The organism is Caldicellulosiruptor naganoensis, assembly GCF_026914285.1.
Lineage (GTDB): Bacteria > Bacillota > Thermoanaerobacteria > Caldicellulosiruptorales > Caldicellulosiruptoraceae > Caldicellulosiruptor > Caldicellulosiruptor naganoensis.
Genome location: NZ_CP113864.1, coordinates 520,514 through 578,184, shown reverse-complemented (window position 1 = coordinate 578,184; position 57,671 = coordinate 520,514). Strand labels below are relative to the sequence as shown.

Here is a 57,671-nt window from a genome sequence, read left to right as displayed (position 1 = left end):
TTTCAACTCTAATCCTTTTTGCACCCTGAAGTGTTGCAGTTGCGTCATAGAAGTTTCTCATATCAAGCCTTGTACGAATTAGCTGCAAAGCTGATTCCATTTCTCTTTTTGTTGGATTTTCCTTTGCTGCTTCATACACAATATACACGCCGCCTTTCAAGTCAAGCCCGTACCTGATAACATCTTTCACAGAAGGAATACTTGCAGTGCCAATATTCAAACCAAAAAAGACTATGTAAAATGCAAAGGCGATTACAAGACAGCCTATTAAAAACTTTGTTATACTTTTACTTTGCATAACCCTTTCTCCTTTCTTCTCTGCTTATTGTAAAAGTTTAAAAACTCGGTTTTATTTTTAACATTAAATCCTTTTAGTATTATAATCCTCAAATTAGTCTAAAGTCAACAAACTAAATTCACTACTTACAAATACTTTTATAATCATTGCTAAGTTCGATGTACTCTTTTGCAGAAATTCTTATTCATTCTATCTCTTCTGTAGAAAGCTCTTTTATCACTTTTGCTGGTCTTCCAAACACAAGTGTGTTTGGTGGAATGACTGTGTTTTGAGTAATAAGGCTTCCTGCACCAATTATGACATTGTCCCCTATTTTGCTTCCGTTCATTATTATTGAACCCATTCCAACAAGTACATTGTTTCCTATCTCGCAACCGTGCAACACTACATTGTGGCCAACCGTTACATCATCACCAATTATCACAGAGCAGCAGTGGTCAGTGTGAATTGTGGTCAAATCTTGGATATTTGTATTTTTGCCAATTATAATCCGGTTTTCCTCACATCTTATAACACAGCCAAACCACACACTTGAATTCTCTCCAATCTCGACATCGCCTATTATAGTTGCATTTGGTGCAATGAAGCAATTTTGTGCAATCTTTGGCGTTTTACCTTTATAAGTAATAATCATTTAACCTTCAATCCCCTTTTCCATAAGGTATAGTTTTGCAGCTATTGCAACCTCCACCCTCTTTCTCTCAAGCTCACAAGAGACAGTATAAGACTTTTTTACATCACCACACATATTGTAATTTGCAGCAGCACACCCTCCGCTGCAATAGAACCTTGCCCAGCAGTTTGAGCACTCCTCTTTTTCATACACTGTATTCTTTTTAAACTCTTCTACCAAATCATGTCTTGTAATTCCGTCAAAAATGGTCCCCAGTTTAAACTGAGGCTTGTCAACAAATTGATGGCAAGGAAAGATATTACCGTCAGGGTCGACTGCAACATATTCAAACCCAGCACCACAGCCGCTTAGGCGTTTTGATACACACGGCCCACCAGTAAGGTCTATATTGAAATGGAAGAAATTAAATCCTTCCCCTTTTAGTTTCGCTTTTACATACTCTTGTGCCAAGATATCATACTCTTCTTTTATCCTTTCTACATGCTGCGGCAAAATAGCCCATGGACTTTTCTCGTCTAAAACAACAGGTTCAACAGAAATCTCTTTTATGCCAAGACTATAAAGGTGCAAAACATCTTTTGAAAAGTCAAGGTTTTTGGAAGTAAATGTCCCTCTTACATAATAAGTTTTCCCATTTCGTCTTTGTATAAACTTCAAAATCTTTTGTGTAATTACATCATAAGTTCCGCTACCATGACTGTCAATTCTCATAAAGTCGTTTACCTCGGGCCTTCCGTCATGGCTCAATACAACATTTTCCATATTCTCATTCAAGTATTCAATAATTTCATCATTAAGAGCGGTTGCATTTGTTGTCAGTGTAAATGATATATGCTTGCCAAACTTCTTCTCTTCTTCTCTTGCATACTCAACAATCTTTTTGACTATCTCAAAATTCAAAAGAGGCTCTCCACCAAAAAAGTCAACCTCTAAATTCTTCCTTGAACCAGAGCTTTTGAGCAAAAAGTCAATTGCCTTTTTCCCAACATCAAAACTCATAAGCTTTCTTTCCTGTTTGAAACTCCCTGCTGAAGCAAAACAGTACCTACATCTCAAATCACAGTCATGCGACACATGAAGACAAAGAGCTTTTATAACAGGATTTCTTTTTTCAATTAGATTCAAATCCTTATACTCATCTTCAGTAAATAAGACTCCTTCTTCAATTAGATGTTTCACTTCACTTACTGCTTCTTCAATCTCATGCCTGCCAAAATTTAGATTGTCGTATACTCCATTGAATGTTTTGTTTTTGTCAAAATACTTTATCACTTCAAATGCAACATCGTCCACAGTAAAGATTGAACCAGAGGCAACATCTAAAACAATATTCAGACCAAATTTTTTAAAAGCGTGAATCATCTTGAAAAGATTTTTCCTCCCATAAAAGATTAAATAGCAAGACCGGGCTGCCTCAAATCTTCAATTGACAGCCCATATTCCTTTATTCTTCCAAAATTACTTTTTGTTTCTGCAAACTTGATTTCCAACTGTGCAAGATGTTTTGCAAGCCGACTGACAAGATGCCTGGCACTCACCACATCCACCGCTTACAACTGTTTTGGAAAGAGCATTCTTTGCAATAACTTTAATATGCTTCATCTTCTTCTTATAACCTCCTTCATAAAATGGTTTTCTAAAAAAGAATTTTTAAAATAACACATAGTATTTTATCACAAAGTATTGAACAATACAATTTTACAAAAAAGAAAAAGAGGCCATTCCCCTTAGCCTCTTTTTGCCTTTAAATAAAAATTCACTTAAATAAAAATTCACTTTACTGCCCAAAAGCCAACTTTACCCTCTGTTCTTCTTAATCTCTTCCAATATCTCTGGAGCTTTTCCGCTGCAGCCCAAAACATTTCTCAGCTTGTGCTTGACCATCTCTTTAATTGCCTCTCTGCCATCCTTGAGGTACTGCCTTGGGTCAAAGTGGTCTGGATGCTCAAAGAGATGTTTTCTTATCGCTGCTGTCATTGCAAGTCTTAAGTCTGTGTCAATGTTAATCTTTCTCACACCAAGCTCAGCAGCCTTTCTTAGCATATCTTCTGGCACACCTTTTGCACCGGGGATGTTACCACCGTACTTGTTGCACATCTCAACAAACTCTGGCAAAACTGACGATGCACCATGAAGAACAATTGGAAAATCCTTTGGAAGCTTTTCTACTATTCTCTGAAGCCTTTCAAAGTCAAGCCTCGGTTCGCCCTTGAACTTGTATGCTCCATGGCTTGTTCCAATTGCAACTGCCAATGAGTCAACACCTGTTCTCTCAACAAACTCTGCTGCTTGGTCAGGGTCTGTAAAAACTGCTTCATGCTCCGCAACTTTCACATTGTCTTCAATCCCAGCGAGTTTTCCAAGCTCTGCCTCAACAACAACTCCCCTCTCATGCGCATATTCAACAACCTTTTTGGTAAGCGCAATGTTCTCCTCAAACGGAAGACGTGAGCCGTCAATCATAACAGAGGTGAATCCACCATCGATGCATGCCTTGCAAATCTCAAAGTCCTCGCCATGGTCAAGGTGCAGTGCAATTGGCAAATCACCAGAATCCTCCAAAGCTGCTTCAACAAGCTTGATAAGGTAGATGTGCTTTGCATACTTTCTTGCCCCTGCTGAGACCTGCAAAATCAGAGGTGCTTGTTCCTCCTTTGCTGCCTCAACAATTCCCTGGATAATTTCCATGTTGTTGACATTGAACGCCCCGATTGCATACTTTCCCTCAGCAGCCTTTTTGAACATCTCTTTTGTAGTAACAAGTGGCATTTTAATTTTACCTCCTCTTTTAACTTTTAAAGTTTACTCAATATTCTTCCCATGAAGCCTTAAGAACTCCAAAAAGTTCTCAAGGCTTTTGTTGACTATGAGCTCATGTGGAAATTCATACTCCTCAATTAACTTTTGGGTGATATCACACCTTGCAATATCTGTCTTAAAATGTGCATCTGAGCCCATTGCAATGTAAACACCATACTTTTTGCAAAGCTTTAAAATCTCTATACAGTTTTCCTTGCTCTTTTCTCTTACATAAAATGACGCATTATTTATTTCAATAGCCTTATTGTACTCCTTTGCAGCCTTGACAACTGCTTCTTTGTCAATCTCATACAAGGGATTTCCTGGATGCCCAATACAGAGTATATTTGGATTTTTAATGGCACCTATCAACGCCCTGGTATGGTCCAAAACTGTCCCGGGTGGGATACAAACATCGTGCAGGCTTGCTATAACAAAGTCAAGCCTTTTTAGGGCGCTTTCTGGAAGGTCAATTGCCCCTTCATAGTCAATAATATTTGCTTCACATCCTCTAAATACCATTATACCATCAATTTTTCTTGGAACAACAACTAAATTGTAAAAATATAAACTACTGCACGACCCTGGCATCTCAGGGCCGTGGTCAGTAATACAAATGCCTTTTAAACCTTTATTTTTGGCTTCAGTAACCATTTCTTCTAAAGTATTGTAGGCGTGACCACTTGCAATTGTATGGCAGTGCGTTTCTACTTCTATAAACATTTTAACTCAGCTCTCATTTAAAATTTTTTCTCTAAAAATTTTTAGTCCTTTATCTCTGCAAGCTTGCTCTTTAATATATCAATCTTTTTGACAGGTGTTGGATCGTTTTGATAAAGTGTTGCAAGATAAAGTGATACATAGTCACCAAGATAAATCAATGAAAACATCCTTGCAAGCCTTGAATTTCCTATTGAATATATGTCGTTTACACCAGATACAACACCTTTTATTAAATCCTTTGTAATGTCCATTCTGATTGCATTTCTCTTGTGATCTTCAGTGTCGTGAAGCATTACAATCTCAAAAAGCCCTAAGATGTGCTTTGGCGACTCTGTTCCTACTATCTCGTTGTGATTTAGTTCCGAAAATACATTGAAATATGCAGGAGATTTCGAGTTCTCACAGATTTGTCCCTTCCATCTTTCTGCAATGACCTCTGTTGTACCACTAATTCCATATATAATTGGTAGTTTATTCCAGAGTTTTAGTGTAAGCCTTTTTGCCAAATTCTTTTCTTCTGGTACCTCTGGTTTGTACCTTTCTCTGAGGTCACTCAGAACCCTTATTGTCTCTTCAATCTGGTCATCAACAGGAGGAATAAGCCCAATCTTTACAAAAAGCATCAAAAGCGGGATAAATGAATATCCAAGTGCTGCTCGCGGTTGAAGCCCACCAGGAATGGTGATTACATAATATCCGTCCTTCTCAGCCATCTCTTTTAGCTTTCCGCCTGTTGTGATAGCAATTATCTTTGCACCCTTTGCCTTTGCATCCTGGTAAGCAGAGAGAGTCTCTTCTGTATTCCCTGAATAGCTTGATGCAATCACAAGAGTTTTTGAATCAACATAAGCAGGAAGCACATAGTCTCTGTTCACAATCACAGGTATTTTGCACTGGTCTAAGACAAACACTCTCAAAAGGTTTCCACCTATTGCAGAACCACCAAGTCCAGTGATTACAACTTTATCTATATCTTCTGCCTTGATATCCACGCTGATATTTTTCCCTATCTCATAAGCCTTTTGAATCTGTTCAGGAAGATTATAAACCGCCTGAAACATACCGCTTGGGTCGTTTTGTGCAATCATCTCTAAGTTATCAAGCATCTTTGATTATTTCTCCTTTCTTAAAAATTTTCTATTTCATAATATAATAATTTTTCAGTTTTTTCAACTTTCAAGACCCAAATTAGACATGTTAAAATATATAAAATAGGCTCACTTAAACACCTCATCAACATCTATCAAAAGACCTTTTTATTCATCCTCGTTCCTATTCATCTGGCTCTGAAGCCTCTCTGTCAAAGCTTTTGCTGCGTTATACCCCATCTTTTTCTGTCTGTTGTTCATTGCAGCAACCTCAACAATTATTGCCAAGTTCCTTCCCGGCCGAACTGGTATCACAAGTGTGGGCACCTTTATCCCCAATATCTCTATGTATTGGTCATGAAGACCAAGCCGTTCATATTCTTTGTCAGTTTTCCAGTTCTCAAGTTGGATAACAAGGTCTATTCTCTCTGAATCCTTTACACAACCCACACCAAAAAGGTTTTTCACATCCAAGATACCAATACCTCTTATTTCTATGAGGTGTCTGATAATCTCTGGAGCTTCGCCAACAAGGGTCTTTTCAGAAACTTTTCTTATCTCAACTGCATCGTCTGCAACCAAAATATGACCTCTTTTTACAAGTTCTAATGCAGTCTCACTCTTTCCCACACCGCTTTCCCCAAGCATCAAAACACCTTCACCATATACATTTACAAGCGTACCATGGCGGGTTATTCTTGGTGCAAGTTCGTGTGTCAAGAACGTGCTGAGGTTTGTCATAAACCTGGTTGTGACCTCAGTTGTTCTCAAAAGTGGAACCCCATATTTCTTAGAAAACTCTATAAACTCTTCATAAGGTTCCTGGTTTGTTGTAATTATCACACACGGGATGTCTCTTTGAAAAAGTTTTTCAATTGCATTCCTTCTCTGTGTCTTTGTCATTGTCTTCAAATATGCCATCTCGGAAATACCTATAATCTGAACACGCTGCTCATCAAAATATTCAAAAAACCCCATAAGCTGCAAGGCCGGACGGTTTAGGTTCATATCTTTTATCTTTCTTTTTTCCATATTTGGCACTTCTGTTAACGGCTCTAAATTGAGTTCTTTTATTATCTTTCCTACTGTTGTGTAGAACAACTCTTCATCTCATCCTTTCTTAATTATTTTTTTCCATTGTAAAATTAGTTTTTAAATACCTATCTTCTCTTTTATTTTTAACGCAACCTCATATGGAATATCAGCAGCTTTTACAATCTCTTCTATGCTTGCTTTTCTGAGGTTATCTATAGAACCAAATACTCTAAAAAGTTTTAATTTTCTCTTTTCGCCAATTCCCTCTATCTCATCAAGTATAGATTCATAAAGGTGTTTTTTTCTCAGTTCTCTATGATATTTAACTGCAAACCTGTGAGTCTCTTCTTGGATTGTAGAAATCAGTTTGAAAACAAGGCTGTCTCTTTGGATATTAAGCTCTTGACCATTATAAATCAAATCCCTTGTTCTGTGTCTGTCATCCTTGACCATACCAGCAACTGGAATATTCAAGCCCAAAGACTTTAAAACCTCAATTGCAGCATTTACCTGGTTTTGCCCACCATCTATTAATATGAGGTCTGGCAGCTGGCCATGCTTCTCAAGGTTTGTAAATCGGCGTGTGAGAATCTCTTTTACACTTCTTATATCATCCTGCCCTTCAAAGCTCTTTATTTTGAACTTTCTGTAATACTCTTTGTTAAATTTACCGTCCTCAAATACAACAAGTGTTCCAACATTGTCAGCCCCTGCAAGATTAGAGATGTCATAGCTTTCTATCTTTTCTATATCATTTTCGAGCTGCAAGATTTCTTTTAAGCGCAAAAGAGCTTCACTGTAATAGTTTTCTATTTTTTGTTTATTGACAAGCGAAATTTCGGCGTTCTTCTTAGCCATCTCAAGAAGCTGTTTCTTATCACCTTCTTTTGGAACAACAATCTTTGCTTTAAAACCGTATAGCTTTTCAATCATCTTTTCTATATTCTCGCCATTTCCAACCTCGTGTGGAAGGACAATCTCTTTCGGTACAGACACAACATCTGAATAGTACTGTTCTAAAAATCTTTCAAACATCTCTTGATCATTTTTTAAAACAAATTCCTCTTTGTTGATTAGCTTTCCATTTCTGATTATCAAAACAACTATGCAAATGTTGGAAGAATCCTCTGCATAGTTTATTACATCCTCGCTTCTATCATCAGCATAAATAACCTTCTGTTTTGTAATAATCTGCTCAAGGCTTGCAATTTTGTTTTTTATCTCCTGAGCCTTTTCAAACATGAGATTGTCTGCATACTCAAACATCTTCTTTTTCAGCTCTTCGACTATCTCATCACCTTTGCCATTTAGAACTTTTATCGCCTTTTCAACAAGCTCTTGATACTCTTGTTCAGAAACATCCCCTTTGCAAACACCAAGACATCTTTCTATATAAAAATTCAAGCAAGGTCTTCCCTTGCCAAGCTGTTCTGGAAATTTCTTTTTGCAGGTTCTTAGCATAAAAAGGCTCTTTAAAAGCTCAATTGTCTGCTTAACAGAATATCCCTTTACGTAAGGTCCAAAATACTTTGCGCCGTCCTTTTCAACCTTTCTTGTTGTTACAAGTCTTGGAAACATCTCGTTTGTGATCTTAATATACTGATAGTTCTTGTCATCCCGTAAAAGCACATTGTACTTTGGTCTGTACTCTTTTATGAGATTGCACTCTAAAATTAAAGCTTCAACCTCTGTGTCTGTGACAATATAGTCAAAGTCTTTAATTTTTTTTACCATAAGCCTTGTTTTGGGTGGGAGGTCAGAGTTTTGGAAATACTGCCTTACCCTGTTTCGCAAATTTACTGCCTTGCCAACATATATAACCTTTCCATTTTCATCTTTCATTATATAAACGCCTGGAGCTGTCGGAAGGTTTGCAAGTTTTTCCTGGATTGTCAGCATCTTTTTGCCATCTCCTTCTCTGTCTTTGAAAAACTTCCTCCTGATATTACTTTTTTGAAAATAACTTACTGGGTCTGGCTTTTTTCTGTTATTGTCACTTTTATGTAAGAGGAAGACACCTCTACATCTTCAATATTGTTTGGCTTTTCAAGCACAAGTGGCAAATTATAATCACCTTGCGTTAAATTCGAAACATCAACATATGCTTTAAATGAGGAAAAATCTATCGAATTTTGATTACTCTGGTAATACTTTACCTTAAGCATCACCTTATCAGGATTTAGATTTACTAAATACTGGCTACTTAAGCCCCTTACCTCAACCGGGACGGTAATTGACTTTTGGACAATTGAATCAGTGTAGATTGTTATCACAACTCGCTTGACATTATCCAAAGCTTTTATATTTTTTGGAATATTAAAATCAAACTGGAATGTAGAAACATTTTGTAGCATCTTTGTGTCAATTGCCCCAACAACAATCTCATTTAAAGAGTTTATATCCTCTTCCTTCCCTGCAACATTAACTGTTGAAGGCTTTAATACAATCTTTGATAAAACCTTGTTTGGCTCAAGTTTGCCTTTAAACTTTACAGTAAGCGGTACTTGTTTTGTCTTTAAGATGTCTACATATACATCTATGCTCTTTTGAGACAAATCAAAAAGTGATGTTATATCCTTGCCTCTTGAGTCTAAAATTTTAACAGGAACAGAAGTCTTAAACGGTCTGTCATTGAGGCTTAAGTTCAGCTGAGCAACACACTTCGAAATCTCTTTTATATCACTCTCAGCACCTTTTATACTGATGACATTTGGTTCTTCCTGATAGCCATTTATAATATACCCTTTTTTAGGATTCCCATCTATTTCAACTGTAACATCTTTCTGGATTGTTACAAGATTATCGATATTTACCATAACATTTTTTGGATACACACTTTCTATATTGATTCGGTGATAAGGATTGTTTATGTTAATTGGAAGTCTTATCTCACCAGTTTGTCTGACCTCAGAAAAATCTACTACTGCCTGGATGTTTTTCTCATCAATTTTGCTCAGCTCATCTTGAGTTCCGCTGACAACTATCCTTACTTCTCTTGCATCAGGCTCTTTCATAACAAGCCCTTTTGGCAAAGTTGAAATATTGTAGCGTATCGGCACTATCAACTCTTTCTTCTTTATAGGATTTATGATGCTATTTACATAAAACCACAAAATTATAGCAATAAATACTGACAAAACCCTGAGCCAGAAAGTATCATCTTTTGTCTTTTTTAGATTAATCTTTTTCAAATCTTAACGCCTCCATCTAAATATGTTAATACCGTTTTTCTCTTTCTCAAGTTTTAAAGGTCTGAGAAGTATCTTTCTCAAAGCTTCAGGTCCCAAGTTTCGTGTAAGTCCTCCGTTGTACGCAACAGATATAATTCCTGTTTCTTCTGATACGACTATTGCAGTCGCATCAGAGTTTTCTGAAATGCCAAGTGCTGCCCTGTGGCGTGTACCAAGTTCTTTGCTTATGTACCTGTTCTCTGAAAGAGGCAAAAAACACGCAGCAGCTTTTATCTTCCCATCTCTTATAATTACTGCTCCGTCGTGCAATGGTGTGTTCGGAATGAAAATATTAATAAGAAGCTGGGACGATATCTCAGAATCGATTATAATACCTGTGTTAATTATATCACCTATTTTTGTCTGCCCCTCAATTACAATCAGCGCACCAATTTTATTTTTTGAAAGATACATCACAGCTTTTATAATCTCCTCAACACTATTTTGCCACTTTAAAAGTGTCTCCTGGTCTGGTCCAACCCAAAAAAACTTTCCCCAAATTTTGCTCCTTCCAATCTCCTCCAAAGCACGTCTTAGCTCTGGTTGGAAGACTATCAAAAGCGCCAAAACACCGTATGAGAGCGTATTCGTCAAAAGCCAGTTTATAACATTCAGGTTCAGCCATTTGCTAACCTGAGTTATAATTATCAAAATCACAATTCCTTTTATGAGCTGATACGCTCTTGTGTCCTTTATCCACACAATTATTTTGTATATCACAAATGACACAATTGCAATGTCAATAATATCAAACAGCGTTATCCTGATAAGGGATATATTTCTTAAAAATTCCTGAATGTAAAAAGAAAGGTCTTTCAACAAATCAAATTCCCCCACTGCTTTTTTAGATATTTCCTAAATATACATACATCAAATATCTCTTTGCAATTTCTCTTAGCTTAAACAAAGTTTCTTTTGGAGTTGGCGGCAGATTCATCTTATATCTCGGGAAATACCTTGTAAGGTGCAAAGGAATTCTATCGTCAATTGACGAAAGCCATTTTGCAAGGTTTTCTATCTCATCTTCAGAGTCGTTTAGGGTTGGAATTATAAGTGTTGTTATCTCAATGTGAATCTTTTTGCTACAGATTTCAATAAACCTCTTGACACTTTCCAAATCACCACTGCACACCTTCTTGTAAAACTCGTCACTAAAAGCCTTCAAATCGATATTTGCAGCATCAATGACCTCAAGAAGTTCCAAAAGTGGTTCTTTGTTCAAATACCCATTTGTGACAAGGACTGTCTTAAACCCCTCTTCTTTAAACTTCTTTGCAACATCTAAAACATATTCAAACCAAATTGTCGGTTCATTGTAAGTAAATGCAATGCCGATACAGTCTTTATCTTTCTTTGCAAGCTCAATTAAACGCTCTGTATCAACTTCAAACACATTTGGAGTAAGCTGGGAAATCTCGTAATTCTGGCAGTGCAAGCATCTAAATGAACATCCAAATGTTCCTATTGAGAGTATGCTTGAGCCCGGATAAAAGTGATAAAGAGGCTTTTTTTCTATCGGGTCGAACGCAATTGAAGATATATATCCATAGTTTAATGAGTAGAGCTTGCCATCAACATTTTTCCTTGCTCTGCAAAAACCAGTATTGCCAGGCAGAATCACACACCCATGCGGACAGAGCTTACACTTTACCTTTTTATTTTCCAATTTCTCATAATACCTTGCTTCGACCATTTCTCATGCTTCCCCTTACTTGTGTCTTTCAACTGTAAACCTTTCTATCTCAAAATCTTCACTTTCATAGTCAATTCCTGCTTTTCTGCAGGCTATCTTAAGCTGCTCTTCAACTGTGTCAACACCTTCTAAATCAGGAAGCAAAAGCCCTTGCCTTGTTCCTTTTCTCACAATAACCCCATATTTTTTAGGATCAAGTTGGTCTTTCGAGTTTACCTTCTCAGGTGGGCTTAGAATATCAACATCATACACAAGACTGTCAAGCTCATCTTCTGTTACCTCTTCAAACCTCGGGTCGTGAAACCCTGCTGCAACAGCGTTTCTAATTATCTCTTTTGCGATGTTCTCCTGTGTGGGGAAAATTGTACCTATACAGCCTCTCAAATTTCCATCCTTTTTAATTGACACAAAAACTCCTGCTCTTTCTCTTAGCATCCGTTCTGTGACATAATCTGGTATATGGTCTAAGTACCTGCGGTGTTTTACATAGTATTCTAAGCTTTCTCTTGCAAGTCTTATATACTCATCTTCATTCTCTCTTATCTTTTTTAGTCTCTCTTCCCTTTTTCGAACTATCTCCTCAAGCAAAGAAGAACTTGCTTCCCCTTTCTGGTAAAAAGCAGCAACACAGTATCCAACGCCAAAAGGTCCTTCATATGAATAAACCTTTGATTCTATACTATAGCTCTCAAATGATCCAAGCAAAACCTTTATGGACCTAAAACCGCATTCTGCCGCCTTCTCTGAAAGCTCAGGGTCTATGTCATAAAGTGCATGTGGGTTGCTACTTTGTAAAAGCTCAACCAAGAGTCTATCAAAATCGGGTCCTTCCTTTGCAAACCCGTAAGGTCCATCGTAAGAGAGTTTGTGCGAAAGGTCACCTGAAGCTACAATCAAGCCTCTTTTCCCTTGTTTTTCGATTGCTCTTCTGAGTATCATTCCATATTTATAAAGCTTTATATCATCAAGCATACAGTAAGAAGTGTGTATAAGCTCAAAGTCTTTATACTTTTTGGTGATAAAATAAAGCGGAACTAATGCGCCATGGTCAAGATCTCGCGAAACGCCATATCTTTTTTGAATTTTGTCTGACACAAACCCAACCGTCAACCCTTCCTGGCTGCACATCTTTGCTATGTCTTGAACTATCTCAAGGTTATTTTTAAACCTAAATTCAATTCCATATACACCCCATCTTGCAAGGCTTCCACCAATTTCTGGCTTGTCGTTCAAGAAAAAAGCATCCGTAAACACAGGTGCATGGGGTGATATTATGACTATGACCTCAGGCTTATATTCAGCTATCTCATCTGCTATTTTTTCCAAAGCATCCAAAGTTGCTTGGCACTTTTTCTCCTCGCCTCTCCCAATTTCGGGAATCAAGACGGGTGGATGTGGTAACAAATACCCTACCATTTTTCCCTGCTCCTTACTTTGATTTTTTGCAGGTTTTCATATATAATATTTTACCCTTTTTTTGTGCCTGCTTCTACTACTCAAATGTTAAAAAGTTGTTACAAAATAAAAAAGGCTATCTATTTTTTGCATTTTGAGATAGCCATTACCAAAAACACTATTAATAGTTTCATCCCTCACAAACACCGCAAAAGTGCAAATTGCATGATTGAAAAGTGATAAGGGAGCAGCTCCAACTGCCCCCTTATAACCTGCTACTCATCAAACTCTGCCAAACTCGGGTCTATCACAAGCTCTCTTTGAACATCATATGCTATACCTGTATTTACTGTTATTCAATAATCAATACATTTTTTGCTTTTTAAAAACAATTCTTTTTCTGAATATGGACATCTATCTATTTACAAACAACTTGTTAATGTTTGCGTTATGCTATCTTAAGAATTTGAAATTCAATAAAACTTCAATTGCCCTTCCTCTCTCCATACCTTCAATGTCATCTCTGCATCAAGCCTCAAAATGCCAATATCTTTCCTTTTAGCAATCTCTTCAAGCAATTTCACTGCTTCATCAACATATATATTTAACCCCAAACAGTGTGCCGCTGCCCAACTACTTACATATATGTTCTCATCTTTTAGCAATTCTCTCAAAACTTTCTCTCTTAAATCTTTATCTTTCTCTAATATTTTGTAAATCTTTGTTAACCTCGAATATTGTTTATTAGCTGTCCTATAATCACCGTCACTCGAGGCTTCCTTCTGCAATATTGCTGCGTTTCTGTATTCCTCAATCAATTTTTTAACATCTTTCATTCTATCACCCCAAAATCTCTAAGTACTTGAAGTCCAAACTCATATTGAAATTCATAACTCTGCCCTGTTAACCATTCTCTTACTGTTTTACCCTTTGTAAATTCCTTTTTAGACGAATAATACCCACTTATTTTCCTGTGAATCTCTTTATCAATCGCTATTACATTCTTAGTATTGTGTATCAATCTCGCATCAAAACCAGATTTCTTTATCTGACATTGCTCCACTATATGATGTCACTCTTTACCTTCTCCAGGTAAACCAAGATATTTCTTTAGCTCTGCAAAACTTTCAAATGACTTTCCATATTTGAAAACATACTCTGCTGTTGAAAGCTTTTTCTCAATCTTTGCAAACCTGCCAAGATATGTTCTTACCCTCTTGCCTGCCTTGCCAAGAACTGATACTAACTTTCCTGCTACCTTGCCAAATACTCCGCTGCCACCTGTTGCAAAATCACTTATTATCTCTACTATGTTGCAAACGGCTATTCCTAAATATTTTCCATACTCTATTACCTTGCTGTCACATACAACTCCTCTTCCAAATACTTCTGAACCGAGCTTTATTAACCTCTCTATAGGCTCTATATACTCCTTAAAATACCCCTCGGCTAATACACTTGTTATGTCACTAAGTCTTATTACACCTTTTATTATACCAACTACTATGTCCTTGAAAAACCCTGAATTCTTTAGCGATAATCCATCTGTTGCTTCTACTATCTTCTGCTCTCAATTCTAACATATCACTATTACCATACATCATATTCCTCTACAACCTTCTACTTGTAATAATTTAAAACTCTTTTTTAATTTGGACTTTTTTAATTTATTGTTACTTATACTCTCTTAATTTCTCTATCTTAGGGCTATGTCTTGATATTGCATCTACTATCATATTACTAGTAATAAAACAATAATGAAAAATATTCTCCTTAAATTCCCCTCTTCTTTCCTTTTCTAACCATCTGATAAACTCTGAATTCTTTACTTTAAAAAAACATTTCCTTTCCGGTTCATATTTTTTTGTATTCAAAAACATAACATCTAATAACAATCTTCTGCCAGCTTCTGTTATCCTTAACGCTTCTATACCATCATTAAATGTTATTAAAATTTTATCTTTATAATTTTCACTATGTTTATTTTTTCTTAACTCACCATTTAATAGTATGCTAACTCCACCCTCATCGTATATTACTTTTTCAAGACTTATTTCTTGGAGATATTTACTATCAATAAACTCTTTATACTCTTCTTTGACATACTCCCACGACATATCTGTAAGTTCTAATCCTTCTATCACTTTTTCTATGTCAACCTCTATTATACTCTTATTCAATGGATCTATCACATCCAGTGAGGATCCCAAATATTCTACAACATAATTAGACGTAGGTATAATCCAATGCTCTATGCCATCAGGAAATGGATAGCTTTCTTGAATTAACCAGTTTATATATCCTGTATTTCTTCCAACATACATAGACAAGCCTTTCTTACATTTAATAGAGGCTCTTGATTCCAACATCTCGATTAATCTCTTCCTATTTTGCGTTGCACAAAATAGAATTGAATATGGCAAGCTTGTCCATATTTCAAATTTATTTTTCTCATAAATCAATGTCATTAAAATTCCTTTACCATATTCAAATTTAAATGCACTAAATCTTACTTCATTACCCAACCATTCCATTCCTACATAACCTTCTCTCATTCTTATAATTCAATTTCCTCATCTATATATAGCAATGTAAATAGACTTAACATTTGGTTCTTTGTGTTTTAGTTGTATTCGTTTTAAAAGTTAAATACTCGAATCTCAAGCATTAATTTTGTATTGTTATTTCACTTTAATAATCACATTTATTTCATTCAGATTTTTTAGCGTATTCTTTGTAATTTCTATCTAACTAAACAACTACAACATTTTTCAGTTCCTAAAAAATATTTATTGCCTATTAGCAGAAAGATAAATCAATTCGATGAGGCTTTAATATTATCAGTTAAGGTAGTCTACTTAAAATTATCTCTAATTATCTCTATTTGAGATTTCACTGTTATTTCTTTTTAGTTTCTCTATCGTAGGTTTACATTTTGATACCACATCTACCACCAACATATCAGAAAGAAAGCAATAATGATTTACCTCTTCTTCAAACTTCTTACCTCTTTCCTTTTCTAACCATCTGACTAACTCTGAATTCTCTACTTTCAAAAAAAATCTATTTTTAAATTTGTACTTCTTTATATCCCAAAATATAAGCCACAATAACAATCTTCTGCCTTCATCTGCAAATCTTACTGCCTCTATACCACCCTCAAATTTTACTACAAATTGCTCACCTATATAATATTTACCTTCCTCATTTTTCCTTATTCCTTGATCTAATAATATTCTAAGTTTCCCTTCCTTGTATATTAGATCTCCAATAAATAGCCCCTTACTAATATCCATTTTTTCAAGAAACTCATCGTCAACAAATTCTATATAATCTTCCTTATCGTACTCCCATGACATATCTGTAAGCTCCAATCCTTCTATCACTTTTTCTTCGTCAATCTCTATCATTTTCTTATAAAAAGGATATATAATATCTGGCGGTACAAGACTACTTATAAATTCGATAACATAATTCTTTGTAGGTATAATATAATGTACCTTATCATTTGAGTCCGGATAACTATCTCTAATTAACCAATTTACATATCCTGTATTCCTCCCAATATACATATACAACTCTTCTTCTAAAACAACCGGATCCTCCGTTTCTAACATCTCCATAAGTCTCTTCCTGTTTTCAGTTGCACAAAACAAAACTGAATATGGATATCCCGATTCTAATATCTCAAACTTTTTTTGTCCTTTAATCAACCTTATGAAAAACCCTTGACTACCTTCAAATTTAATTGTCTCACATCTAACTCCCATATCTATCCAACTCATTATTATCAACCTTCTCTTATTTTTGCTTTTTAAATTTCAATATATCGTACGTTTAAATACTTAACTTGGTGAACTTGTTTCCCAATAATCTCTGAATCTTCATAAACATATTTCGTCTGATAGTTTACATTTCCTGCCACTCCTTGCTTTTTAAAACAAATTGTTTTCTAGTTACACTAAAGTGTTTTTTAAATAAACTTTAAGTATTATTTTTCCTCGAGGTGTTGTACCTATTTTTGCTTCAAAGGAAAATTGCACTTACTCTTGTAGCTAATTTTTTCGCCATTTTTCTTATATCATATTATAACTCCAACTTGTCATTGCTATTGTTATATACTCTGCTTGAGTGTTCAAATCTTATTCTTTTTGTAGTATGTTTATTGTAAGCCATAGCTTCAAACCTCCTTGCGTATGGTTTTGCCATTCCATACTACAATCATAGACTGTTTGAAGCTATGGCTTTAATTATTCACTATTGCATTTAATTTAACAACCAACAAAAACTAATTATCATTATACCTGATTTTTATCTTTGGTTTACTTCTATTTGATATTTCACTAAACTTTTGTATCTCCAACGTTGGTCTTCCCTCATCACTTTTCAGTCTTACAATTACTGTCTTCCCATCTTCTAAATCTCCTACATATGTTATTTGAATATCTCCTTTGTATGTTCCTTCAATTATTTTTACATTCTTCGGCTCCAAATTATAGAAATCTCTTAAAGCATTCTCAAAACCACCACTTTTTCATAAATACATAATCCGGTAGATTTCTTTTTCTCAACAAATTTAGCGGTCTCAATCAAATCCTCAAGCGTAATCCTCTTCTTAGGTGCTTCTTCTGTTGCCTTCCAAATTAAACCTTTTACTCTCTTACTTATATTACCTAACTTCTGTATTAACTTTGCTCCTAATTCTATCGCTCTCTTGCCTAATATAATATCTGCTACTGTTGCTACTATTGTCCCAACTACTATTCCTAACTTCTTTCCATATTCCTTAACTTCTTCATTACATGCTCTGCCACTAAACACTTCTCTTGTATGCTTTATAACATATTCAACAGGTTCTACATACCTATCATATAAACTCTTCAATAATTCCTTTATAACATCACTGTTTAATAATTTCGGTAAAGCTTTTGCTATATTAATAAATGCTCCTATAAACCTAAAACTGATAATATCTCCTAATGCTTTTAATTGTTCCCTTGCAACTTCCCATAAACCCAATCCCAATCCTTGGATTAACAATATGCTCTGTCTTACACTTAGCTCTCCACTCGGATCTACATATATCAGCGGATTGTTCAAACAATATACATATGGATTCTGACTTGTAAGCTCGGCTATCTCTCCAAATATCCTGTCCTTGCTTATAAATCTGCCTACCTGCGGTAAATAATATCTTGCTGTGGCATATATATACCCACTCTCTTTATTTTCTGTTAATTTGCTATTGGTTCATATTAAAAATATCAGGGGCTCTCATAAATAATCTGTTTAACAGAGCCCCAAAAATCTTCTGACAAACATGTTGGCCTATTTCCCCTATCCTGTTAACTATAGTTTATCTATATCCTCAATCTCTATCTTAAAATTAGGTCTAAAGTATACCACTACCGGTGACTTCCCTTCACTTCTCTCTATAATCAATCTCTCCATTACCAACTCCCCTTCTTTCCTCTCACTTTCTCCCCTCAATCTTCGCACTCCGTCTATCTCTATATTAAATATCGGCTTCTCAAAATTCTCATAAGTTAAACATAAATCACATATACTTTCATTTACTGACATGTAAAATGTTAAACAAAACCCTTCTCTATCTCTCTTCCTCCACCAATACTTTTGCTCCTCTTCATTAGCTTCATATGCTTCACTTTCAAACAGGTCTATTAATTCATATACGTTATACTTTATCTTCTGCCCTATACTTGCATCACTCTTCTTTCTCACTTTGTTAATCTCTATCGCAAAATTAGGCTTAAAATATGCTACTACTCCTGCCCTATCCCCTTTCCTTTCTATTATCATCTTCTCACCTTCTTCATCACTCTTTCGCCTCACCTCTTTAACTTTATATAAATCTAAATCAATTATTCCTTTTGTTTCGTTAAAATATAATGATAAACTACACTCACACTCATAAACTGACATGTAAAAGAATATACCTAGCCCATATTTATCTTCTATACTCCAATGGAATGTTTCTGCTTTATATTCATCTTCTAGAAATTTTTTTTCACCGAATAATTTAAATAAATCATTAATATCGTAATTAATACACACTACTTTATTCCCCCTCTGGATATGCTGTTATAACATCTCCTCTGTCATTTATAACTACTGTTACATCAGAAGTAGTATATTTCCATGTTCCAGGTTTATCCCCCGGCTGCCTTTTCCCATGCCTTATCGCATTCTCAATCACCATTGGCGGTATACCTCTAGGATTAACTTTGTCCTTCATAAAATCAACGTATTTTTCCGTTCCCGGTTTATAGCCATATTTTTCTGTTGCTATTTTGTGATATTTTTGCACTAAAAAAGCTCTTACCTCAGGAATATCAGGAGCCATTCTTTCAAGTGCATGTTGTGTATAATAACGTCCGTTAATGTATTTCCCACCATATGGTGGCAAATCCCATAAAACATCATATTTCTTTACTATCTTCCCTAATTTAACTCTGACTCTTTTTCCTGCTTTGCCAAGAACTGATATTAACTTTCCTGCTGCCTTGCCAAATACTCCGCTGCCACTTGTTGCAAAATCACTTATTATCTCTACTATGTTTCATGCGCATGGCAATACTAAAATGGTGAAAATTAAAATGTTCAAAGAAAAACAATGTTTTAATCAAAAACAAGGGAGCAGCTCCAACTGCCCCCCTTATAACCCGCTACTCATCAAACTCTGCCAAACTCGGGTCTATCACAAGCTCCCTTTGAACAAGATATGCTATTCCTATATACGTTTTTATTCCATAGCTTCCCCATATCTTCGGCTCTCTTTTCAATATTGTCCCATCTTCTTTGTAAAAAACATTTGTTATACCATCATAAAACCCATAATCCAATCTCTTCTCTTCTTCTGTTATCTCTTCATGCCCAACATTGTAAAACCTTCCGCTCGTCCAGTACCACCTCGGTACTATCGCCGGCGGTATCAGCAAATTGTTATAATCAGGCTTATACCCGCTCATATCTGGCTTTCTGCTCTTGCACTTGAATATAAACACTGAATAGGCACCATTTATAAATGAATCATCCTCATTCTTTATCTTTGCTACCATTACCTTACCGTAAAAATACAAACCCTCCCTCGGACTTAACACAAACACATCACCAGCTTTTGGCTCTACCCTGCTCCTTTTTATCACCCTCAGCTGGTACTCTTCTGTCCTGTTTTCCCTATCCAACTGACTAATCACTTCATTCCACTCATCAAGTCTTCTCCTCACATCCTCTGGCAATGATTCGTACCTCTTCTGCCATCTCATGGCGTACTTATCTTTGTTCGGATCATATTTCCACACTATAAATCACCTCTCCTCTCTTTACTCTATTAATTTATTCTTCTTAAGATAATACTCTGCCCATTTCAGTGCTTCACTGTAATACTCTGAGCTCGGCGAAATACTGTTTGCTCTGTTGAGGGCATTTGGTCCATGTTCTATATAATACTGCTCTATCGCTCTTGCCTGATTCTTCGTCAAACCTTTCACTCGAACTTTTAATGTTTCAAAATCTTTTCCACTCTTGTTGTGTTCATTTAGTCTTATCTCAGGGTCTCTTTTTGTGATACCTACATATACTGGTTTTCCTGTTTTCTTGTCTATACCAAAGTACACCTTATACTCTGCTACACCTTCATTCAACCATTTTAATGTCTTCTCTGATATCTCAAGTTCTAACTTTTGAAGTTTTGCAAACCTGCCAAGATATGTTCTTACCCTCTTGCCTGCCTTGCCAAGAACTGATACTAACTTTCCTGCTACCTTGCCAAATACTCCGCTGCCACTTGTTGCAAAATCACTTATTATCTCTACTATGTTGCAAACGGCTATTCCTAAATATTTTCCATACTCTATTACCTTGCTGTCACATACAACTCCTCTTCCAAATACTTCTGAACTGAGTTTTACTAACTTCTCTACAGGCTCTATATACTCCTTAAAATACCCCTCGGCTAATACCCTTGCTATGTCACTAAGTCTTATTACACCTTTTATTATACCAACTACTATGTCCTTGAAAAACCCTAAATTCTTTAGCGATAATCCACCTATTGCTTCTGCTATCTTCTGCGCTGCTTTCTTTACAAACGATTCGGCAAACGATTTTGTCAACAACAATATCTGTCTTACACTTAGCTCTCCACTCGGATCTACATATATCAGCGGATTGTTCAAACAATATACATATGGATTCTGACTTGTAAGCTCGGCTATCTCTCCAAATATCCTGTCCTTGCTTATAAATCTGCCTACCTGCGGTAAATAATATCTTGCTGTGGCATATATATACCCACTCTCTTTATTTTCTGTTAATTTGCTATTGGTTCATAATTAAAAACATCAGGGGCTCTCATAAATAATCTGTTTAACAGAGCCCCAAAAATCTTCTGACAAACATGTTGGCCTATTTCCCCTATCCTGTTAACTATAGTTTATCTATATCTTCAATCTCTATCTTAAAATTAGGTCTAAAGTATACCACTACCGGTGACTTCCCTTCACTTCTCTCTATAATCAATCTCTCCATTACCAACTCCCCTTCTTTCCTCTTACTTTCTCCCCTCAATCTTCGCACTCCGTCTATCTCTATATTAAATATCGGCTTCTCAAAATTCTCATAAGTTAAACATAAATCACATATACCTTCATTTACTGACATGTAAAATGTTAAACAAAACCCTTCTCTATCTCTCTTCCTCCACCAATACTTTTGCTCCTCTTCATTAGCTTCATATGCTTCACTTTCAAACAGGTCTATTAATTCATATACGTTATACTTTATCTTCTGCCCTATACTTGCATCACTCTTCTTTCTCACTTTGTTAATCTCTATCGCAAAATTAGGCTTAAAATATGCTACTACTCCTGCCCTATCCCCTTTCCTTTCTATTATCATCTTCTCACCTTCTTCATCACTCTTTCGCCTCACCTCTTTAACTTTATATAAATCTAAATCAATTATACCCTTTCCATTAAAACTCAACATTAAAGAACAGTTACCCTCATAAACTGACATGTAAAAGAATATACCCATCCCATATTTATCTCTTATACTCCAATAAAATGTTTCTGCTTTATAATCATCTTCTAGAAATTTTTTTTCACCGAATAATTTAAATAAATCATTAATATCGTAATTAATACACACTACTTTATTCCCCCCTGGATATGCTGTTATAACATCTCCTCTGCCATTTATAACTACTGTTACATCAGAAGTAGTATATTTCCATGTTCCAGGTTTATCCCCCGGCTGCCTTTTCCCATGCCTTATCGCATTCTCAACCACCATTGGCGGTATACCTCTAGGATTAACTTTGTCCTTCATAAAATCAACGTATTTTTCCGTTCCCGGTTTATAGCCATATTTTTCTGTTGCTATTTTGTGATATTTTTGCACTAAAAAAGCTCTTACCTCAGGAATATCAGGAGCCATTCTTTCAAGTGCATGTTGTGTATAATAACGTCCGTTAATGTATTTCCCACCATATGGTGGCAAATCCCATAAAACATCATATTTCTTTACTATCTTCCCTAATTTAACTCTGACTCTTTTTCCTGCCTTGCCAAGAACTGATACTAACTTTCCTGCTACCTTGCCAAATACTCCGCTGCCACCTGTTGCAAAATCACTTATTATCTCTACTATGTTGCAAACGGCTATTCCTAAATATTTTCCATACTCTATTACCTTGCTGTCACATACTGCTTCTCTTCCAAATACCTCTGAACTGAGCTTTATTAATCTCTCTATAGGCTCTATATACTCCTTAAAATACCCCTCGGCTAATACACTTGCTATGTCACTAAGTCTTATTACACCTTTTATTATACCAACTACTATGTCCTTGAAAAACCCTAAATTCTTTAGCGATAGTTCATCTATTGCTTTTCCCACATTCTGTGCTGCTTTATCTATAAATGTCTCTCAAATTAAAATATCTCCTTCATTCCTTTTCCTCATTAAATCGTTCTTTCTTTTCTACCCAATCTTTTTATCTTTGGTTTGCTTTTAGATATTACATCTACAATAAAAGTTGAGGAAAAAATACAATAATGTTTTACTTTTCTCTCAAATTTCTTCCCATTCTCCTCTTCTAACCACCTGATAAACTCTGAATTCTCTACGTTGAAAAAATACTTATCTTCAGGGTCATACTTTTTTGTATTCCAAAATATTAGCCACAATAGCAACCTCCTTTTATTCTCTGTTATCCTTACTGCTTCTATGCCACTCTCAATCGTTACTAACACCCTCTCATTGTAACATTTCTTCCTCTTATAATTTTTAATTTCATTCTCCATCAATATCTCTAATCTATCTCCCTTACATGTTATATCTGTTATACTCATCAATTTCGGATATATACCAATTTTAAACCTCTTATATCTTTCTTTCTCATATTCTAATGACATTTTTGTAAACTCTATTCCTTCTATTACTTTCTCCTCTTCTACTTCTATCATCTTTTCAAACTCCGAAGTTACTATATTCGGTGAAAAACCTAAATATTCTATAACGTAATTCTCTGTTGGGAAAATCCAATGCTCTATATCGCTCGGAAATGGATGACTATCTTGAATTAGCCAATTCACATATCCTGTATCCCTACCCACATACACATTCAGCTTTTCTCCTACTTTAATAGCTTCTCTTGTCCCCAGCATTTGAGTCAATCTCTCCCTGTTTTGTGTCGCACAATACAGCATTGAATATACCCAAATCGACCATATTTTTAATTCTTCTTCCCCATTCCTCAGTTTTATCAAAAGTTCAGCACCATCATTAAATTCAACAACCTGCCATTTGAACCCTTCACAAAACCAATTCATATTTCTCATCCTTCTTTCTTTTTTTAAACTTTATAGTTATTCAATCCTTTTCTAACAACAAAGAATATATCCTTCCCTGCAATTTACAATAAAAAACTAAGGATGGGGACTGTTAAATCTCATCCAAAACAGCCCCCACTAACCTTCTTTTCCCATTTTCATCTCTTTTTTGTTATTCTCCTTATCCCTATTTTTTTAATCTTTGGTTCGCTCTTCGCAATAACATCCACTACTAACATCGAGGAAAGAATAAAATAATGGTTTACCTCATCCTCAAACTCCCTCCCTCTTTCCTCTTCTAACCACCTGATAAACTCCGAATTCTCTACTTTAAACATGTATCTGCCAGTAAATTCCTTTTTCTTTGCATCATAAACACTTGGCTCCAATAGTATTCTGTACCCTTCATAAGCAAATCTCACTGCCTCAATACCACTCTCAAAGGTTATTAATACTTCTTCTTGTAAATAATATCTTTTCTCATCATCTTCTCCTAATGGACTTTCTAGTAATATATCGAGTTTTCCCTTATTAAACACTATGTTTGTAATACTCATATACATTGGAAGTAGTCTATCTTCAAAATATTCCTTGTATTCTTCCTTTTTATACTCCCATGACATATTCGTAAGCTTTATCCCATTTATTATTTTGTTATCATCTACTTTAATATCTTCCTTTTTCAAAGTGTTAATGATAAAATAAAATCATCAGAAATGACATCAAAAATTCCCCACCTGCTACTTAAAAAGAAGCCTTCTGTAGTGTAGAATGGAAAGTATGGAAAAACTACAGAAGGAGAAGATAATAAGAAAATGTTGGGGGTTGCAATGCACACAACAATCTACACTCTTTTCAAACAGGGATACAACAAAAGTCAAATAGCAAGGTTGTTAAACGTGGATAGAAAAACTGTTAGAAAAGTAATCCAAGACATTGAACAGAAAGGAGAAGTTGAGAGAAAATCAAAAAATTCAGTATTGGATAATTACAGGCAATTCATTGAGGCAAAAGTTAACAAAGGACTTTCAGCAAAGAAAATATATCAAGATCTACAAGCGGAATTTGGTTTTGAAGGAAGCTACTCGAATGTAAGAAGATATGTCCAAAAGGTAAAACAAAAGATAGCAAATTCAAAGGTGTACATGGTTTTAACAACGCTACCTGCAGAAGAAGCTCAAGTTGATTTTGGATATATAGGTAAGATAAAAGTTGATGGGAAATTCAAAAAAGCATGGGTATTTACAATGGTTTTAAGTTATTCAAGATATATGTATGCAGAGATAGTATTTGACCAGACAGTTGAAACATTTATACAGTGTCATAAGAACGCATTTAAGTATTTTGGTGGAGTAGTAGAAGTTGTGAAGATAGACAATTTAAAAGCAGGTGTATTGAATGTTGATTTTTATGAAGCGCAAATACAAAAGGATTATGCAAGTTTTGCAAGCCACTATGGATTTTTACCTCAGCCATGCAGGGTATACACACCGACTGATAAAGGCAAGGTAGAATCGGCAGTTAAGTATGTTAAGCAAAACTGTTTTTCTGGGGAAGAATTTAAGGATATTGATGAGGCGAGGGAGCATTTAAAAAACTGGCTTGATGATGTAGCAAATGTGAGAGTACATGGCACAACCAAGAAAGTTCCCAAAGAAGTTTTCCTCTCAGAAGAGAAAGAAAAGTTAATAGCTCTTCCTATTGAGGAATACCACATATCAAGAAGCTCAATTCATAAAGTAACTACTAACTGTCATCTCATATACAAAGGAAACTATTATTCAGTGCCATATGAGTATGCAGGATATGAAGTAGAGGTAGTTGAGATGGGCAGTTTTTTGAGGGTGTTCTTTGAAGGTAAAGAAATAGCCCTTCATCAAATTGTCAAAAACAATGAGAAGGGCAAATACGTAACCAACAAAGAACACTATCCCTCGTCTAAGAATATAACAATTGAGGATATATTGTCAAGACAGAGGGATAAAATGGCAGAAATTGGTAATTGGGCGTTGGAGTTTTTTGAGGAATTTATTAAGCAAGAAGGATTTAAAAAGTATGATTACAGAAGCATAAGCGGGATAATAGCCTTGAAAGAAAGATATGGAGCGGAGGCAGTGGACAATGCGTGTAAAAGAGCTTTAAGTTTTAGAGGATTGAGTTATAAGGTTGTCAAGAACATATGCGAAAAAGGGATAAGCGATTTGCCTGTATATGAAGATGAGAGTTACATTAATGAGGGTACAACAGAGCTTTACAGGGATATCAAGGAATATAACAAATTGCTTGAGATGGGAGAATTGCAAAGATGAATGATCTTTTGTTGGGAAAACTAAAAGATTTGAAATTATCTGGGATAATAAAGAGTTTTGATTTAAGAGTAGAGGAAGCTATTAAGAATAACTTTTCTTATCGAGAGTTTTTTGAGATATTGATAAATGATGAAGTGAGTAACAGGAGAATAAACAGTAATCAAAAGAGGATAAGCAAAGCGAGGTTTCCATGGCACAAGACATTAGAAGAATACAATTTTAGTTATCAGCCTTCAATTAATAAGAGGTTTATATACAATTTGGCGACCTGTGAATTTGTCCGCAAGAAAGAGAATGTGGCCTTCATAGGACCGCCAGGGACAGGAAAAACACATCTTGCAATAGCGATAGGACTTAAAGCTGTAGCACTTGGATATAGAGTTTTGTTTACCACAGCAAATGAGATGTTAGAAGAGTTGTATATTTCAAGAGCGGATAATTCGTATCAACAAAAGCTAAAAAACTATGTTAATGTGGATTTGTTGATAATAGATGAGCTGGGCTTAAGGAAATTTAATCAAAGCAGTGTAGATGATTTTTATGAGATAATATCGAAGAGGTATGAGAGAGGATCGATAATAATAACCACAAACAAGGTATTTGAAGAGTGGCCGAGGATATTTTATGACCCAGTCTTAGCAACGGCAATTTTAGATAGATTTGTACATCACTGTCATTTTGTAGTTATCAAAGGTGAAAGTTATAGGATGAAGCAAAGGGAGGGTGCTATAAAAGCTTTAACAGATGATTCCAAGAATGAGTCAAATCAGTTAGATAATGATAATTAAATTTTTTTGAAAACAGGTGGGGAAAAAATATTATCAAAAGTGGGGAAAAGGTATTGACAATAACACAAAGGTGATACCAGCATTCCTGATACATCCAAATATTCTACCACATAGTTCCTAGTTGGTATTATATAATGTTCAATATAATCTGGTTCAAGTATTAGACTATCTTCAACAATCCATTCAATATACCCAGTATCTTTTGCAACATACATATACAGCCCTTCGTTATGATAAATTGGCTCTATTTTTTTTAACTGCTCCATTAGTTTCCTCCTGTTTTCTGTAGCACAATAGAGCACTGAATAATTCCACCCACCAACCCATACGTAAAATTTTCTTTCATCTTGAATTATCTCTATTAAAAGACCATCATCTTCATACCTAACAGCATTACAATTAACCCTTATGTTTAACCAATTCAACTTCATCAACCTTCTTTATTTTTTATAGTACTATTTTACATCTTAACTATTATTTTATTTATAATATCTAAATTTTACTATCGTCTTATTTTCGATTTTACCATTTTCTTCTACTGGCCCTATTATTTCCAATGTAGGTTTACCAAATTTACTATTCACTCTTGCATTTACTGTTATATTATTTTCAAGCTCACCAATATATACAATGTTATCACCTGTTTCTTTTATTCTTACATTCCTTGGCCCTAAATTGTAAAAATCTCTCAAAGCACCTTCAACCCCCCTTCTCTTGCATATTGTGGCACCTTTGAATTACTACCTTTGCCTTTTTTGGGAGGCTTAATCCGTTTTGATTCTTTTATCAAATCCTCAAGCGTAATCCTCTTCTTAGGTGCTTCTTCTGCTGCCTTCCAAATTAAACCTTTTACTCTCTTACTTATATTACCTAACTTCTGTATTAACTTTGCTCCTAATTCTATCGCTCTCTTGCCTAATATAATATCTGCTTATGTTGCTACTATTGTCCCAACTACTATTCCTAACTTCTTTCCATATTCCTTAACTTCTTCATTACATGCTCTGCCACTAAACACTTCTCTTGTATGCTTTATAACATATTCAACAGGTTCTACATACCTATCATATAAACTCTTCAATAATTCCTTTATAACATCACTGTTTAATAATTTCGGTAAAGCTTTTGCTATATCAATAAATGCTCCTATAAACCTAAAACTGATAATATCTCCTAATGCTTTTAATTGTTCCCTTGCAACTTCCCATAAACCCAATCCCAATCCTTGGATTAACAATATGCTCTGTCTTACACTTAGCTCTCCACTCGGATCTACATATATCAGCGGATTGTTCAAACAATATACATATGGATTCTGACTTGTAAGCTCGGCTATCTCTCCAAATATCCTGTCCTTGCTTATAAATCTGCCTACCTGCGGTAAATAATATCTTGCTGTGGCATATAAATATCCGCTCTCTTTATCTTCTTTATATCCTGTAAATCCTATTACATCTAACCCTCTTATTTTCCCTATCTCTACTACTTTTTCCCCAAATTCGCTATATGCTTTATATCCTTCTACTTTGCCTCTCGCATCAACGATTATCTGAGGAGTGAATAAGTCGTCTGTTAGATAATAGTAGCTATATGGTTTTCCTCTCTCTTTTACTTCTGCTCCTATTATACCATTCCCATATATATACTCTTCTTCTGCTCCAAAATTTGTATTAATTGCTACTAAATCGTCATTTTCACTTGTCTCATCATATACATACTCATATTCTGCTCTGTATCTTTTGTTATTTATTAACTCTTCACAACTTTCCTGAATTCTCCTAACTCTTTCTTCATTCAGATACTTCCTGAGTACATCTCTGCTAAATTTTGATAGCTCTACTATTTCACTTACTCTCTTGCCTGATGAATCGTATTTGTATCAACTTTCTATTCCCCATATTGTATTTACCTTTGTAAGCCTTCCCCGAACATCAAATGTATTTCTTACAATCTCTGTCTTGCCAGATTTTATACTTATTATGTTCCCTTCGCTGTCATATTCCATTTTGTTCTCTGGCAGTTTTATGCAGTCAATAAGTCCTGTGGCCTTTATTTCGTATAACCTCTGTTCATCGTCGTATTTATAGTCAATTACATTTGCAAGTATCCTTCCCGCATACTCTTCTTTTCTTACCCTGTTGCCAAGTGTATCGTAAAAATATCTCTCTTCAAACCCATTTTCTCTTTTTGCTTTTATAAGTTGATTGCGTGTATCATACTCATAATATACTTTTCCTTCAGTTATTCCTGCTAATTTATCTATCTCTCTTTCGTTTATCCTCTTTTCTGCATAAATTTTGTTCCCGTTTGGATCATACTTGTACAGTATTTCACTTAGTATCTTAGATTTTGAACCGTAATTTGCAAGTCTTGTCAGCTGTGAAACCGCATCATATTCATAAACACTTCTTACTCCATTTGGCAATATCTTTTCTATTAGATTACCTTTAGCATCATACTTGTACTTTGTCTCTTTACCATCAGTTGTAACTTTTATTAACCTGCCAACAGCGTCATATTCGTACTGCACCAATCGACCGTTAGGATATTTTATTGCAGCTTTTTCTCCTCTTTTGGTGTAACTGTACTCAAATGCTCTGCCTTTGTAATCAACTACTTTTGTTACCCTACCCAAAACATCATATTCATACTTTTTGCTTCCTAACCAATCATTTACTTCAACAAGCCTGTCTAAATTATCATACTTGAACTCCACAGTTTTCCCATCGGCATAGGTTATCTTTGAAAGATTGTTCACTGCATCATATTCATACTTTGTAGTGTTGCCGTTCTTATCAACACTTTCAATTAAATTTCCATCTGCATCATAGGTATAAACTTTTACATTGCCTAACGCATCTTGCTCTGATACCAACTGTCCTCTTTTATTGTATTTGTACTTTATTACTATTTCCTTCAACTGCTCCGAATACTTTTCACCCTTTGTTTTGTTCATTCTTTCTATCGTCTCTTTTGTTACTCCCATAAATTTGTGAATTTCTATTACGTTATCATTTGAATCATAAACAAATATTTCCCGCGCACCATCAGGCGAAATTACCTCTACAAGTCTATCAACAGCATCATATATAAATGTGGTCTTGTTACCCTTTGCATCAATAATTGCGCTCAGTTTTCCTGTTGGCGTATACTCATATCTCTTCGTATTGCCAAGAGCATCTTTTGTCATGACTAATCTGTCACAGTTATCATAGTAATACTCTGTTACCTGACCATTGGCATCAATATATTTCTTCAAATTACCGTTTCTATCATATTCAAATCTGTTTGTTGAACCGTCTGCAAAGGTTATCTTGACTAAATCTCCTTTTAAATTGTATTCATAGCGTGTTGTTGCTCCAACCTCGTCAGTTTCAGTGCTAATTAGCCCAAGCGCATTATAGCTGTATTTTACAATGTTCCCTTGTGCATCTTTTTTAGCAACAAGTTCACCTGCTGGATTGTACTCATATTCGGTTACATTTCCCTGCGCATCGATAATTTTCTTTATCTTGCCATCGTAGGTATACTCGAATTTTGTACTTCTGCCTTTCGCGTCAATTTCTTCTATAACTCTGTTAAGAGCATCATAAACATACTTTGTCTCTTTCCCGCTACCACTTATTACTCTGGTAACATTACCGTTAGGGTCGTATTCATACTTTACAATAAATCCCTCTTCATCTTTCACTGCAACAAGCCTGTTCAAGTTATCATACGAATATTCTATGAAAGTGCCATCCGGTTTTATTATTTTCTTCAAATTCCACATATTATCGTATTCAAATTTTGTCACCCTACCAACCGCATCTGTTATCTCACTTAGCTTGCCAATTTCATTGTACTTGTAAATTGTTTGTCTTCCAAGCTGGTCAATTATTTTTGTCACATTGCCTTTAGCATCATATTCAAATTCCTGAGAAGTATTGTCAGGATACTTTATTGAGGAGATATAACCTGCTTTTGTCCACGAAAATGCTGTTTTATTACCCTCGGGCTTAATCATCCCAATTAATCTGTTGAAAGTGTCATACTCATAAGTGGTTATACTTCCCAATGGATCTTTTACTTTTGTTACGTTTCCTTTTTCGTCATATTCAAACTCCTGAATTGCTCCATTTGGATAGATAATCCTTTTAGGAAGACCCTTTTCGTTATATTCTACCTTGGTTTCTCTTTCAACTTCATCTCTTGTTAATATCACGTTGCCTTTATCATCATACTCAAAAGTAATCGCAGTTCCATCGGGATTTTTAATTTTTATTAAATTGTCTCTACTGTCATATTCAAATTGTGTAACAAAGCCAAGAGGATTAATTTCTTTTATTAGGTTGCCTTTTTCATCATATTCGTACCTGTAACTGTTGTTATTCTTGTCAATATAACCAATTATCTGATTGTTGTCGTCAAAGATATACTGAACTTTTCCATCTTCAAATTCCTGTTCGAATATCCTGTATTTGCCATCTTTTTTATAAACAATTTTAGCTCCATTTGGCTGAATATATGTGGTAGTGTGAGCAACATCATCATACACAAATGTGTGCAAGCTGCCGTCTGCTGTTTGCTGACTTATTACTCTGCCTTTTTCATCATATACGTTTACTACTTCTGAAACTTCAAGCGGATTTATTATTTTTGTAAGTCTTCCTTTTTCGTCATATTCATATCTGTATTTGTTCCCCTCAACATCTGCAAACCAAATTAACCTGTCCCCATCATAGCCATATTCAACAAAACGCCCATTGTTATCAGTAACTTTTGTCACATATCCATCTGTATTGTAATGGAAGGTTAAATATCCAATCAAAGATTCAATTTTTACAAGTTTACCATCCTCATAAACCAGAGTTGTTTTATTGCTATTTTCATCTTCTATTGCTATTAATTTCCCGTCCAAATTAAAATAGAATTTGACCTCTCCATTGAGTTCAAGTATATAATCGTTCTGGTTTTTAGTGATAAATTTTTTGTTATCAAAAATTGATATATATTTGCCAATATCTTGATTAAAAACAAAATCTTCTGCATGCCCATCACTAAAGAATACTCTTAGTTTTTCGCCCACTTTTTTAAGTTTAAAATCAAATGAGCATCTCCAATTATTGCCAAATATACCCTTGTATGAATCAATAGAATTATAAAATCTGCTAAATACTATCTTGTTACTACCCTCAATAGAAATATCATCAGAACTTGTTACAAAATTACCCACCGCTGGATTTACAGGCTCACCTACTAAACAGCTTGTGCCATTCTCAATGGTCTCAATTCCAGTTTGATATAAAAACTGGTCGCCGGCTGGATGAGGAGGTATTTTTATTGTTCTTGATAAAACTTTACCCTCAACATTATCTGCCACAACTGCAACAGAATAAGTCAACGTGGTTTCTTCAGGAAACGGTTCAACGAATACCTTCCACGAAACTAAACGTTCTTCTCCTGGCTTTAAACTGTCAATAGTTTTTTCAGCTTCTTCTTCAATATCAAGTCCGTCAGGTAATACAATCTTTGCTTTTACATTGTTTACCTGGACATTTGAATTGTTCATTATATAAGCTGTTACAGTAAAAGGATTAGGATAATAATCATTTTCATTTGCTTGAATTTCACTTACAGATGTTAGATTTACCGCTAAAGGTGGTCTCAGTTCCTGTGTAAATTCGCCTATACCATAATATGTTACAAACTCTTTTTCTTCATTAGGAAGAAGAATTTTATTTTCCCAATATATTGCAACAGCACTGTCACCACCATATGAAGTACCATTAGAAAACCTCACATTTGGGTTAACTGTGTAATTCCATGGAGTACGATACAAATTTGACCAGTGAGCAAATTGAACTCTATCTGGTCTATTTCCTTTATCTGTATAAAATATCCCTTGAGTTATTATAGTGGGATTTGTAAGTGTATCAAAGGCTTGATAATATTCGGGTATATTATCACCAGAAAGTTCAATCTCGTTAGTAACTGCTCCAAGCCCTGGTACTCTAAATGGTGCTCCATCGTTACTTCCAAGCATTGTGTCAAGCATTATCCTAAGACCAATATTTTTAGCTTCTGTTGAACTATTTTTTATTTTATACTTTATCTGAACAGTATCTTCTCTTTGAGTTGTGGCACTTTTGACAATAGAAAGCTCTTGAACAATATATACATCATTTGCTACTTGCTGGCACAATGAAGTGGTTCCACTGTATGAAATGGATGAAGGATTGAAAATAAAGTATGAACCATCAATATTGATTGTTGTATAGCTTGACCATGCATCGGGATGCCCATAAAGCATTATTTTACCATCATCATTTGGATTTGAAGGATCACCTTTTCTTGCCCCTATTGTAAAACGGCCCCTTAAATTATTATTTTCTCCACGTAAAAAATACTCTATAAAATCATTTCCAACAGGCTGTGATGCAGTCTGAACTGACGCTGACAGAGAAGCTGAGTTTGTGGAAAAAGTAGTTAAGCGCGAGATTGATTTTGTCGACACTTGTGGAGCAAGACTTTTTTTATAATTTTATATTCCTCCTCGCTCATCTGAAGAAAATTCTGCTGATCAGAAGGAACTGTGCTGACCTGCTGAGCAAAGGCTGTGAGATTAAAAAATACATTAGTGGTTAAAAAAGATAACAAAAGCAGCAATGACACTATTTTTTTTGTTATTTTCTTCATTCTATTCTCTAATTTTTCTTAACTGTCAACTATTTTTATAATTTATATCTTAAGTAAGCATAATAAATAAAAAGGTTGGCAAAAACTAATCTTTGCCAACCGCAAAAATGTATACGTTGTTAAAATATATACGTTGTTATATTTTAGTGATAACATCCTTTAAATATTCAAACCCAAGCTTTAGACCCTCTTTTACTTTTTCTTCAGTCCCCTCAAATTCTGGGTCTTCATGTTCTATGCTCACCACAAAGCTATAGCCGTTTTGTTTTAGCTCTTTCAAAAATGCTTTCCAATCAATCTCGCCACGACCTGGCATTCTGTACACCCAATATCCCATATCCCATTCATTTTTCCTTTGAATCTGGCTACCAAAAATGGAATATTTATTGAGCTTGTCTTTCAAAATCTGAGTATCCTTTGCATGGACATGGAATATTTTGTCTTTGAACTCTTTTATGACCGAAACAGGATCAATCCCAAGCCAAAGAAGGTGCGATGGGTCAAGGTTCAAGCCAAAGTTGTCGTAAGGAAGTCTTGAGAACATCTCTTCCCAAAGCTCAGGTGAGTATGATATTGTACCCATCCATCCACCGTTTGGGTTCCAGCCTGGCATAGGGCAGTTTTCTATTATAATAGATACATTTTTTGACTTCGCATACTCTAAAATCTCTTTGAACACAATCTCAAACTCATCAAAGTTCTCTTTAATTGTCTTGTTATAGTTTCTTCTAACAAATGTCCCAACATACTTGACACCAAGAAGATGAGCTGCATCAATTACCTTCTTTAAATGGTCATGGTATGACTTTCTTATGACAAGGTCTGGGTGAAGATTTTTGTCATAATATGCTAAAGAAGAAATCTGCATATTATTGTCCTCAAAAAGTTTCTTTATTCTTTCTGCTTCATCTTTTGTGAGGCTTACAACATCTAAGGTTGTGCTCGAGTAGTCTCTTGTGTTTTTCACAGGCCAGCATGCAACCTCTAACATTTCAAAACCAATGCTCTTTGCCCATACAACCAAATCATCTAACTTCACATTTGGAAGGCATGCAGTCAAAAATCCAAATTTCATTTTTCAAAACTCTCCTTTTGTATTCAAAGGATTTATAAGCTACTAATAATCAATCTTAACAATCTTGCCAGTTTTAGCCGACTCAAAACATGCAAATACAACTTTCATCGTCTTGAGTCCCTCTTCGCCAGAGATTTTTGGTGGGGTGTTTGTTAATATACAGTTTATAAACTCATCCATAACACCTGACTTTGTCTGCTTCTCATTTGTCTGCATTGTGTCAAGTTCAAAGTACGCTTTCTGCCCATTTGCATACTTAATTATCATTGAAAACTGCGGGTCACCATACAGAGTAATTGACCCTTTTTCACAGTGTATAACTGTTGAATTGTCTTCACTTCCGGGATATGTCCAAGAAGCTGTCACAGTTCCAATTGCACCGCTTTGAGTTTTTAAAATGCAAACAGCGTTGTCATCAACGTCTATTAGCTCTCCGTTTGGATACCTCTTTGCAAGTGTTGTGACAAACACAGCTGCCTCAACAAACTCTTCACCAAGTAAAAACCTCATCAAATCAATCTTGTGAACACCCAAATCACCCATGCTGCCAAACGCAGCTTTTTCTTTGTGGAAAAACCACGTATCAGGTTTGTCTGAACTCCAGCTCTCAGGTCCACCATGACCAAAGGTGGTTTTAAAACTCAAAACTCTGCCAAGCTCACCACTTTGAATAATCTGCTTTGCTTTTATATGAGCTTTATTGAATCTCTGATTGTATGCTATCATCAAAAACTTTCCTGTTTCCTTTGCTGTTTCTACCATCTTCTGGCATTCGTCAATTGTTGTTGCCATTGGTTTCTCGCAGAGAACGTGTGCTCCTGCTTATAGGGCTTTTATTGTAGCATCTGCATGAAGGTAGTTAGGTGTTGCAACAACTACCGCGTCAAGTTCTTCTTTTGCCAACATTTCATTATAATCAGTGTAGATCTTTTCAATTCCAAACATCTCTGCAACTTTTTGAGCATTTTCAATCTTATCACTGCAAATAGCAACAAGGTCAACATGTGGATTCATTTTTGCCTCTGGAGCATGTCTGTACTTTACAATCGAACCACTTCCAATTATCCCAAGCTTTATTTTTTCCATTCCAAAATCCTCTCCTTTGTTTATGTAAATGATTACACATAAATTATATAACAAAATGTAATCAATTACAATGAGTTAAAAACAAAAAAATACCTTATGCAGACTCTCTTGTTTTTATGTCATGAGGAAGAATAACTCTCTCTTTTGAAAAGCTATTATTTTCCAAACTACTTATCAAAATTTCTGTAGCCTTTTCTCCAATTTCATACATCGGCTGAGCAACTGTTGTTATACTTGGTTCATAAAGTCTTGAAATCATGATATTGTCAAACCCTGTCACTGCAAACTCGTCAGGTATTTTAAGCCCTACTGCCTTTGCTGCTTTTATCGCCCCTACCGCCATAAGGTCAGAGGAGCACGCAACTGCGTCATATTTTTTTGAACAAATAAGAGTTTTTAACTTTTCATAAATCTCTGTAGATCCATACCTACACCTTATGATATTCTCCTCTTTAAACTCCATCCCATTTTTCTCAAGTGCTTGCCTGTAACCTTCTTTTCTCTCTTCTTCAGAAGGAATCCCTTCATTTCCTATTGCACAAAGGATATTCTTTTTTCCTTTTTTTATAAGATAATCTACAATCTCAAAAAAAGCCTTCTTGTGGTCTATAAGAACGCATGAGGTATCTAAAAACGGATAAAACTCACAAGCTTGAACAATCTTTTTCGGGTCAATTTCAAGAAGAGCATCTTTGCTAATTTTGGCAGAAGCAATTATCGCACCATCAACCTGTTTTCTTTCAATAAGCTTCAAATAGTCTGAAGCAATTTCAGGACTGTTCCCTGTTGTGCAAAGAAGTATTCCATAACCATATTTTCTTGCTGTGTCTTCAATTCCTTTTACAACACGCGCAAAATATGCATTAGCAATAGTAGGCAAAATAACCAATATTAAGTTTGATTTGTCCCTCCTGAAGTTTCTTGCAAGAAGGTTGGGCTTAAAACCAAGCTCTTCTATCGCCTTAAGCACTTTTTGGCGCGTCTCTTCTGAGACTTTATTTGAATTGTTCAAAACTCTTGAGACTGTTGCAACAGAAACCCCTGCCCTTTTTGCAACATCCTTTACTGTTGGCATTTTACACCCCCAAAAATTTATATTCCTGTCTTCTATTCTATACCTTTTCCACTCTCTATTCAATAATATTGCTATTCTGCTCCTAAAAACTTTAGCTTTCCTTTAGTGAAAAACCTTCTGTTCTCCTGACCTTCTTGTACATCAGGATTGTGCACAGCAGAGTAAAGAAAGCAGCAAGTCCAAAAGGAAGCAGCTTTGAAAAGCTATAACACTGCCCTGCAATCGCACCAATTGGCATTGAAAAAAGCGACATTAAGAACATAGAAATCGAAAAGACATGGGCCCTTCTTTGGTCGTCAACAGAATTTGCGAGGATTGCATCAGCAAATGAATAATAAATTGTGGCGCCTATTGAAGCAAGTATTGTAGAAACAATCATGAGTAAAAAACCAAATATTCCTGGCTTTGCTATCAAAATTAGGGTATTTGAAATGGTAACTAAGAGCATCCCCCAAAATAACATCTTATCGTGGTTTTTGTCTTTCAGTTTTGGCATGAAAAAGACTATGAAAACAACAGTAACAACACTCCAAAGAGTAGGAAATACAGAAATAATATCATCTGGGTATTTTAACCCTTCACTAAGATATATATTCTTGTAGGTATCTCTAAATATAAGTGCAATGTTTCCAAATATAACAACAAGTACAATCAAAAGTAAGTCTTTGTTTTTCAACATATATTTTGCACTATCAAGCCACTCAGAAAATTTGTGGTTATCACTATTGTTATTTTCTTCCACGAGTTTCTGCCCAACTGAACTTTCCTCGGTCACTAAGTGCCTCACAACTATTAACACATTCACTAAAATCCCAAATATAAGCACAACGCTTTTTGTTGCTACAATCAGCCCAAATTTTGCAACGAGCAGACCCATCAACGGAGCAAAAAGACTCCCCACATTCCATACAAAAACAGTTACAGAGTATATTGCAACCCTTTCGTTTTCTGTTGCGTCTTCCATAAGCAATAGCCGCCATGCAAGCTCAGGGATTCTCATAAGACCATTGAAGAGTGTTGCTATTAAAAACCATTCAAAGTTTTTTGCGACAAAAAAGATATAAGAATATAAACACCAAGAAATAAAGTCGCCTATAAGCAAAACCTTTTTCCGGCCAAATCTGTTCACAAGTAGTCCAGCAAAAGGCGATGTTACAAGCATCATTAAATTCAAAATTGTAGACAGCAAGCCTATCTGGTAGTCCTTTACACCCATTCGTGTCATGTAAATTGAGGAATATATGATAAACATAGAATAGGGTATAGCAAACAACGGTTCAAACAGCAAAATCTTTCGGGCATTTGGATTTATTTCCTTAAAAGCTGCAAACATCTGCTCTATCTGTGCTTTGATTTTTATCATAACAAATCACCTCAATAATACAAAAACGATGAAAGCTTTTGACTGCAATTACTTTACAGTCCCCCACCAATTTTAATGTTTTCAATTCCCTCACTCTTTGCACAATTATAAATCTGGTGTAAATATTCCATTTCCAAATCCTTGGTGCCACAAAGTTTGCTGTCCAAAACATCAGGTGTGTATTTGTATGGTTTTATAACATAGAGCTTTGCGTTTTTAAGCCACCTTGCAATCTCTAAGATATCCTCAACTGTATGAATGTTTTTGTTGACGGTTGTTCTAAATTCATAGTCTATTTGTGAGCTCATCAAAATTTCAACAGACTCTTCAATCTTCTGAATATCTTTAAATCCTGTAAGTTCAGGGTATTTTCTGAGGGGTGCTTTTATATCCATTGCTACATAGTCTAAAAGATTTTCTTTCAGAAGTTTCTGTAAAACCTCTGGTCTTGAGCCGTTCGTGTCAAGCTTGACAAGAAAGTCTCTTTGTTTTATCTTTTTTATAAATTCTGTTAAGTACTTTTCGTTCAAGGTTGGCTCGCCGCCAGTGATGCATACAGCGTCAACTATGCCTTTTCTCTTGTCCAAATACTCAAAAAATATGTTATCATCCATAAAATCTCCCTTGAAGTTTACAAGCTGGGAGTTGTAACAAAATGGACACGAAAAATTGCAGCCACCAAAAAAACAAGTAGCTGCAATCTTTTTCGGATAATCAACAGTGGAGATCTTCATAAAATCAACAAGCATGACAATAAACTCCTTTTTGTATATTGTCAAGGTTTGCGCCAAAAACGCGCATATTTTATTTTAACCTTTAAATTCTTAAATTTGCAAACTTCTAAATTGGTTAAAAAAGAAAAAAAGAAAACTTATTCAAGTTTTTTTCTGACCAAAGTCAAGTTTTGCTCATCTTTGCAGTAAAATTCAAAGTCACAGCCTGTGCAATCTTTTCTTTCTACAGATTCTTCAATGAGCTTTAAAACATCTTCCCTTGTCTTGATGCTTCGTATTTCAACAATTGTGTTCAGAATATCCTCAAGGTGTTCGTCTTTCATTTTATACTCAAACATCTTCCCTTCTCTTAGCCAAAATATAGCTGAGCATATACTTTTTTGTATACCTCTTTCCAGCATTGCTTTGGTGTAAAGAAATAGCTGAGGAATGTAAATCTCAAACTTGCTTTCATCAAAATGCAAATTTGTTTTGAAATCCAAAAGATAAACTCTATCCGAAAGATGATATATCTTGTCTACTACACCGCATATTATTTGGTCGCCCAGCTTTAAATAAAAAGGCATTTCACTTTCTTCTTTCACTATCTCATCTTTAATTGAACTTACAAATGGACTGTCGAAAAAGTTGTAAACAAGATTTCTGATCAAGTTCTCATCATCAAACCCATTTTCTGCCATTGCCAAGGCTATGTTTTGATTTAGGCTATCTAATTTGTCAAGTGACGTCAGTTCAAGCACTCTGTGGATGGTTGTACCAAGTATTCTTGCATTTTGAGAGATTCCGGATTTTGTATTTGCCTCATCGAAAATAGGCAGTCCCATGATGTATTTGAAAGCAAAAAGAGCCCTGCAGCTTTTAAAATCTATAATGTGAGTTGGTGATAGATATCTGAACCTGTTTTCAAATCTATCTGGTACGATTGTGGTTGGAAAACTGGAGTTTGTCTTGACATCTACATTTTTTTTAAAACTCTTTTCCAGTTCTTTGTCTTCTTGTAGTTCAAGCTTTTCATACTCAATTCCAACATCACTTGACATCTTAACAATCTCAGAAAACCCAATCTCATCAGCAAAAGACCTTGACCAACCACCTCTTTTTTTGTTCAAAGGCCTTACTGTACAGTTTACCATAAAAAGTCCTGCCATTGGCCTTGTGATTGCAACATAGAAAAGTCTTTTTAATTCTTCCTTTTCTTGAGTTTTGAAAATACTTCCCACAGCTTTGTACTCATCATCCATCCATGATGGTGCAATAGTGTATTCCTTGAATTTTGTGTTGTAGCAGCCTCTGAGTTTTGGACTTCTTTGAATGGGTCCCTGGACGCTTTCGCCGAGCCCTACTAAAAACACTATCGGAAAACTCAAACCTTTTGCTGAATGAATGCTCATCAATATACAGCTGTCATTAAGACTTTTCCCAAACTGCATCCTTTCGTTTTGAAGATTAATAAACCTTTCAAGTTCATCAATTGAAAAGGATTCGCTTTCTTCTACCAAATCGTAAAATAGCATGACATTCTCATAGCTATTCTCACCAAATATGTTGTAAACCTTGCAGCTGTACTCAAAAAGCTCTTCAAACTCATATAAAATCTCAGAAAGTTTTTTGATGTAAAGACTCTCTCTTGCCTTTGAAATGAAGGTTCTCAAATCATCTGGTAAAAGTTCTTGAAGATTATGGATACTGCTAAAAAGTAGATGATGGCGGCTTATACCGAAGATTCTATTTGCCAAAAGTTGTATATACCCTGATTTTTTATTTGGACTCTGTAGAATATTTAAAAGCCCCCACAGAGGTACAATCTCTTCCTGCTGTAAAAGTCCTCTTTTGAAGTTTATCTCAAGAGGAATGTCATATCTTTCAAACACATTTTTGTAAATGTGAACTATATTATTAATTTTGCGCGACAAAATTGCAAAATCAGAGTACCTAACTTTTCGCTTTGGAGCACCTCCAACGCTGATTTCATAGCCATCTTCTATCATCTCCTTTATCTTTCTTGCCACAAAATGAGCCTCATTCACAAGCTTGTTTTCTTTTGTAGGACATACAATTTCAACAATCTTCAAAAAACCATCTTCTTGGTGATGGTAGTTTAAGGGCTTATAATTATTTCCGAATATTATCTGACTTATAGCATCAATCTTTTTCCCCAAAGCCGAATTTGTTCTGTAGTTTGTGCCAAGCTCAATAATCTTATTGCAATTTTCCAAAGCCTCGTCAAAAACTTCTGGCTCTGCTCCCTGAAAACGGTAAATTGACTGTTTCTTGTCTCCAACATAGACGATATTATCGCAGATGTTTTCAAATATAGATTTTTGCAAAAAGTTTGAATCCTGAAATTCGTCTACAATCAGATATTTGAATTTGGAGTTCACATCTTTTTTAACCTCAGGAATTTGCAAAAGTTCTGCAGTCTTTTCTAAAACAAGGTCGTAGGTAATCTCTTTTAAAAACTCATTTTGCATCATATCTTCAATGTGGTCAAATACAAATGCAATTTCCTTATCCAAAGGCATTGACTTGCCAACATATTTTTTTGAATTTGAATATTCTTCTATAAGACCTTCAATAAGGTGAAAATATTCTTCTATGAAAAACCTTTCTATTTTTATTTTGTCTAAAATAGGTGGAATGACAGAAAAATAGTTATCAATGAACTTGTAATATAAACTATTTAAATCTGGCACAATTTTGAAATTTGCATCAACCTTTGCTCTCATCCAGTAAAACTTCAAAAGATACATACAAAATGAATGTATTGTCTTTATATGTGAGCTTTGAATCTTGGAAATTGTCATAATGTCGATATTACTCTGTCTTGCTTTTGAGATTATTCTGCTTTTTAGCTCCCTTGCAGCCTTTTCGGTATAAGTGATTGCAACTATCTGCTGAGGCAGAGCCCTATTTTGAGCTATCAAATCAACATACAGGTTTGCAATCCTTTCTGTCTTTCCACACCCAGCAGAGGCAGTGTACAAAGTAATGTTTGGCATTGCTATTTCCCCCATAGTATTTTTTCATTCTTCAAAATATCACACATACATGCTGATAACCACAGTTAAAGCAACTTTTTATCGGCAGGGTTTTATTGTAAATTTCGGGATTGTGAAGTTTCCTCAATAGGTCTTTTAAATTTGCTAATTTCTGAGTTGTTTCACTATCAAGCTCCCCAATAGTAGAATTATCATATATAACAAACTTTGGCGAATCAAATAAGTATACAGCGGCAACTTTTCCCATATTAAAGACATACTTAGAAAGCCAAAGTTTATCAATTTCATCTTTTCTCTTTGTTTTTACAAAACCGTAAATTTCTTCATCTTCTATTCTGACAGCAAAGTTTGGGAAAAGCTGAATCTCAAATCCTTCAAAGTTTTGTTTTATTACAAGTTGATTGCCCCCAATGTTTTGAGGTATAAACTCTTTTACCTTGAATCTTAACATATTTTCAGTTATTTCAAATGCCATTTCTAGAATATTTTCAGCTGCTTTTCTTTTAACAGCATCATTTGCAGTATATCTCAAATTCTGAACAAGCAATTTGACAATTTCTTCAGCAGGAGCAAAAGATAAAATCCTCTGAATACACATATAAAGAAGTCTCAAGTTAGATGAGAAAAAGGTATCATCACTTTCCGTCTGGTCGACAGAAAATTTCTTAAATCCAAACTTTAGAGGACATTGAGCAAGAAAAATAAGCTCCCTGTCTTTGATTTGGAAAATCTCTGGCACTTTTATATCTTCGTCGATAGGCTGGTTCTCTATTTTTCCTGAATATTTTGCTATCTTATGCTCCCTGTGAGTTACAACACTGCTACATGGCAGGTAACTGTCTTTAATGTCAACAACCTCAATTCCTTCTATTTCCACAAAAGGACTTTTTCCAAGCTCTGATTGATAAAATCGTGGATATGAAAGATAAGTGTTATAAGAGTTTAAAATTGTTCTAAAGCCCACCAACTCCTTTTGGAATGTATAGTCAAAATCTTTTATCTCATCAAGCGAAAGATCCATCTTTAGCTGACTATTCATCAAAAATTCTTCAACCTTTGTCTTGGGAAGAATATCATCAGAAAGTCCTATGAAATACACCTTTTCATAGCCAGAACCAATAGCATCCTGCAGAGTTAAAACATCAATGCCATTTAAGATGTTTATAGAAACATCTATCTTTTTCTGGGAAAGTACTGTTTTGAATAAATCTAAAAATTCTTCAAATGTATAGGTAAAATTGAGTTCTTTTGTATTTTCACAACCTTTTTCAAAAACCTCATTTAAGGCATGAAAAGCTTTTAGAAATTCAATGTCGCTAACAAACTCAGCAGACTTTGTTATACCAAGTCTTTCAAATACCCTTTGGGTTTGTATAAGCCATGCAGCATACGGCTTTGGTTTTTCTGTATCATAATCTTTTTTTATTCTTCCTATACGCCTGTAAACAGTTATAATTTTTTCAAAGTTTTCTTTCTCCTCTTCAAAAGCGTACATATTGAGCAAAAACTCAAGCTCTTCTAAAATGCAGGCCACCTGTTCAAAGTTCATAATGTAAACATCTTTAATTCTTTCTAACAAAATCTCAAAGTTTGCCCCTTCTCTGTTCAAAAACCTGTGGGTAATAATCTTTTCAAACTTCTTTTTGTCAAATTCAGAACCTAAAAATTCTATTAAGTCCAATATAAACTTTACAAATCCAAACTCCAGAAGGCTTTTTTGATGTTCAAGGTTTACTGGCAAAAGCTCTTCTTGAAAAGTTTTTAGCAAAATGTCTTTGTACCTCTCAAGAGTTGGCACAACAACTGCTATTTTGTTAAAATCAATTTTATTTTCAATATAGTCCCTCTTTATTTCCTTTACAAGAGCATTCACTTCAAGGCTGATGTTACTGTATGAAAAGACTTTGATGCGGTTGCCTTTAGAATTTTCTGAAGAGTTACTCAACCCAAATTCAAAACCAAGAGATTTTAAAAACTCAATATTTTTTTCGCAAAGTTCAATGTCATCAAAGTAGGGAAGATAAATTTCTATATTATGGAGCATCTTTGAAAGTACTGATATAAGCCTTTTTTGGTCACATCTAAAGTCAACAAAAAATGCAATCTTTGCGCTATCGTAATTTTTAAGCCCAGTTTTCCCTTTTTCATAGAGCTGAATTGCCAAGTCCTGAAGATATGAAAAGTTTACAAGGTTATTTTGATCAAGGTATTCTTTGTACCTTACAAAAAGAAGTTTTAACCAATCATACTTTTCAAAAGAAATTGAAGATGGCAAAGAAGGATATTCTTTTGACTCCAAAAACATGAGGTTTAAAAGATATAAAACCTGACTTACAAATTCATATGTCAGTACACTTTCAAAGTCTTTTTTCTCTTTGAAGATTTGTTTTAAAAGGTTAAAAACTATCAAAACCTCCTGCTCTCTTGAGATAAACTTTCTTTCCTTTAAAATTTCATTTTTAGCAGTACTTAGCAAATCGTCAAATGTGAATATGTCAATATCAAACAAAACTCCATTTTTTTCAACAAGTCTTTCTCTTAGCTTTTTTATGCTAAAGCGACGTGGGAGGATTATGAGCTGATTGGGTTTTGCGTTTTCTAAAAGGTTTAAATTTAGATTTTTGAGAAGGTAGGCTTTTTTCACGAAATTTTCTCCTCTCTATTGTACTTTAGTGCTATTTATTATACCATATTCTGAAAAAAAAGAAAAAGGACTAAACTTCTTTGAAGCCTTTATCAAAAGACTAAAAAAAGGAGTTTCAAGAACAATTTTTAAAACTTAAAAATGAACAAACAAAACTCAAGGGACTGGTATCTAGTTTTGAACCAGCCCCTTCTTTTCTAAAGCATTCTTTTTCACACAACCATCCCAATCTTCTGCTTCAAAATTTTTATATCCACCTCATGTTCACCATAAAGTTGTTTTGTGGCTTTGCCCATTTCAATTAAATCTTCTATTTTCTTTTTAGCATCATCCTTGAAAGCTGGTATCTCTTCTTTGAAATTTAACATCTTGGTTCTGAATTCCACCAAAAATGCAAGACCATTGTAAAAGGGCATTTATGCTATTGGTATTCCCTTAGATTGTCTGGTACAGAGCATAGACTTCAATGCCTTTAGCACAGCTGCAAAATAACTTCAATCCTACTCCAACCTTGTGATTTAGCATTCTTTAGTCTCTAAACCTCTTTATAATCTCTGCTGCCATTTCATACTTTTCAAAAGGTGGCATAATATAAATTCCTGAGACCATCCTTTTTATTCTATCTACAATCTCGCAGGCAATCTCTATTCCCTCTTTTACTGGGTCTTTTGAGTTTTTCATCCTCTCACGGATTTTATCTGGTATTGTTATACCAGGCACTTCATTGTGCAAAAATTCAGCATGTCGTGATGACCTTAAAGGCAAAATCCCACCTAAAATTGGCGGCAGTTTAAAATCCACCTTTTCAAAAAACCTCTCTAAGCTCTCCACCTCATAAATTGGCTGTGTTTCTATAAAGTGTGCTCCATTTTCTATTTTGCGTTTTAGCTTCTCAATCTCCTTGTCCAAATCATCAGCGTTAAGATTTAATGCAACGCCAATTGTAAAGTTTGTCGCTTTGCCAATTGGATTTCCCATGTAGTCTGTGCCATTGTTTAGTTTGTTTAAAATTAAAACAAGCCCTTCAGAGTTAACATCAAAAACAGGTTTTGCCTGTGGATGGTCGCCAATTGAGGGTGGGTCACCTGTCAGTGCTAAAACATTTTTAACGCCAAGTGCTGCTGCGCCTAAAAGCTCTGATTGAAGAGATATTAGATTGCGGTCTCTGCATGTAAAGTGTAAAATCGCCTCAACCCCAAGCTCTTCTTTTAATATATGCGCAAGTGCAATTGGTGAGATTCTCACTCTTGCCATTGGTGAGTCAGCAATATTTACCGTGTCTGCACCTGCTTCTTTTAAAAGTTTTACGCCTTCTTTTGTCTTTTCAAGCTCTATTCCCTTTGGTGGACTTATCTCAACTGTGAACACAAACTTTTTGCCAAGCTTTTGTGAAAGCTCAGAGGGTGTATCTTTTAGAATGCTCTTTTGTTCTTCTTTCCTTTCAACAACCTCAATTTCTACACTTTTACTAATTGTCTTTACTCTTTCCTTTATAGCCTTTATATGATCAGGTGTTGTACCGCAACATCCACCTATTATTTTTGCACCATATTTTACATACTCATCAACAAACGAAGCAAAATAACTTGCACAAGTTGAGTATACAAGCCTTCCTTGAACAAGCTGAGGATAGCCCGCATTTGGCTGAACAGAAAACGGCCCTTTCAAATGCTGAGAAAATATCTTCAAAGCCTCTAATGTCTGGTGTGGACCATTTCCACAGTTAAGACCTACAATGTCTGCATCAATTCCTTTTAAAAATTCCATAACCTTGTAGATATCCTCACCGTAGATTGTTGTCAGCTCTTTTGTAAAAGAAAACTGAACAATATACGGAATTTTACCGTCAAGCTCTTTTAGAGCTTCAATTGCAATCAAAACTTCATGTGTAGATGCAGCTGTCTCAAATAAAATAGCATCCACACCTTCATCTAAAAGAAAATAAAGCTGCTTTTTATAAACCTCTTTTGCTCTTTTATCATCTATCTCAAATCCACTGCCAACAGGCTTCCCAAGAGTTCCAACACTTCCAACGACATACGCTCTTTCTTTGGCTACCTCTTTTGCAATCTTCACAGCACTTCTGTTAATTTCCTCAACTTGCCCTTCAAAACCGTAGAGTTTTAGCCTGCATTCATTTGCACCAAATGTATTTGTCTCTATACACTGGCTTCCTGCTAAAATGTAGTCGCTGTGAATGTTTTTTACAAGATCTGGGTTTGAGATGTTTGCCCACTCAAGAGGAAAATCTTTGTTATAGCCTCTGTTTAAAAGTTCTGTACCCATTGCACCGTCAAAAAGCACAATAGGCTGCTCATTTAAAAACTCTCTAAAGCTCTTCAATCCAGCTCCTCCTTATCTTTTTCTTTTAAATCCCTACTTTGATTCCATTGCTTCCACAAAGGTTTGATACTGTACCATACACACCAAAGTAGTATCTGTCAATCAAATCTGCTTGGTCTTTTGTCTTGATATTAAATATATAAGGCTTTTTTGAAAAGTCCTGGGACTCAAGCAAAAAGCTCTTTAAAACTTCTGGCTCTATATTTTCATCAATATCAACAAGAATTGCATCTTCCTCAACACCAACAAGCTCAAAAGTATCTTCCTGTGAAAAATCATTTGTAAGTTTGAACTTATATATGCTAAACTTTGATGATACATCTAAAATTGAATATATTGAGGTTATAAATTTCTTTTCTGCTTTGCTTTCAAACAAGACCTCTTTACCTTTTACAGCCTTTGCAATTGCCTCTATATATTTAGGGTTTGTGCCACAGCATCCACCATAAAGCCTCACACCGCTTTTTATAAAATCCTCTGCCAAGGCTTCAAAATCAAAGATACAATCCTCATATACAATCCTGCCGTCCACCATCTTAGGAAGCCCTGCGTTTGGCTTTGTTGAAAGTGGAACAAATGAAAACTTTTCCATAGACTTTATAACATCTAAAAGCTGTTTCGCGCCGCCTGAGCAGTTTGCACCAACAAGGTCAGCTCCTATAAAACTAAAAAAATAGGCAGCGGCTTCTGGTGGTGTGCCCATCAAAAGCCTTTTGTTTTCCTCAAATGTTAAAGAAACCAAACAAGAGATATCTTTTTGAATCTTTTCTTTTGCCCTTTTGTATGCAAAAAACGCCGCCTTTGCCTCTTTTATATCAGACATTGTTTCAATAGAAACAAAATCAGCTCCAGCTTCAATCCCCGCCAAAATCTGCTCATAGAAAATTTCTTCTGCTTCATCAAAGTCTAAATCTCCAGATGGGCTCATCAGCCTTCCTGTTGGCCCAACAGAAAGTCCAACATAACCCCCAAAGTCTTTTGCAACATCTTTTGCAAGCAAAACGGCAGCTTTGTTTATTTTATCAGCCTCATGCTCAAGCTCATATTTTTTGAGCTTTTCCCTGTTTGCACCAAATGTGTTCGTCTCAACACAATCAGAGCCTGCTTCAAAGTAGTCTCTGTGTATTTTTGCTATAACCTCTGGTTTTGTAACTGACCAAAGGTCTGGACACTCATCCTCTTTCAGCCCGTTTTGAATAAGCTGAGTTCCCATTGCACCGTCAAAAATTAAAACCCTTTTGTAAACCTCACTTTTAAACAAAATAACACCCATCCTCTCTTTTTCAGATTTTAAAAAAAAGCTGCTTAAAAAGCACTTTTAAGCAGCTCTTAAAAATCTTATTTTTCCTGTGTAATCTCCTTTGCAACCTCTTCGCTAAAGTCGGAGTTTATAAGTTTAACAATAGCGTCCAATGCCTCTTTCTCATCCTCACCCTCTGTGATAATTGTAATATCATCACCATAATTTACCATAAGCGACATAAGCCCCATGATACTCTTTGCGTTAGCTCTTTTCTCTTCCTTTTCTATCCAAATAATGGACTTGAACTTGCTTGCAACCTGAACTAAAAGCGCTGCACCTCTTGATGAGATGCCTTGAGAATTTTCAACTTTCATCTGAAGGCTTTGCATACGATATTCCTCCTTTTCTAAGTTCCTCGGCAATTTTGTCTATCTTTCTAAGCCTGTGATTGACACCAGACTTGCCAAGAGGGGTTTTTAACATATTCCCAAGCTCTTTTAAAGAAGCGTCTTTATATTTTATCCTAAGTCTTGCAATCTCACGCAAGTTTTCCGGGAGACTGTCAATTCCAATGGTCTTTTCAATAAACTCAATATTTTCAATATGCCTCATTGAGGCATTTATGGTCTTCTCTAAATTAGCAGTTTCACAATTGACAAGACGATTCACATTGTTCCTGAGTTCTTTTACAATCCTGATATTTTCAAGCTCTAACAAAGCTGCATGTGCACCAATTATATTTAAAAAGTCTACTATCTGTTCACCTTCTTTTAAGTATACTACATAATGGGACTTTCTTTCAATAATTTTTGCCTCAAACTCAAAATATCTCAAAACCTTTTGTAAAAATTCAGCATCTTCTTTGGTTTTGAGGTCAAATTCCAAATGATACATCTTCTCAGGATTGGTAATTGAACCACATGACAAAAATGTTGCTTGCAAAAATGCCTTTTTGCAGCATTTCTTTTTAACCAGCTCCTCTTTGAGAGAAAAACTCAAAATGTATTCTTTTGAAGCCTTTTTTACAAAGTGAAGATCTTTTAAAATTTGGAGGTTGTCATTGCTCGGTGGCAAGATTATTGTGTACACATAGTTTTTATTGAGTTTGCTATTTTTCTTAATTGTAACCTCACAATGCTTAGAAAATCCATTTTTCATAAGAAGAAAAAATGACCTTGCTGTCTGGGCATTTTCAAATGAAGCTTTAAAAGAAAAAATACCATCAGATTGATAGATTACACCTGAAAACTTTAAAAACGCAGCAATTGCAGCTTTTCTGCAACATGTAGCCTGAGATAGCTTTTTTGAAACCTCTGCCTTTGCAGATGACGAAAATGACATTCTCCTTCGCCCCCAAAAAAGGCTTTGCTTTAGCAAACTTTTAGCCTCTAAAAGGTTTACTAAAGCTCTTGAGTTTGAGATATCCTAACTTATACTCATGGATTACATTTTTTCCATAGATAATGTTACTGATAACCCTTGCCAATTTTGCTGAGTTGTGTCGAATAAGTCCATTTGAGATACTCAAAAGTGCTTCTTCAATTAAAGTATAGCCGCTTTCTTTTGTCTTTTTGTCAGCATAAACTGGCTTTGCACCATCCTCCTCGTACCTTTTTAGTATGTCAGGTGGTATTGGCTGGTTGTTCACAATAACAATGTCAAAAATCCTGCCTTTGCAATGATTCTCTATTGCACGAATATGGTCATAAAGTGTGTAATTATCTGTCTCGCCCGGCTGGGTCATTATATTCGCAATGTAAATCTTTTTTGCTTTGCTTTTCTTAATGCTTTCAACAACCTCATCAAACACCAAATTTGGCATAATGCTTGTGTAAAGACTTCCAGGTCCGATTATTATAACATCTGCTTTTTCAATCTCTTCTAAAACCTCTCTGTACGGTTTTGCATCTTGAGGAACTATAAAAACTCTTTTTATTTTCCCTCTTTTCTCTTTCACAACCTCTGGTATCTTCGACTCGCCAACAACCACGCTTCCGTCTTCAAGCTCAGCACAAAGATTTACATTATCAAGTGTGACTGGCAAAACTTTCCCTCTTACCGCCAAGACCTCACTCATAAGTTTTACTGCCTTTTCAAAGTTTCCTGCAATGCCGGTCATTGCAGCCAAAAATAGATTACCAAAACTCTGACCTTTGAGACTTCCCTCTTTGAACCTGTAATTTAGAAGATTTTGCATTATCTCTTCAGTATTTGCAAGTGCTAAAATACAGTTTCTGATATCACCGGGCGGGAGCATACCCAAATCTTCTCTGAGCTTTCCAGAACCACCACCGTCGTCTGCAACTGTGACAATAGCTGTGATGTTGGCAGTAAGATTTTTTATACCTCTTAGCATTGTCGAAAGACCTGTCCCGCCACCAATTGCAACAATTCTTGGTCCTTTTTCTAAAAAACCTTTTGAGTAGATAGCATCAAAGATAGTCTTTTGACTTATTCTAAAGGGAAGACTCTTGTTTAGAAGTCTTATAAATCCTTTCATTAGCCCCATCAGCGAAACGAGAAATAGCAAAATCCCAATTATGAATAAAATTATTCTTATAGGAAATTGAAGCTCTAATGTAAACTTGAATACATCAATGTATTTACTTAATGACGCAGAGACTAATAAAACACATATAACCATTAATAGAATCCATCTTTTTATATATATCCCTGGTTTTAGAAAATCAAATATCATAACGGTCACCCTTTTATATCTTTCTCTATATCTCTATGAAAAATTGATGTTCTATATCCCTTGTTTTTGATAAGCTCAAAAAGCTCTTCAGCTATTGTAACAGAGCGGTGCTTACCACCAGTGCAGCCAATCGCAATCACAAGCTGTCCTTTACCTTCTTCGGCATAATTTGGTATTAAGAATAAAATTAAATCGAAAAGCTTATCCAAAAACTTCTTTGTCACATCCCATCTCAGCACATATTCTTTGACCTCTTTTTCTTTACCTGTCTTGTGTTTCAGTTCATCTATATAAAAAGGATTGGGGATGAATCTCACATCAAACACTAAATCAGCGTCCAATGGAAGCCCGTACTTAAATCCAAATGACATAATGGTTATTAGCATTGTCTCTTGAGATTTTTGAGCAGAAAAAATCTCAAAAAGCTTTTCTTTTAGCTCTTTTGGTGAAAGAGTAGAGGTATCAATTATAAAATCTGCATATCTTTTTATATCCTCAAGCTTTTCTCTCTCTTTCTGAATTGCTTCTAATATGCTGCCCTCACTTTCTAAACTCAATGGATGCTTTCGCCTTGTCTCTTTATATCTTTGGATAAGCACATTGTCATGCGCATCTAAAAAAAGGAGCTTAAAATTGTATGTCCCTTTTTTGAGTTCATTCAAAACATCTTTAAAATCGTCAAAAAGCTCTCCCCCACGAATGTCAACAACAGCTGCAACCTTTGAAATTTTGTCCTTCGTTGCACTTGCAAGCTCAGCAATCTTTGGTAAAAACTGTGGTGGAAGGTTGTCTATACAAAAAAATCCCATATCCTCAAATGCCCTAATTGCTAAGCTTTTTCCTGCACCAGACATGCCTGTAATCACTACTGTCTCCAATAAAATCACCCTTTTGTTTTCAATAATTATATTCTATATTTGAATATTCTGAAGCAGGTTCAAAAAATGGTGTTTCAAATTCGCCTATAAACTCTATTTCAGGTTCCAAAAGCACTCCAAACTTCTCATACACAGTTCTTTGGACATGAAAAATGAGCTTTCTCACATCCTCTGCAGAGGCTCCACCCAAGTTTACGATAAAACCTGCATGTTTTTCGGAGATACACGCATTACCAATCCTATACCCTTTTAAACCAGCATCTTCAATGAGTTTTCCTGCAAAATATCCTGCTGGTCGCTTGAAAATGGAACCTGCGCTCGGAAATTGCAACGGCTGTTTTTCTCTTCTTCTTTGATTAAATTCATTTGCTTTTTGCAATGGTGGAATATCTCCTTCTTTTGCATATTGTAAACGAAATGTTGATCTTAGCAAAATCATCTTTTCTTCCTTGAGTCTGCTGTGTCTATATGAAAATCTCATATCCTCTTTTCCAAGCTTTAAAATATTTAGCTTCTCATCCAAAACCTCTGCACACTCGAAAACATCTTTTATTTCCCCATCATACGCACCTGCGTTCATGTAAACAGCACCGCCAACTGTTCCCGGAATTCCTACCGCAAACTCCAAGCCTTTGAGCCCATTTTCACACGCTTTCCTTGCAACCTGAGAAATCATACACCCACATTCTGCCTCAATCACATTTTCTTCTATTTTGAAAAAATCCAGCTTGGTTGTAATAATTATCGCACCATCAAAGCCCCTGTCTGATACAAGTACATTTGAAAAGTTTCCCAAAACCTTCCAATAAACACCACTTTTATTGGCAAGTTTTATAGTTTCAATCAGTTCATCTATAGTCTTTGGAAAAACAATATATCTTGCCTTTCCACCAATTTTGAATGTTGTGAAGTCTTTCAGAGGCTTGTCTTTTAGAAACTCAATATTTAGTTTTTCAAGACTTTTTTCAAATTCCACATCAATCACCTGAAAACCTTTTTTTCAACTTTTATTATATTATATTTACACAGAAAATTTAATTCCTTTTTGTAAAGGTACAAATTTTTAATTACCCCTGGGGGGAAATTAGTGGTATAATAAGAAGAAGACCTCTTTCAAGGAGTGCAGAGAGATGATTTTGGAAGTATTATTAGTGTCAATAATTGCAGGATTTGTCGGATCACTTTTAGGAATTGGTGGTGGTCTTATAGTAATTCCATTTTTGTCAATTGTATTTAAACTTAGCATGCATCAAGCGGCAGCAGCAGGGCTTGTCTCTGTCATTGCAACATCATCTGGTGCTGCTTCAGCGTATGTAAAGGACAGGCTCACACACCTGAAGATAGGGATGTTTTTGCAGCTTGCAACAGTCATTGGTGGTGTACTTGGGGCAGTTTTAAGTGGTTTTTTGCCAGCAAAGATTTTGTCTTTAATATTTGGAATACTTCTTCTTTACAACTCCTTTTTGATGATAAAAAATAGGAACTCTGATGAAAAGCCAAGAGAAAATATAGAAGGAAAAACTGCTCAAACAAAATGGGCACGAATTTTAAAACTTTATGGGAGCTACTATGACAAGATTTTGGATAAAGAAATAACCTACAGTGCGCAAAATACATTCTGGGGTTTTTTAATGATGACATTTGCAGGGCTTTTGTCTGGACTTTTGGGAATTGGAAGCGGAATATTTAAAGTTCTGGCTCTTGACACAATAATGAAACTTCCTTTCAAGGTCTCCACAGCAACAAGCAATTTTATGATGGGCGTGACAGCCTTGGCAAGTATCAGTATATACCTTGCAAGAGGAGATATTGTATATGACATATGCGGTGCTGTTGCAGTGGGGGTTTTAGCTGGTTCTTTGATTGGTGCCAAGGTCATGCCATACATAAAGTCAAAATATTTAAAAGTTGCATTTGCTCTCGTCCTAATTTATACATCAATTGAGATGATAAAAAAGGGGTTGTTATAAAATGGAAAGTAGAAGAAGTCTGGATATGGAAACTATTATTAGCTGGATTTTAAGGGCTGGAGTTGTACTTTCTATTTTTGTCATCTCTGTCGGACTTTTTGCGCATATTGTAATTGGCGTAAGAGTGGCTACTTTAATAATAAAGGCAGGACTTTACATTCTCTTTTTAACACCCTTTGCAAGGCTTGTTATCTCACTGTTTATGTTTCTTCTTGAAAAAGATTTGATTTACTTTGCAATTACGTTGGCTATAATTGTAATTATTGTTTTGAGTAATATGGTGGTTTCTTTGAGGTTTTAAAAGACCCTGCCTTTAAAAAGGCAAGGGCCTTTTTTATATTCTGTCTTTCTCTTATTCTTTCTTAAACACAATATATTGACTGCTGTCCAGTCTAAATTCCATAGGCATCTCAAAACAATTCTGGTAAATCTCAATTTCATCCTCGCTTAGATTTGTCAAATCAATTAGTTCAAATATGGTGGCTTTTGGCTTATTTTTTGCATCTTTATAAAACTTCTCAAGCTTTTTTCGCTCCTCTCCTCTACTTTGCTTTAAACCAAAATTACCAACAGGTAATTCTTTGTTTGCCGCTATGTAATGAACAAGGCTCATCTTAATCACTTCTCAACACCTTTATTCTATTAATAATGTTGCACAATTAATTCATCTCAATTTTGTGTATATTTTTATTACCTTTATTTGGTTTGATTTTTAAAAACCTTAGAAAAATGCTTTATTTGAAACACATTTATAATAGTTAAACCTTTAGTGCATATTCTCTATAAGTTATACATTTTAGGAGCTTTAAAACATCAAAATAACAATTGAATCAGAAGCTTAGAAAGAATATAATTCTACTATCATGCAAGAATAAGCTCAAATTTAAAGTATGGCGGAGGAGAAATTCTGAGTTGTTTGAAAAACTAAAGAGAATCCTGATAGGAAAGCCTTTGCCAAATGAAGCAGAGAAGACAGAAAAATATGGTGTTTTATGGGGATTGCCAATTTTGTCAAGTGATGCTATATCGTCTGTTGCATACGCTGGACAAGAAATTTTGTATGTCCTTTTGCCTGCAATAGGATTTCTCGCTTTTAAAGAAATATCTGTTGTAACTGCAGCAATCATAATACTTCTTTTTATTTTAATGCTCTCTTACAGACAAACTATTGAAAACTATCCAAATGGTGGCGGCGCGTTTATTGTCGCAAAAGACAATCTTGGTGTTTTGGCAGGAATTGTGGCAGGGGCTGCTTTGTCTGTTGATTACATCTTGACAGTGGCAGTTTCTATCTCCTCAGGTGTTGACCAGATTGTAACCGCACTTGAATTTTTAAAGCCTTATAAGATTGCTTTATGTCTCTTTTTAGTCCTATTTTTGATGATTGGAAACCTTCGGGGAATAAGAGAATCATCCAGAATATTTGGAATACCTGCTTATGCTTTTATGTTTTCAATCTTAGTTTTAATCATAGCTGGGTATATAAAACTAAGGATGGGATATGTTCCGCCAGAGCCAAAGGTAAATTATTCTCCCCATCCTGTTACTCTCGTTTTGCTTTTGAAGGCATTTGCAAGCGGGTGCACAGCACTGACTGGAATTGAGGCTGTATCAAACGCTGTCCCAAACTTTAAAGACCCGGCAACAAAACATGCTAAAACTGTTTTGCTTTTATTGTCGTTAGTAATTCTCGTTCTGTTTGGCGGAACAACACTTTTGGCAACACACTATCATATAGTTCCTACTGAAGGTGCTATGCTTGTTTTGATGGCACAAGAAATATTTGGCAAAAGCTTTATGTATTATGTTGTTGCTGCAACAACCTTTATAATCCTTGTTTTTGCTGCAAACACTGCATTTTCAGGTTTTCCAATGCTTGTTGCTGTCATGGCAAAAGAAGAATTTGTGCCAAGGCAGCTGAGCCTCAAAGGTGATAAGCTTTCATACTCAAATGGAATTATCATCCTTGCTCTGGTATCCGCCCTTTTGATTGTAGCATTTAATGGTAACGTCACAGCACTCATTGGACTTTATGCGGTTGGTGTTTTTATATCATTTACACTATCTCAATCAGGTATGTTTGTAAGATGGTTTAAAAACAAAGGCAGTCATTGGCACATAAAAGCATTTATAAACGGATTTGGTGCACTTACAACATTTGTTGTTGTCATTATAATTGCAATAACCAAGTTCAGAGAAGGTGCATGGATTGTTGTTTTATTAATCCCTCTGCTTGTCTTTGCAATGATAAAGGTAAAGCTTCATTATATTGCCGTCGCAGATCAGCTGAGAGTAACACCTGCAGACAAAGAACTTTTGGATGTTGATCATAACATCTACAGAAACAGAGTTATTGTACCGATTGAAAGTTTAAATAAGGCAAGCATCCGTGCTCTTAGATTTGCAAAGACAATCTCAGACAATGTAATCGCTTTTAATGTATCAATAAATGAAGAGCAAGCAAAAAAGCTTCAGGAAAGGTATAAAATGCTCAACTGCTCTATTCCACTTGTAATAAGGTACTCACCTTATAGAAAAATATTAGAACCGCTTTTAGAGTATATAAAGTCAGAAGAGTACAACTATCAAAAGGGGGACATGATAACAGTCATCATACCCAAATTCACCGTACAGCGCTGGTGGCAAAAGATTTTGCACAACCATACATGGCTGTTTATAGAAAAAGAGCTTCTAAAACATAAGCACATTGTTGTATCTGTCATGCCGCTGCAGCTGAAAGATGATGACGTGGTTTTGAAGAAAAAGAACAAACCTTTGTGGAAGATATTAGAGGAAGATTAAGTAATAAAAAAAGGACATAGCCAACCTGCTTTGCGCAAGCTGGCTATGTCTTTTTAATTTTTTTTGCCAATTCTCTACGCAACATTTATTTATACGCCTTTCTCATAATTTCTACTGTCTCCTCAAAAGAAAGTTTATACGGGTCAACCTCAAAAAGTCCACCCATTGTTTTTATTGCGTTGTCAGCAAGCTTTTCAATCTCATCCTCTTTTATTCCATAGTCAGACATTTTCAAATTTCCAACACCACAATCCTCTTGAAGCTTTTTCATTGCCTTTACAAATGCAAATGGTCTTTCATCCTCTGGCAAGCCGTCAACATCAATGCCCATTGCTCTTGCAAGCTGGACATACCTTTGAGGCACTTTTGATGCAAAGAATGTATGGTATGCTTCAGATAGCATTATAAGTCCTGCACCATGTGGCAAATCTGGATAAAATGCAGAGAGAGCATGTTCCATTGAATGCTCTGATGTACAGCTGGAAGTCGACTCAACAAACCCTGCCAAAGTGTTCGCAAGTGCAACATATGTTCTTGCCTCAAGATTGCTTCCATCTTTTACACAAATCGGCAAGTACTTTGCTATAAGCTCAATGCTTTTGAGTGCAAACATGCTACTGACTGGCGTTGCAATCTTTGCAATATACCCTTCAACTGCATGGAAGAAGGCGTCAAACCCTTGATATGCAGTCAAGTGCGGGGGTACACTCAGCATAAGCTCTGGATCTACCACCGACAAAGTTGGGAATGTGTACTGGTTACCATAACCTATCTTCTCATTTGTCTCTTCATTTGTGATAACAGTCCAAGGGTCAGCCTCTGTTCCAGTTCCAGCTGTTGTTGTTATTGCCACAATAGGAAGTGCACCGTTTGTTGGTACTTTTCCTTTGCCTGTCCCACCGACAATATAGTCCCAGTAATCACCATCGTGTTTTGCCATAAGCGCAATGCTTTTTGCAGAATCTATACTACTTCCACCACCAAGACCAATTACAAAGTCACAGCCCTCTTCCTTTGCTAATTTTGCCCCTTCCATAACATGTTTTTTAATTGGATTTGGCAAAATCTTGTCAAATACAACATAGTCAATTTTCTTTTCTTTCAATATTGCTGTAAGTCTGTCTAAGTATCCATACTTTTTCATAGACGTTCCAGCAGATATTACAATCAGAGCTTTCTTTCCGGGCAAGTTTTCATCTTTGAGCCTGTTTAAACTTCCTGGTCCAAACAATATT

52 protein-coding genes and 4 pseudogenes (2 of these 56 running past the window's edge) are annotated in these 57,671 nt (G+C 35.4%); 6 read left to right on the top strand and 50 right to left on the bottom strand.

Features of this window, described 5'->3' with window-relative positions; translation table 11 throughout:
• The 15 genes from secD to OTJ99_RS02590 all read right to left on the bottom strand — a co-directional run.
• Nucleotides 1-298 carry the beginning of a protein translocase subunit SecD gene (secD, locus tag OTJ99_RS02660; RefSeq protein WP_045165349.1) on the bottom strand. Its footprint begins 950 nt before the window's first position, so the window shows 298 of its 1,248 coding nt (coding positions 1-298); it begins with the start codon at nucleotides 296-298; the stop codon falls past the left edge of the window.
• Between the two features lie 184 nt (nucleotides 299-482).
• Nucleotides 483-932, bottom strand: coding sequence for a gamma carbonic anhydrase family protein (locus tag OTJ99_RS02655; RefSeq protein ID WP_045165350.1), 450 nt, complete (start codon nucleotides 930-932; stop codon nucleotides 483-485).
• A complete protein-coding gene (gene scfB / locus OTJ99_RS02650) occupies nucleotides 933-2,294 on the bottom strand; it encodes a thioether cross-link-forming SCIFF peptide maturase (RefSeq protein WP_045165351.1) in 1,362 nt (453 codons plus the stop codon).
• A gap of 96 nt (nucleotides 2,295-2,390) precedes the next feature.
• A complete protein-coding gene (scfA, locus tag OTJ99_RS02645) occupies nucleotides 2,391-2,534 on the bottom strand; it encodes a six-cysteine ranthipeptide SCIFF (protein ID WP_083931403.1) in 144 nt (47 codons plus the stop codon).
• 195 nt (nucleotides 2,535-2,729) lie between these two features.
• Nucleotides 2,730-3,701, bottom strand: coding sequence for a class II fructose-1,6-bisphosphate aldolase (fba, locus tag OTJ99_RS02640; RefSeq protein WP_045165352.1), 972 nt, complete (start codon nucleotides 3,699-3,701; stop codon nucleotides 2,730-2,732).
• Between the two features lie 33 nt (nucleotides 3,702-3,734).
• Nucleotides 3,735-4,454 carry a phosphatase gene (locus OTJ99_RS02635; protein ID WP_045165353.1) on the bottom strand — a complete coding sequence of 240 codons (720 nt, stop codon included), beginning with the start codon at nucleotides 4,452-4,454 and terminating at the stop codon, nucleotides 3,735-3,737.
• A 41-nt stretch (nucleotides 4,455-4,495) separates the two neighbouring features.
• Nucleotides 4,496-5,560 carry a bifunctional phosphoglucose/phosphomannose isomerase gene (locus OTJ99_RS02630; RefSeq protein ID WP_045165354.1) on the bottom strand — a complete coding sequence of 355 codons (1,065 nt, stop codon included), beginning with the start codon at nucleotides 5,558-5,560 and terminating at the stop codon, nucleotides 4,496-4,498.
• Nucleotides 5,561-5,710: 150 nt separating this feature from the next.
• Complete coding sequence (hprK, locus tag OTJ99_RS02625; RefSeq protein WP_045165355.1) at nucleotides 5,711-6,643, bottom strand: HPr(Ser) kinase/phosphatase; 933 nt, start codon at nucleotides 6,641-6,643, stop codon at nucleotides 5,711-5,713.
• Between the two features lie 51 nt (nucleotides 6,644-6,694).
• Entirely contained in the window at nucleotides 6,695-8,476 is a 1,782-nt protein-coding gene (uvrC, locus tag OTJ99_RS02620) for an excinuclease ABC subunit UvrC (RefSeq protein WP_045165356.1), read from the bottom strand.
• A gap of 65 nt (nucleotides 8,477-8,541) precedes the next feature.
• The gene (locus tag OTJ99_RS02615; RefSeq protein ID WP_045165357.1) at nucleotides 8,542-9,768 is read right to left on the bottom strand and encodes a CdaR family protein; all 1,227 of its coding nucleotides are present in this window, start codon (nucleotides 9,766-9,768) and stop codon (nucleotides 8,542-8,544) included.
• A 3-nt stretch (nucleotides 9,769-9,771) separates the two neighbouring features.
• Entirely contained in the window at nucleotides 9,772-10,629 is an 858-nt protein-coding gene (gene cdaA / locus OTJ99_RS02610) for a diadenylate cyclase CdaA (RefSeq protein WP_045165358.1), read from the bottom strand.
• A gap of 22 nt (nucleotides 10,630-10,651) precedes the next feature.
• Nucleotides 10,652-11,500: an AmmeMemoRadiSam system radical SAM enzyme gene (amrS, locus tag OTJ99_RS02605; RefSeq protein WP_045165359.1), complete on the bottom strand. Its 849-nt coding sequence runs from the start codon at nucleotides 11,498-11,500 to the stop codon at nucleotides 10,652-10,654.
• A 15-nt stretch (nucleotides 11,501-11,515) separates the two neighbouring features.
• The gene (gene amrA / locus OTJ99_RS02600; protein WP_045165360.1) at nucleotides 11,516-12,916 is read right to left on the bottom strand and encodes an AmmeMemoRadiSam system protein A; all 1,401 of its coding nucleotides are present in this window, start codon (nucleotides 12,914-12,916) and stop codon (nucleotides 11,516-11,518) included.
• 452 nt (nucleotides 12,917-13,368) lie between these two features.
• Nucleotides 13,369-13,731 (bottom strand): HEAT repeat domain-containing protein, encoded by a 363-nt coding sequence (locus OTJ99_RS02595; protein WP_045165361.1) that lies wholly within the window; start codon nucleotides 13,729-13,731, stop codon nucleotides 13,369-13,371.
• Nucleotides 13,728-13,958: a hypothetical protein gene (locus OTJ99_RS02590; protein WP_045165362.1), complete on the bottom strand. Its 231-nt coding sequence runs from the start codon at nucleotides 13,956-13,958 to the stop codon at nucleotides 13,728-13,730. Before OTJ99_RS02590 ends, OTJ99_RS02595 begins: the two co-directional genes overlap by 4 nt.
• Nucleotides 13,959-14,040: 82 nt before the next feature.
• On the opposite strand from OTJ99_RS02590, the gene OTJ99_RS02585 reads away from it, so the two are divergent.
• Nucleotides 14,041-14,475 carry a hypothetical protein gene (locus tag OTJ99_RS02585; protein WP_157841350.1) on the top strand — a complete coding sequence of 145 codons (435 nt, stop codon included), beginning with the start codon at nucleotides 14,041-14,043 and terminating at the stop codon, nucleotides 14,473-14,475.
• Between the two features lie 93 nt (nucleotides 14,476-14,568).
• Here OTJ99_RS02585 and OTJ99_RS02580 read toward each other — a convergent pair whose 3' ends face one another.
• The 13 genes and pseudogenes from OTJ99_RS02580 to OTJ99_RS02530 form a co-directional block, all read right to left on the bottom strand.
• Entirely contained in the window at nucleotides 14,569-15,450 is an 882-nt protein-coding gene (locus OTJ99_RS02580) for a hypothetical protein (RefSeq protein ID WP_052671479.1), read from the bottom strand.
• A 315-nt stretch (nucleotides 15,451-15,765) separates the two neighbouring features.
• Nucleotides 15,766-16,680 (bottom strand): hypothetical protein, encoded by a 915-nt coding sequence (locus tag OTJ99_RS02575; protein WP_045165363.1) that lies wholly within the window; start codon nucleotides 16,678-16,680, stop codon nucleotides 15,766-15,768.
• Between the two features lie 503 nt (nucleotides 16,681-17,183).
• On the bottom strand, nucleotides 17,184-17,387 hold the full coding sequence (locus OTJ99_RS02570) for a hypothetical protein (RefSeq protein ID WP_045165364.1): 204 nt from the start codon (nucleotides 17,385-17,387) through the stop codon (nucleotides 17,184-17,186).
• A gap of 14 nt (nucleotides 17,388-17,401) precedes the next feature.
• Nucleotides 17,402-17,914, bottom strand: a complete 513-nt coding sequence (locus OTJ99_RS02565) for a hypothetical protein (protein WP_045165365.1) — start codon at nucleotides 17,912-17,914, stop codon at nucleotides 17,402-17,404.
• Nucleotides 17,915-18,019: 105 nt separating this feature from the next.
• Nucleotides 18,020-18,106 (bottom strand): annotated as a pseudogene (locus OTJ99_RS12990) (hypothetical protein); the annotation flags it as partial.
• A 138-nt stretch (nucleotides 18,107-18,244) separates the two neighbouring features.
• The gene (locus OTJ99_RS02560; RefSeq protein ID WP_045165366.1) at nucleotides 18,245-18,970 is read right to left on the bottom strand and encodes a hypothetical protein; all 726 of its coding nucleotides are present in this window, start codon (nucleotides 18,968-18,970) and stop codon (nucleotides 18,245-18,247) included.
• Nucleotides 18,971-18,974: 4 nt separating this feature from the next.
• On the bottom strand, nucleotides 18,975-19,322 hold the full coding sequence (locus OTJ99_RS02555) for a hypothetical protein (protein WP_083943523.1): 348 nt from the start codon (nucleotides 19,320-19,322) through the stop codon (nucleotides 18,975-18,977).
• A 259-nt stretch (nucleotides 19,323-19,581) separates the two neighbouring features.
• A complete protein-coding gene (locus OTJ99_RS02550; RefSeq protein ID WP_052671480.1) occupies nucleotides 19,582-20,217 on the bottom strand; it encodes an immunity 26/phosphotriesterase HocA family protein in 636 nt (211 codons plus the stop codon).
• Between the two features lie 21 nt (nucleotides 20,218-20,238).
• The gene (locus OTJ99_RS02545; RefSeq protein WP_083943524.1) at nucleotides 20,239-21,093 is read right to left on the bottom strand and encodes a GIY-YIG nuclease family protein; all 855 of its coding nucleotides are present in this window, start codon (nucleotides 21,091-21,093) and stop codon (nucleotides 20,239-20,241) included.
• A 24-nt stretch (nucleotides 21,094-21,117) separates the two neighbouring features.
• Nucleotides 21,118-21,204 (bottom strand): annotated as a pseudogene (locus OTJ99_RS12985) (hypothetical protein); the annotation flags it as partial.
• Between the two features lie 139 nt (nucleotides 21,205-21,343).
• Nucleotides 21,344-22,816, bottom strand: coding sequence for a hypothetical protein (locus OTJ99_RS02540; RefSeq protein WP_235374657.1), 1,473 nt, complete (start codon nucleotides 22,814-22,816; stop codon nucleotides 21,344-21,346).
• Between the two features lie 65 nt (nucleotides 22,817-22,881).
• Nucleotides 22,882-23,751: a hypothetical protein gene (locus OTJ99_RS02535; RefSeq protein ID WP_045165368.1), complete on the bottom strand. Its 870-nt coding sequence runs from the start codon at nucleotides 23,749-23,751 to the stop codon at nucleotides 22,882-22,884.
• 158 nt (nucleotides 23,752-23,909) lie between these two features.
• Nucleotides 23,910-24,437, bottom strand: coding sequence for a hypothetical protein (locus OTJ99_RS02530; protein WP_052671481.1), 528 nt, complete (start codon nucleotides 24,435-24,437; stop codon nucleotides 23,910-23,912).
• Nucleotides 24,438-24,581: 144 nt separating this feature from the next.
• Here OTJ99_RS02530 and istA point away from each other — a divergent pair, with 144 nt between their 5' ends.
• Both istA and istB read left to right on the top strand, forming a co-directional pair.
• The gene (gene istA, locus OTJ99_RS02525; RefSeq protein WP_083943534.1) at nucleotides 24,582-26,060 is read left to right on the top strand and encodes an IS21 family transposase; all 1,479 of its coding nucleotides are present in this window, start codon (nucleotides 24,582-24,584) and stop codon (nucleotides 26,058-26,060) included.
• The gene (istB, locus tag OTJ99_RS02520; protein ID WP_045164761.1) at nucleotides 26,057-26,848 is read left to right on the top strand and encodes an IS21-like element ISCsa9 family helper ATPase IstB; all 792 of its coding nucleotides are present in this window, start codon (nucleotides 26,057-26,059) and stop codon (nucleotides 26,846-26,848) included. Before istA ends, istB begins: the two co-directional genes overlap by 4 nt.
• Here the strand turns inward: istB and OTJ99_RS02515 are convergent.
• From OTJ99_RS02515 to murB, 20 genes and pseudogenes are all read right to left on the bottom strand, one after another.
• Entirely contained in the window at nucleotides 26,845-27,273 is a 429-nt protein-coding gene (locus OTJ99_RS02515) for a hypothetical protein (protein ID WP_052671482.1), read from the bottom strand. The two genes, istB and OTJ99_RS02515, sit on opposite strands and share 4 nt — an antisense overlap.
• Before the next feature lie 54 nt (nucleotides 27,274-27,327).
• Nucleotides 27,328-27,540 carry a hypothetical protein gene (locus tag OTJ99_RS02510; RefSeq protein ID WP_045165369.1) on the bottom strand — a complete coding sequence of 71 codons (213 nt, stop codon included), beginning with the start codon at nucleotides 27,538-27,540 and terminating at the stop codon, nucleotides 27,328-27,330.
• Between the two features lie 239 nt (nucleotides 27,541-27,779).
• Complete coding sequence (locus OTJ99_RS02505; protein WP_235374658.1) at nucleotides 27,780-28,145, bottom strand: hypothetical protein; 366 nt, start codon at nucleotides 28,143-28,145, stop codon at nucleotides 27,780-27,782.
• Between the two features lie 24 nt (nucleotides 28,146-28,169).
• Nucleotides 28,170-28,298 (bottom strand): annotated as a pseudogene (locus tag OTJ99_RS02500) (RHS repeat-associated core domain-containing protein); the annotation flags it as partial.
• A 429-nt stretch (nucleotides 28,299-28,727) separates the two neighbouring features.
• On the bottom strand, nucleotides 28,728-33,344 hold the full coding sequence (locus OTJ99_RS02495) for a DUF6531 domain-containing protein (RefSeq protein ID WP_235374659.1): 4,617 nt from the start codon (nucleotides 33,342-33,344) through the stop codon (nucleotides 28,728-28,730).
• A gap of 318 nt (nucleotides 33,345-33,662) precedes the next feature.
• Nucleotides 33,663-34,601 carry a sugar phosphate isomerase/epimerase family protein gene (locus OTJ99_RS02490; protein WP_045165370.1) on the bottom strand — a complete coding sequence of 313 codons (939 nt, stop codon included), beginning with the start codon at nucleotides 34,599-34,601 and terminating at the stop codon, nucleotides 33,663-33,665.
• Nucleotides 34,602-34,643: 42 nt separating this feature from the next.
• Nucleotides 34,644-35,687: pseudogene (locus OTJ99_RS02485) on the bottom strand (Gfo/Idh/MocA family protein).
• A 94-nt stretch (nucleotides 35,688-35,781) separates the two neighbouring features.
• Nucleotides 35,782-36,762, bottom strand: a complete 981-nt coding sequence (locus tag OTJ99_RS02475; RefSeq protein WP_045165593.1) for a LacI family DNA-binding transcriptional regulator — start codon at nucleotides 36,760-36,762, stop codon at nucleotides 35,782-35,784.
• A gap of 91 nt (nucleotides 36,763-36,853) precedes the next feature.
• Nucleotides 36,854-38,125 (bottom strand): MFS transporter, encoded by a 1,272-nt coding sequence (locus OTJ99_RS02470; RefSeq protein ID WP_045165371.1) that lies wholly within the window; start codon nucleotides 38,123-38,125, stop codon nucleotides 36,854-36,856.
• A 53-nt stretch (nucleotides 38,126-38,178) separates the two neighbouring features.
• On the bottom strand, nucleotides 38,179-38,874 hold the full coding sequence (locus tag OTJ99_RS02465) for an anaerobic ribonucleoside-triphosphate reductase activating protein (protein WP_045165372.1): 696 nt from the start codon (nucleotides 38,872-38,874) through the stop codon (nucleotides 38,179-38,181).
• Between the two features lie 122 nt (nucleotides 38,875-38,996).
• Nucleotides 38,997-41,858, bottom strand: coding sequence for a UvrD-helicase domain-containing protein (locus OTJ99_RS02460; RefSeq protein WP_045165373.1), 2,862 nt, complete (start codon nucleotides 41,856-41,858; stop codon nucleotides 38,997-38,999).
• Nucleotides 41,859-41,889: 31 nt separating this feature from the next.
• On the bottom strand, nucleotides 41,890-44,502 hold the full coding sequence (locus OTJ99_RS02455) for a 3'-5' exonuclease (protein ID WP_045165374.1): 2,613 nt from the start codon (nucleotides 44,500-44,502) through the stop codon (nucleotides 41,890-41,892).
• 212 nt (nucleotides 44,503-44,714) lie between these two features.
• Nucleotides 44,715-44,918, bottom strand: a complete 204-nt coding sequence (locus OTJ99_RS02450) for a hypothetical protein (RefSeq protein ID WP_045165375.1) — start codon at nucleotides 44,916-44,918, stop codon at nucleotides 44,715-44,717.
• 112 nt (nucleotides 44,919-45,030) lie between these two features.
• On the bottom strand, nucleotides 45,031-46,845 hold the full coding sequence (locus OTJ99_RS02445; RefSeq protein WP_083943525.1) for a bifunctional homocysteine S-methyltransferase/methylenetetrahydrofolate reductase: 1,815 nt from the start codon (nucleotides 46,843-46,845) through the stop codon (nucleotides 45,031-45,033).
• 25 nt (nucleotides 46,846-46,870) lie between these two features.
• Nucleotides 46,871-48,118 carry a homocysteine S-methyltransferase family protein gene (locus OTJ99_RS02440; RefSeq protein ID WP_045165376.1) on the bottom strand — a complete coding sequence of 416 codons (1,248 nt, stop codon included), beginning with the start codon at nucleotides 48,116-48,118 and terminating at the stop codon, nucleotides 46,871-46,873.
• Between the two features lie 65 nt (nucleotides 48,119-48,183).
• Nucleotides 48,184-48,477 carry an HPr family phosphocarrier protein gene (locus OTJ99_RS02435; protein ID WP_045165377.1) on the bottom strand — a complete coding sequence of 98 codons (294 nt, stop codon included), beginning with the start codon at nucleotides 48,475-48,477 and terminating at the stop codon, nucleotides 48,184-48,186.
• Nucleotides 48,452-49,429 carry a DNA-binding protein WhiA gene (gene whiA, locus OTJ99_RS02430; RefSeq protein WP_045165378.1) on the bottom strand — a complete coding sequence of 326 codons (978 nt, stop codon included), beginning with the start codon at nucleotides 49,427-49,429 and terminating at the stop codon, nucleotides 48,452-48,454. Before whiA ends, OTJ99_RS02435 begins: the two co-directional genes overlap by 26 nt.
• 40 nt (nucleotides 49,430-49,469) lie before the next feature.
• The gene (locus tag OTJ99_RS02425) at nucleotides 49,470-50,786 is read right to left on the bottom strand and encodes a gluconeogenesis factor YvcK family protein (protein ID WP_045165379.1); all 1,317 of its coding nucleotides are present in this window, start codon (nucleotides 50,784-50,786) and stop codon (nucleotides 49,470-49,472) included.
• A gap of 5 nt (nucleotides 50,787-50,791) precedes the next feature.
• Nucleotides 50,792-51,664: an RNase adapter RapZ gene (gene rapZ, locus OTJ99_RS02420; RefSeq protein WP_083943526.1), complete on the bottom strand. Its 873-nt coding sequence runs from the start codon at nucleotides 51,662-51,664 to the stop codon at nucleotides 50,792-50,794.
• A gap of 19 nt (nucleotides 51,665-51,683) precedes the next feature.
• Nucleotides 51,684-52,640 carry a UDP-N-acetylmuramate dehydrogenase gene (gene murB / locus OTJ99_RS02415; RefSeq protein ID WP_045165380.1) on the bottom strand — a complete coding sequence of 319 codons (957 nt, stop codon included), beginning with the start codon at nucleotides 52,638-52,640 and terminating at the stop codon, nucleotides 51,684-51,686.
• Nucleotides 52,641-52,794: 154 nt separating this feature from the next.
• Here murB and OTJ99_RS02410 point away from each other — a divergent pair, with 154 nt between their 5' ends.
• Nucleotides 52,795-53,634: a sulfite exporter TauE/SafE family protein gene (locus OTJ99_RS02410; RefSeq protein ID WP_045165381.1), complete on the top strand. Its 840-nt coding sequence runs from the start codon at nucleotides 52,795-52,797 to the stop codon at nucleotides 53,632-53,634.
• A gap of 1 nt (nucleotide 53,635) precedes the next feature.
• Nucleotides 53,636-53,935, top strand: a complete 300-nt coding sequence (locus tag OTJ99_RS02405) for a DUF1634 domain-containing protein (protein WP_045165382.1) — start codon at nucleotides 53,636-53,638, stop codon at nucleotides 53,933-53,935.
• 51 nt (nucleotides 53,936-53,986) lie between these two features.
• Here OTJ99_RS02405 and OTJ99_RS02400 read toward each other — a convergent pair whose 3' ends face one another.
• Nucleotides 53,987-54,247 carry a hypothetical protein gene (locus OTJ99_RS02400; protein ID WP_157841352.1) on the bottom strand — a complete coding sequence of 87 codons (261 nt, stop codon included), beginning with the start codon at nucleotides 54,245-54,247 and terminating at the stop codon, nucleotides 53,987-53,989.
• A 299-nt stretch (nucleotides 54,248-54,546) separates the two neighbouring features.
• Here OTJ99_RS02400 and OTJ99_RS02395 point away from each other — a divergent pair, with 299 nt between their 5' ends.
• A complete protein-coding gene (locus tag OTJ99_RS02395) occupies nucleotides 54,547-56,436 on the top strand; it encodes an APC family permease (protein WP_045165384.1) in 1,890 nt (629 codons plus the stop codon).
• Between the two features lie 85 nt (nucleotides 56,437-56,521).
• On the opposite strand, the gene OTJ99_RS02390 is transcribed toward OTJ99_RS02395, so the two are convergent.
• Nucleotides 56,522-57,671, bottom strand: the 3' portion of a protein-coding gene (locus OTJ99_RS02390; RefSeq protein ID WP_045165385.1) for an iron-containing alcohol dehydrogenase. Its footprint extends 38 nt past the window's final position; the window shows 1,150 of its 1,188 coding nt (coding positions 39-1,188); its start codon lies beyond the right edge, outside the window — the gene reads right to left on this strand; its stop codon occupies nucleotides 56,522-56,524.

What these genes read in the sequence shown, in the direction of transcription:
- OTJ99_RS02405 (WP_045165382.1), top strand. Translation starts at nt 53,636, where the DNA reads ATGGAAAGTAGAAGAAGTCTGGATATGGAAACTATTATTAGCTGGATT.
- OTJ99_RS02400 (WP_157841352.1), bottom strand. Translation starts at nt 54,247, where the DNA reads ATGAGCCTTGTTCATTACATAGCGGCAAACAAAGAATTACCTGTTGGT.
- OTJ99_RS02465 (WP_045165372.1), bottom strand. Translation starts at nt 38,874, where the DNA reads ATGCTTGTTGATTTTATGAAGATCTCCACTGTTGATTATCCGAAAAAG.
- amrS (WP_045165359.1), bottom strand. Translation starts at nt 11,500, where the DNA reads ATGGTCGAAGCAAGGTATTATGAGAAATTGGAAAATAAAAAGGTAAAG.
- amrA (WP_045165360.1), bottom strand. Translation starts at nt 12,916, where the DNA reads ATGGTAGGGTATTTGTTACCACATCCACCCGTCTTGATTCCCGAAATT.
- OTJ99_RS02575 (WP_045165363.1), bottom strand. Translation starts at nt 16,680, where the DNA reads ATGAGTTGGATAGATATGGGAGTTAGATGTGAGACAATTAAATTTGAA.
- istA (WP_083943534.1), top strand. Translation starts at nt 24,582, where the DNA reads ATGCACACAACAATCTACACTCTTTTCAAACAGGGATACAACAAAAGT.
- OTJ99_RS02490 (WP_045165370.1), bottom strand. Translation starts at nt 34,601, where the DNA reads ATGAAATTTGGATTTTTGACTGCATGCCTTCCAAATGTGAAGTTAGAT.
- uvrC (WP_045165356.1), bottom strand. Translation starts at nt 8,476, where the DNA reads ATGCTGACAATCCAGGAAAAACTTGCAAACCTTCCGACAGCTCCAGGC.
- scfB (WP_045165351.1), bottom strand. Translation starts at nt 2,294, where the DNA reads ATGATTCACGCTTTTAAAAAATTTGGTCTGAATATTGTTTTAGATGTT.
- whiA (WP_045165378.1), bottom strand. Translation starts at nt 49,429, where the DNA reads ATGTCATTTTCGTCATCTGCAAAGGCAGAGGTTTCAAAAAAGCTATCT.
- OTJ99_RS02440 (WP_045165376.1), bottom strand. Translation starts at nt 48,118, where the DNA reads ATGGGTGTTATTTTGTTTAAAAGTGAGGTTTACAAAAGGGTTTTAATT.
- OTJ99_RS02635 (WP_045165353.1), bottom strand. Translation starts at nt 4,454, where the DNA reads ATGTTTATAGAAGTAGAAACGCACTGCCATACAATTGCAAGTGGTCAC.
- OTJ99_RS02535 (WP_045165368.1), bottom strand. Translation starts at nt 23,751, where the DNA reads ATGAATTGGTTTTGTGAAGGGTTCAAATGGCAGGTTGTTGAATTTAAT.
- OTJ99_RS02435 (WP_045165377.1), bottom strand. Translation starts at nt 48,477, where the DNA reads ATGCAAAGCCTTCAGATGAAAGTTGAAAATTCTCAAGGCATCTCATCA.
- OTJ99_RS02470 (WP_045165371.1), bottom strand. Translation starts at nt 38,125, where the DNA reads ATGATAAAAATCAAAGCACAGATAGAGCAGATGTTTGCAGCTTTTAAG.
- OTJ99_RS02450 (WP_045165375.1), bottom strand. Translation starts at nt 44,918, where the DNA reads ATGCCCTTTTACAATGGTCTTGCATTTTTGGTGGAATTCAGAACCAAG.
- OTJ99_RS02655 (WP_045165350.1), bottom strand. Translation starts at nt 932, where the DNA reads ATGATTATTACTTATAAAGGTAAAACGCCAAAGATTGCACAAAATTGC.
- OTJ99_RS02410 (WP_045165381.1), top strand. Translation starts at nt 52,795, where the DNA reads ATGATTTTGGAAGTATTATTAGTGTCAATAATTGCAGGATTTGTCGGA.
- OTJ99_RS02460 (WP_045165373.1), bottom strand. Translation starts at nt 41,858, where the DNA reads ATGCCAAACATTACTTTGTACACTGCCTCTGCTGGGTGTGGAAAGACA.
- scfA (WP_083931403.1), bottom strand. Translation starts at nt 2,534, where the DNA reads ATGAAGCATATTAAAGTTATTGCAAAGAATGCTCTTTCCAAAACAGTT.
- istB (WP_045164761.1), top strand. Translation starts at nt 26,057, where the DNA reads ATGAATGATCTTTTGTTGGGAAAACTAAAAGATTTGAAATTATCTGGG.
- OTJ99_RS02580 (WP_052671479.1), bottom strand. Translation starts at nt 15,450, where the DNA reads ATGAGAGAAGGTTATGTAGGAATGGAATGGTTGGGTAATGAAGTAAGA.
- fba (WP_045165352.1), bottom strand. Translation starts at nt 3,701, where the DNA reads ATGCCACTTGTTACTACAAAAGAGATGTTCAAAAAGGCTGCTGAGGGA.
- OTJ99_RS02630 (WP_045165354.1), bottom strand. Translation starts at nt 5,560, where the DNA reads ATGCTTGATAACTTAGAGATGATTGCACAAAACGACCCAAGCGGTATG.
- OTJ99_RS02595 (WP_045165361.1), bottom strand. Translation starts at nt 13,731, where the DNA reads ATGAAAGATGTTAAAAAATTGATTGAGGAATACAGAAACGCAGCAATA.
- OTJ99_RS02425 (WP_045165379.1), bottom strand. Translation starts at nt 50,786, where the DNA reads ATGATATTTGATTTTCTAAAACCAGGGATATATATAAAAAGATGGATT.
- OTJ99_RS02475 (WP_045165593.1), bottom strand. Translation starts at nt 36,762, where the DNA reads ATGCCAACAGTAAAGGATGTTGCAAAAAGGGCAGGGGTTTCTGTTGCA.